Source organism: Burkholderia singularis, from assembly GCF_900176645.1.
Lineage (GTDB): Bacteria > Pseudomonadota > Gammaproteobacteria > Burkholderiales > Burkholderiaceae > Burkholderia > Burkholderia singularis.
Genome location: NZ_FXAN01000067.1, coordinates 1 through 43,995, shown reverse-complemented (window position 1 = coordinate 43,995; position 43,995 = coordinate 1). Strand labels below are relative to the sequence as shown.

The following is a 43,995-nucleotide window of genomic DNA, read 5'->3' as shown; positions in this document are numbered from 1 at the left end:
TCAACTCCCTCTCTAGCAGTCGGCCGCGCTTCCTTCTCTCTCCCCCGCTGTCCGTTTCCGTTTCAGCGAAAGAGGCGTGATTCTAGTCATAAGATTCATTACATGCAAGCGTATCTCGAAATTTCTCTCTCTCAGGCAATCCAGTCACCGCTCCCCCCATGTGACGCTTCGGCCAGAAAGTCGCAAACCGCAGCACCCTCGCGGAACAGACTAAAATGACAGGTTCCTCGCATCCAATTATGTCTATCTATGCGCCAGCGAACCGCTAAACGCCTCCCCCCCGATGCCGACAAATTGGTCGGCTTGTCGCTCGCGCTGTTCGCGTCCGGTAGCCGCGTCGAAGATCGCTTCTGGGAAGCCAAGCTCGACGCTCTGCTCGCGAAGATCGTGCGCAACGGCAACCAGACCACCCTCGACGCCGCGCTCGACCACCTTCAGCAGAATCATCCGGACGCCTACGGCGCGCTCGCCGACATGGCAGAGACGCATAGTGAATCGCTTGCCGTCGAGGTCGACGGCAAGCCATACGAGGCGCTTCTCGTTGCCATTCCCGTGCTCGCGTGGACTCGCTATATGATTCCGTCGGGCGCGTTGAAGGCCGAGATCGCCGACCTATTGCGTACTCATCTGCAAGCACACGTGCTCGCGCAGGGCACGCTCGTCGCCATGGCCCCGTTTCTTTACAGCATCGATCAGTTGCCCCGTCACCACGTCGAAACCTATCGACTCGCGCAGCAACTCGCTCATGCAGCGCTCGGCAATCACCCGGTCAAGCTCAACTTCGGCGACTTGCCCGAAACCTCGCCGATTCTCGCCGATCCACGCTTCCTGCTTGCCGTGGCGGCCGCACCCGTCGGCGCACCGCTCTTTCGCTGGCAGGAAGAAGAACACGGCATGCGCCTCGAGCGCGGCCAGTGCCTCGAGCAATGGTCGGCGCAAGGCGGCGCGAATTTGACGGCGGCGCTGCCCGGCTGTGAATTCGAGTGCCTGCTACCCGATGCCTATTATTCCGCCTGCCGCGATGCCGACGAGCGGATCCGCCCGCATACCGTGCGCACGGCGATCCGCTATCTATTCGATACGACAGGCGCCACGCCGCAGGACTTGCGCGCCGTGATCGCCGGCTTTGGCGAGCGCCGGATCGACGAATATCGGGTTGCCTTCACCCGGCGCGGCAGCAACGATGTGATTTATGGCGTCGTCTGGCCGTTGTATGGCAGGGAGAACGGCGACGCGGCCGCCGACGACGCGACGCTCGAGTCCGAAGCGCCTGTCGACGGGCCGCTCGAGGAAATCGTGACGCTGCTGAAGGAAGCGGGCATCACCGATATCCGCCGTCACCCAGGCCGGTTCGAACCCGAATACTGCGACGACTGCGGCGTGCCGCTGTATGCCGATCCGCTCGGCGAGATCGTCCATGCGGAGATGCCGGAAGATGCGTCTGCGTCGCAGCCGCACTTCCATTAAGGCATCTTCCGCCCGTCTGTTCCGCCAGGACTGCGAAGCAGACGGAGCGCGGCGGCTCGTCATATTGACGATGGCGAGCCCGTCGACGCATTGGATTGGGCGAGGGTTCGCCCCGCCGGCCCCGCCGCGCCGGCATGGGCTGTCAATGGCAGCCGCACATCGCACATAGCTATCGCAGTTCGTGCGGGCGACGCGTGCAAGCCCCGCCGCGGCTCGCTTCGCACGCCGCTCAGCGAATTTGGCTCGCCGCCCGCATGCGCCCTCGCAGCGGCCCTTTCTCTTTCTGTGCGCAACTCATTGACGACACGCTCGCGAAGCCCGTCGTCGGCTTGCTGCCGTCGACTCGGCGTGAAGGCATGCGATCGAACATGGGCGTGATCGCCGGCCGTCATGCCATCGGTTCAGGTTCGATGACAGGCAGGCCTGGGCGCCGGATCGCTTCTTGCATTTCCCGCGCCTTCCGGGCGGACTTCTTTTGATACATCCTTCGCGTCTCAACGCCGCGGCCGCGGCGCGCGCGCCGCGATCGCGATAAGAGCGACGAGCGACGTGCCGAGCAGCAGCAGCGACAACGCCGATGCGGGCAGGTAGTAACCACGCTCGACATCGCCGATCACGACGATCGGCACGGTCGCGAATCCAGGCGGATAGACCGTAAGCGTCGCGCCAAGCTCACCGAGCGACAGCGCGAAACCCAACGCGAGGCTCGCGCGGATCGCGGGCACGAGTTGCGGCAACAGCACGCGCAACAACACCATCGCGGGCGGTGCGCCCAGGCTTGCCGCCGCCTCGCGCAACACCGTCAATTCCGGACGCAGCGCCGCCGCCGCGCATCGGTAACAAAACGGCAGTACCAGCGCAAGCTGCACAAGCACGACGATCGCGGGCGAACTCGACAAATCGACAGGTTTCGTGTGATACGCGATCAGCACCGCGAGCCCGAGCACGACGCTCGGCACGCCGTTCGGCAACATCACGAGCGCGTCGACGAACGCGCCGATCCCGCGCCGGCCGCGTGCTTCGAGCACGAGCGCAAGCGCGATCCCGAGCGCCGTGCCGAGCACGGCCACGCCAAGCCCGATTTCCAGGCTCGCGACAAGCGCGTCGAATTCGGGCCGGCCGAGGCGCTCATACCAGCGCAAGCTATAGCCGGCGGGCAGTATCGTGCCCGACCATTGCGCGGCCACGCTCGACAGTGCAACGACGACAACGGGCAGCACGAACAGCCAGCAGCAGGCAATGGCGGCAAATATGACGAGCGCACGCGACGCAAGACGCGCCGCCGCATCGGTCCAGCGCGGCTCTCGGCGCGGCACCGCGATGCGGCGCGACGAAAACTCAGCCGGCATCTCGCTCTTCTCTCGGCACGGCCACGCCGCCTCGGGCGCGTGCTTCAGCAAATAACGGATTCCCGCCGCGACATGGCGGCGGCGGGACAAACATCGGCGGTTGCCGCCATCTTGGGGATGCCGCGGGGATATCCGCGCGGACTGCCGACGACATCGCGCAATGGCCCCGCGAAATCACGGCGCTGAACGCACGGTTTTCGGCCGTCACGCTGCCGTCGCCCAATACCGCCGCGCGGGCACGTTCGTCACTCCGCATGGCGCCCGCCTTCATTCGCGCGCCGGCTCATCCGCCGGTACAACGCATAAAGCGTCAGCGAGATCGTCAACATCACGACCGAGCCGGCCGCCGCTGCCGGCAGATCGAGATCGACCGTCGCGCTGCTGTAGATCGCCACTGGCAGCGTCACGAGTTTCGCGCTGCCCAGCACGAGCAGAATGCCGAATTCGTTCAACGTCAGCAAAAAACACAGGATCACCCCCGCTGCGATTCCGGGCCACGCAAGCGGCAGCACGACGCGCCGGGCCTGCATCCATCCGTTCGCACCCAGGCTCGCCGCCGCCTCGACGAGCCGTGGATCGAGCGTCGCGAACGACGCGAGCGCCGGACGCACGACGAACGGCGTGTAGAACACCGTCTGCGCGAGAATCACGCCGCCCGTGCCGAACAGAAAATCGAGCGCGGGCGCGTCGAGGCCGAACAGACGCTGTAGTGCAATGCTGACGGATCCCTGCGAGCCGTACAGAAAAATCATCGTGAACGCGACGAGAAACGACGGAAACGCGACATACAGCTCGAGAAAGCGCGTCACAATCGATGCACCGGGAAACGGCCGGAAAAACAGCAGCGTCGCGAGCAGCACGCCCGTCACCGACGCCGTGCCCGCGCTCAGGAACAGCACCCACAGCGTCTTGCCAAGCACGTCGCGGACGTCATGGTTCGAGAAGAACGTGCGATAGGCGGCGAGCGTCGGCCCGTGTGAGTCGATCATGCTCAGCAGTACCAGACGCACGAGCGGATACAGCACGAGCGGCCCGAGCACGAGCGCCGCGAGCGCGACGACGCGCAGGTTCGCGCGGCGCTCGCGGCGCCGCGCCGCCGCATCGTGTTCGGCGGCCGACGCGCGCAGGCGGCCGGCATCGGCGCGCCCGCCTGCGGCGGCGCGCGCCGCGTGCGATTCAGGGTGCGATAAGGACGACATCGTCCGCCTCGCAATCGAGCGACACGCGCGCGCCGCGCTCGGGCGGACGGCCGCGGCCGCGCTGTTGCATGACGAGCACGGGCTCGTCGCATGCGGCATCGAGCACGACGCTCAGCGACAACGCCGCGCCATGCCATTCGACCGATGCGATCGTCCCGTGCAGCCGCCCTTCGCCCAACGGGCGCACGGTCAGCCGCTCGGGCCGCACGCATGCGACCTTGTCACGTATGTCGTGGCGAGCATCGCCGAGCGCGAACACGACGCTCGGCGGCAGCAGATTCGCCGCGCCGAGATAACGTGCGACAAACCCGTCGGCCGGCGTGTCGTAGAGCTGCTGCGGCGTGCCGAGTTGCGCGATCCGCCCTTCGCGCATCAGCAACACGCGGTCGGCAAGTACGAGCGCATCGTCGCGATCGTGCGTCACGCACACGACGGTCAAGTTCGGCAGCCGCTCGTGCAGCGCCTTCAATTCGCTGCGCACCGATGCGCGCAGGTTCGCATCGAGCGCCGACAGCGGCTCGTCGAGCAGCAGCACATCGGGCTCGATGACGAGCGCGCGCGCAAGCGCCACCCGCTGCTGCATGCCGCCCGACAACTGCGCGGGCAGATGATGTCCGGCATCGCCCAATTGCACGAGCTTCAACGCATCTGTCACGCGCCGCGCGATCTCGCCGGACGCCATGCGTCGCGCGCGCAGCCCGAACGCGACGTTCTCGAACACCGACAGATGCGGAAACAGCGCATAGTTCTGGAACAACAGGCCGAGATTGCGCTTGTGCGGCGGCGCGTGCGTCAGGTCGCGGCCGGCGACGCTCAGCGTGCCGCTCAGGCCATCGGCGTTCACGAAGCCTGCGATGAAACGCAACAAGGTGGTCTTGCCGCAACCGCTTTGACCGAGCACCGCGAGCAGTTCGCCCGCGCCGATATCGAGCGATAGATCGTCGAGCACCGTGCGCGCGCCGTAGCGCACGCTCAGGTGCCCGATATGCACGCCGCCCGGCGCGCCCGTGCGCGGCGCTGCCTGAGGCTGCGTCGCGCCGAACGCGCCGGGAGGCGAAAAGCTCGCAGTATCCACCGGTATTCGTCCTTCGGCTTGGCCGCCGCTTATTTCGGCTTGACGACTTCGGTCTGCTTGCCCGAATCGCCGATCACTTCCTTCTTCCAGCGCTCGGTCCAAACCGGCTTTTTCGCCATCACGGCGTTCCAGTCGACCGGAATCAGCTTCACGCCGGCGATCGCGCGCTTGACCGCTTCGCCGTTCTTGCCGGCGAGCGGCACGTCGGTACGGCCCGGGATGCCGAACATGTCCGGCACCTTGGCCTGCACGTCGGCCGACATCAGGTAATCGATCAGTTTCTTGCCGGCGTCCTGGTTCGGGCCGCTCTTGATCAGACCAATCGCGTAAGGCAGCTGGAACGTCGTCGGCGGCTCGCCTTCCTTCGCGGCGATGAAGACCGGCTTGATCGACAGGCCGCCGTGCTCGGCGTCGTCGAGATCCATCTGCAGATCGCCGTTGGCCACCGCGATCTCGTTACGCGACAGCAGCACGTTCAGATAACCCGTTCCCTTGGTGTGGAACTTCACGCCGCGCTCGAGCTTCGCGAGATAGTCGAATGCCTTGTCCTCGCCCATCAACGCGCTCGTCAGAATGATCACGGCCATTCCGTCGCCCGCCGTCGCCGGGTTCGAATACGCGAGCTTGCCGCTGTAATCGGGATGCAGCAGATCGGCGAACGTCTTCGGCTGGCTTTTCACGACGGCCGGGTTGATCGCGAACGAAAAATAGTTGTTGACGAACGTTGCCCAGGTGCCGTCTTCCGCTTTTGCGATCTGGGGCACATTCTTGTAATTCACGCTCTGGTACGGTTGCAATAGGCCCAGCTGGCCCGCCTGCTGAATGAAAGGCGGCAGCGTGACGATCACGTCGGCCTTCGGCGAGCCTTTTTCGACGTTCGCGCGGTTCACCACCTCGCCGCTGCCCGCCGTGACGATGTTGACTTTCACGCCCGCCTGTTTTTCAAACGCGGGCAGCACGTCGCGATACAGGTTCTCGAGACCGTCGGCCGTATACAGCACGACCGCAGCCGCCTGCGCCTTTACCGCGACACCCTGCAACACCATCGCCGCGCCGGCTGCCAGCACGAGGCGGCGCCAAGCGCCGCGGCACGGGGAATTCGAATGCGTCATCTCCGCCTCTCTGTAGGGTGATCCGCAAACAGCCAAAGGCTGCGGTTTTTCGCAAAAAACGTAAGCATCACAACGTTCGATGACAGCCCCGTGAAGGCACTTCAAATTCAGAACGGCCGCACGTTTTCCCGCGATACCGCACAAGCCCCGACCGATTCTGCTGCCCCTTTTATCGAACAAGGAACCACCCGGCAATGCATGCATCCGATCCCATTTTGCTGACTCCAGGCCCGCTGACGACGTCGCACGCCACGCGCGAGGCGATGTTGCGAGATTGGGATGCGTGGGGCGTCGATTTCACCCAGATGACCCGCAGCGTCTGCGCGGATCTCGTCCGGATCGCGCAGGGACAGGACGAATTCGTCTGCGTGCCGCTGCAAGGCAGCGGCACGTTCGCGGTCGAGGCGACGCTCGGCACGCTCGTGCCACGCGACGGCCGCGTGCTGGTACCGAACAACGGCGCGTATTGCGCCCGGATCGCACGCATCCTGACCCGGCTTGGCATTGCGCACGTCGAGCTGGCGTTCGCGGAGCACGAGCCGGTGTGCGCGCAAGCGCTCGACGAGGCGCTCGCGCGCGATCCGTCGATCACGCACGTTGCGCTCGTGCATCTGGAGACGAGTGCGGGCATCGTCAATCCGCTCGACGAAATCGCCGCCGTATGCGGGCGACATCGCAAGCATTTGATTGTCGACGCGATGAGCTCGTTCGGCGCGCTGCCGATCGCGCTCGCGGACAGCCCGATCGACGCGGTGATCTCGGCGAGCGGCAAGTGTGTCGAGGGAGTGCCCGGCATCGGTTTCGCGATCGTGAGGCGCACGCTGTTGAGAAGCTGCGAGGGGCGCTCGCCGTCGCTTGCGTTGGATTTGCACGATCAGTACACGTATATGCGCGTCACGTCGCAGTGGCGCTTTACACCACCGACGCACGTGCTGGCCGCATTGCGCGCGGCGCTCGATCAGTTCTTCGCCGAGGGCGGGCAACCGGCGCGCGGTGCGCGCTATGCGCAGAACTGCCACGTGTTGATCGACGGCATGCGCGGACTCGGCTTCGAGCCGTTTCTCGACGCGCGCGCGCAAGGCCCGGTGATCGCGACGTTTCACGCGCCGCGCGATCACGCTTACTCGTTCCACGAGTTATACAAGGCGGTGCGCGAAGCCGGCTATTTGCTGTATCCGGGCCGGTTGACGACGGCTGATACGTTTCGCGTCGCGTGCATTGGCGCAATCGGCGTGCAGGAGGTTCGTGACGCGGTGGCGGCGATCGGACGGGCGTTGGATACGCTTGGGATCAGGCTGCGTTGATGCAGGGCCGGCTCGTCTGAATTGCATGCGCGCGGGAATGTCATGTCGAGCGCCGGCCGCGAGGCACCGCGGCCGGCGCTCGACGACGCGGATTACAGCACGATCCGCTTGATCTCGCCGACGACGAAGATATATGACAGCGCGCCAATCAGCGCCACCACGCCGATGAACGCAAGCGCCCCCACGAACGACCCAGTCGCCGCGACGATAAAGCCGACCACGAGCGGCGTGACGATGCCCGCGAGATTGGCCGCGAGATTGAACACGCCGCCGGTGACGCCAAGCAGCCCTTGCGGCGCGATATCGGATACGAGCGTCCAGCCGAGCGCCGCCATTCCCTGCGCGAAAAACGCAACGGACATGATCGCGATCACCGCTTCGTTGCTCTTCACGTAGTTCGCGAGCACGATCGTCGACGCAAGCAGCAGCCCCGTGATGATCGGCAGCTTGCGCGCGACATTCGCCGATTTTCCGCGGCGCAACAGCCAATCCGACAGCATGCCGCCGAACATCACGCCAACCGAGGCCGCGATGAACGGCAGCACCGCGAAAAAGCCGATTTTCAGCCAACCCAGGTGGCGCTCGGTGGCCAAATAGGTCGGAAACCACGTGAGAAAGAACACGAGCGTCGAGTTGCCGGCGAACTGACCGATGCAGATGCCCGCGAGCTGCCGCTTGCCAAGCAGTTGCCGGACCGTGCGCCAATTGAACGACTGCTGCGCGCGCGATGCCGGCTGCTGCGCCAGGCCGCCGCCCGCATCGATATAGGCAAGCTCGGCTGCGTTCGCGCGCGGATGATCGCGCGGCTCGTGATAGCACTTCCACCAGACGAGGCCGAACGCGATGCCGACGCCGCCGACCGCCCAAAACAGCGAGCGCCAGCCGAACGCGCCCATCAGCGCAAACAGCACGGGGCTCAGGAACGCCAGGCCGACGTACTCGCCGACCGTATAAGTGCCGGTGGCCATCGCACGCTCCTGCTGCGGAAACCACGTCGCGACGACCCGGCTGTTGGTCGGGAAACACGGCGCCTCGGTCACGCCGAGGCCAAGCCGGCACGCGAGGAGCGGCGCGACGCCATGCACGAAACCTTGCGCGAGCGTGCACGCGGACCATAGCGTCATCGACCAGTAATAGGTGAGCTTGCTGCCGAAGCGGTCGAGCAGCAGCCCTCCCGGCACCTGCGACAGCACATAGGTCCACGAGAAGGCGGAAAACATCACGCCCATCGCCGCAGCGCCGATCCCGAGCTCCTTCGTCAGCCCCGGCGCCGCCACGCCCAGCACCGTGCGATCGAGATAATTGATCATCGTGCCGATCGCAAGCAGCGCGAGAATCCGATAGCGCGCGTTCGAGCGCGGCTGCACCGCACTCGCACCGGCGCGGGCGGATGAGGCAGATGTGACGTCGGGGTGGATTGGCTGCGGCATCAGTGTCTCCTTATATCTTCGATTGAATGCAACATCGGTTGCCGCCGGGCGGCCGCCGGACGCACACCGGAAAGCCCGCCTGTCCCGGCGCGGTTTGCGTCCTCAGCAAGCCTGCAAGCGGCCTGATCTCTGAGTCCGCTGTCCGGCGGCGGATTTTCAGCGGCGCACGAGCGCCTGAAAATGCTCGAGCATCCGCGCCGCATCCGGCGCACGGCCCGTGAAAATCTCGAATGCATCGACCGCCTGGTACACCGCCATGCCGCCGCCCGGCAACGTGCGGCAACCGAGCGCCCGCGCGGTGCGGATCAATTCGGTTTCGAGCGGAAAATAGACGATATCGGCCACCCACAGCTCGCCGCGCAGCAGCCCGGCGGGCAGCGGCAACCCCGGATGCTTGAGCATGCCGGTCGGCGTCGCGTGGATCAGGCCGCTCGCGGCGGCAAGCGCGTGGTCGAGCGAATCGCCCGCGCTGACCTGTGCGTGCGGAAAACGCGCCTGCAACTGCCCGGCGAGTTGCTGCGCACGCGTGGTATCGATGTCGAACAGCGTGAGCGCCGCCGCGCCCATCGTCAGCGCCGCGTGTGCCACCGCCGCGCCCGCGCCGCCCGCGCCAAGCTGCACGACGCGCTCGAGCGACGCGCCCGGCAGCCCGCTCGCGAATGCCTTCGCAAAGCCCGACCAGTCGGTGTTGTAGCCTATGCGCCGTCCGTCGGCAAAGCGCACCGTATTGACCGCGCCGAGTGCGTCCGCGTCGGCCGACAGTTCGTCGAGACAGCCGATCACGCGCTGCTTGCACGGATGCGTGATGTTCAGGCCGTCGAAGCCCATCCGCTCGGCGGCCGTCAGCAGATCTGGCAACGCATCGGCCGACAAGCGCAGCGCGTCGAGATCGATGCGGCGGTAGACGTAATTGAAGCCCTGCCGGCGCCCTTCCTCCTCATGCATCGCGGGCGACAACGACGCGCCGATCCCCGAGCCGATCAGCCCGATCAAAAACGAGCGTGCGGTCATTGCGCGGTCTCCCGGACGAGCAGCGTCGCGAGCCGCTGCAGCGCGAACGCGTAGCCTTGCGTACCGCAGCCGCAGATCACCCCGTGCGCGACTGCCGACACGAACGAATGGTGCCGGAACGTTTCGCGCTGGTGGACGTTCGAGATATGCACTTCGATAACCGGCTTGCCGAGCGCCGTGAGCGCGTCGGCAAGCGCGACCGACGTATGCGTGTACGCGGCCGGATTGATCACGATGCCCTGCACGCGCTCGCGCGCTTCGTGCAACCAGTCGATCAACTGATGCTCGGCATTCGACTGCCGGAATTCCAGCGCGAGGCCCAGCGTATGCGCGACGTCCGCGCAAAGCCGCTCGACGTCCTGCAATGTTTGCGAGCCGTATATATGCGGCTCGCGCGTTCCCAGCAGGTTCAGGTTTGGCCCGTTTAGAACCAGCACCTTCGGCTTGCTCATGTATGACTCTCCGGCAAAAACAGCAACGTATGTATATCAGCCGCGGCGGTCGGCCCGAGCCGCGGCCTCGGCATTGGACGTCAGTGTGCACGCATACGCGTGCAGCGTCTGTCCGGGTTTTCTATAATTTGTACCATCTAGTTAGTTTCTATAATCGTAACCTGGCCCCGGCACGGGCACGCTTCGTCATTTGCCAGCAGGAAATCCAACCATGCAACGTTCGATCGCCACCGTCTCTTTGTCCGGCACGCTCGTCGAGAAACTCAGCGCAATTCGCGCGGCGGGCTTCGACGGCGTCGAAATTTTCGAGAACGACTTGCTGTACTTCGACGGCTCGCCCGCCGACGTGCGCCGCATCGCCGCCGATCTCGGCCTGTCGATCGTGCTGTTTCAGCCGCTGCGCGATTTCGAAGGGGTGACGCCCGAGCGGCTCGCGCGCAATCTCGAGCGCGCGAAGCGCAAATTCGATCTGATGCATGAATTGGGAACGGATCGCATCCTGCTGTGCAGCAGCGTGTCGCCGGACACGCTCGACGACCACGCGCTGCTCGTCGACCAGTTGGGCACGCTCGCCATCGCCGCGCAACAGGCGGGTGTCGTCGTCGCTTATGAAGCACTCGCCTGGGCGCGTACCGTGAAGACCTACGCACACGCCTGGCAGCTCATCGACGCGGTCGATCATCCGCACCTCGGCCTCGCGCTCGACAGCTTCCACACGCTCGCGCTCGACGATTCGCCCGACGGCATCGCGCAGATTCCGGGCGAACGGATCGCGTTCGTCCAGATTGCCGATGCGCCGCGGCTCGCGATGGACGTGCTCGAATGGAGCCGTCACTACCGGTCGTTTCCGGGCCAGGGCGATTTCGACGTCGCCGGCTTCACCGCCCGCGTGATCGAATCGGGTTACGACGGGCCGCTGTCGCTCGAAATCTTCAACGACGGATTTCGCGCGGCGCCGACCGCCGCGACGGCATCCGACGGCTACCGGTCGCTACTCTATCTCGAGGAGATGACGCGCGCGCGGTTGATTCGGGAATCGAATACCGAAGCGGGTAGACCGGCGCCCGACGCATCATCGTTGAACGCATCGGCGGCGGCAGCGGCAGCGCGGGCCTCGCCGCACGCCCCGGCGCATTCGCGAACAACGGACTTGCCGCCGCTGTTCGCGCCGCCGCCCGCGCCCGCGCATAGCAGCGTGCAGTTCATCGAATTCGCGGTCGACGCGGCCGCCGCCAGCAACGTGGCCGGCTGGCTCGACAAGCTGCGCTTTCGTCTCGCGGGGCGCCATCGGTCGAAGGACGTGATGCTGTATCGGCATGGCGCGGCGTCGATCGTGCTGAACGCCGAGCGCGATTCGTTCGCCGACGCGTTCTTCCAGGCGCACGGACTGTCGCTATGCGCGGCGGCGTTTCGCGTCGACGATGCGCGGCGCGCGCTCGAACGCGCGGCGGGCTACGGCTATGCGCCGTTCTCGGGCCGCGTCGGCCCGAACGAGCGCGTCGTGCCGGGCGTGCGCGCGCCGGACGGCAGCCTTGAATATTTCGTCGACGAAACGCCCGGCGCGCCGACGCTTTACGAATCGGATTTCGTGCTGACCGACATCGACGGCCCCAGCGAAGTCGGCCCGATCATCGGCATCGATCACGTCTGCCTCGCGCTGCCCGCCGACGCGCTCGACGCCTGGGTGCTGTTCTTCAAGACCGTGTTCGGCTTCGAGGCTGAACGCAACTGGCTGGTGCCGGACCCTTACGGGCTCGTCAGAAGCCGCGCGGTGCGCAACGCGGACGGCTCGGTGCGCATCGCGCTCAACGCGTCGGTGGACCGGCACACGGCGCTCGTCGAATCGCTGCATCGCTATCGAGGCTCGGGGCTCAATCACGTCGCGTTTCGCACCGACGACATCGCCACGGCCATCGCCGAATTCGCGGCCGACGGCGTGCCGTTCCTCCGGATTCCGCGCAATTACTACGACGATCTCGCCGCGCGCTACGCGCTGCCCGACGACACGATCGAACATTTGAGCCGGCACAATTTGCTGTACGACCGCGACGAGACGGGGGGTGAATTTCTGCATGCCTATACCGAGCTGGTCGATAACCGCTTTTCGTTCGAGCTTGTCGAGCGGCGCGGCGGCTACGACGGCTACGGCGCGGCAAACGCGGCGGTGCGGCTTGCCGCACAGGCCCAGCGCAGGAAGTGAGCCAGTCGCGGGCGCGGCATGGGCAATGAGTGCCGCGTCTGGCGGCACCTTCGCTGTCGAGACGGCCCGCTACGGACGGGGGGCGCTGGCGGTGCGCGTGGGGCGTGCCGGTATTGAACGCTGGGTGCTGGAAGCGAAATGCTACGCGACGCATCCGGCTTCGCCTCACTTTCGTCCTACGATTTCGACACGGCCGTTCAGGCTGAAACCGTACTGCACCGCACACCCCGGCCCCGCTTGCGTCGATGGTGCGTGCGGCCGGCCCGAGATAGCACCCGCGGCACAGCAGGCGCCGACGCGCCAGCCTCGGTGCAACCCGAATTCGCTTTGGTCAGACCACGCGGTTTGGCACAGCCCCGCCCTTTCACGAGCGCTTTAAGCATCGCTTAAGAAAGCCACGGCATCATCCGTCCCAATGTTCGCATAGGAGAATGGAATGACCCCTGTCGACGATACGTCTGCCGCGGGCCAAACCACCGCGCCCCCCGCCAAATCGAAAACCATGTTGCGCCGCCTGCTGAGCCATCACGAAATCGCGACGCTGCTGATCATGCTGCACGCGCCCATCGGCGCAAACGCCAAACCCGAGCTGCCTGCGCTGCAGGAAGCCGGTCTCGTCGAACGAATCAGTTCCGATGCCGATTCGTCGCCCGCTTTTCGTCTGACGGAAAACGGCACGGCCGTGCTCAAGGGCCTCGGCTACCGTTGATCTTTCCGGCCTGCGGCGGCGCCCGTCGAATCCGAATTCCCGCATCGCCGCGCGCGCCGGCCCGAAGCCCGACGCGCGGAACAAATGCGCACGCTTACGCGCCGCCCTCCTGCAATGCGAGCCGATACTCGGTCGGCGTCACCCCCACCGTCGCCTTGAACTGCCGCGTGAATGCGCTGTGATCGGTATAGCCGCATAGCGCCGCGACGTCCGTGACCTTGTCGTGCGTGACGAGAAACGCCGTCGCGGCATCGAGGCGCGCTTTCAGCAGCATCTGCCGCGGGGTCAGATGAAATACCTTGTGGAAATAGCGTTCGAGCTGCGCGACCGACATCCCCGCCATTTGCGCAAGATGCTTGAGGTTCGGCGGCTGGGCGTAATGCTCGTGGATATGGCGCACCACGTCGGCAATGCGGCTGTAGGCCGGGTGCGAACTCTCATGCGCGCGCAGATCGCGCGACAGCCCGGCGATGCCGACGATGCGCCCCCGCGCATCGCGCAGCGGCTCCTTGCAGGTCAGGCACCAGCCAGGCTCGCGGCCCGCGTACAGGTGCAATTCGAGCTGGTCGGCAAGCGGCCGGCCGCCGCCGATGATCGCGCGGTCCTGCTCCGCATAGCTGCGCCCGAAGCGGATCGGAAAGACTTCGGCGGCGGTCTTGCCGTATAACGCGCGTTTGTCCTTGTAGCCGCAGCGTTGCGCGAGCGTGCGGTTCACCAGCGCATAGCGCGCATGCGCGTCCTTGACGAAGAACGCGACGTCGGGAAGCGCATCGAACACCGGTTCGAGCTGCGTGAAGTGCGCAAGCAGCGCGGCGAAGCCGTCGTCGCTCGTATTGTCCGATGTGTCGTCCGGCCGGATGGCGGACGAGGTTGCAGGCGGCACGGCAAGCAAGGTCATCATGGAAGACTCGTGTATCGGGACACGGATGGCGTCGATTATAGGAGCCGTCACAGCAGCGATGAAGCGGCGACCGAAGCAGCCGCCTCCAGCCGTGATCCGCTTGCGGCTGCGCGCAGCATTCCGACGCGACGCAGCCGGCCGGCGTCAAGCTTCGGCGCGGGCGTCATCGCAAGCCAGGCTGCCGATTCGCGCCGGCGAGAACGGCTCGCGCGGCGTCGCGTCGTCCCAGCCGAAATACGCGTGCGCTGCCGCGCCGCAAACCCGCCCCTGGCACGCGCCCATCCCGCAGCGCGTCACCAGCTTCGCGTCACGCGCCGATGCATGCGCGCGCACCGCGCCGATCGTCACATCCTCGCAGCGGCACAACAGCGTGTCGTCAGGCGGCAGCGCGCGGGCGGCAGCGCCAAGCGCAAACGCATCGGCGACGCGGGCCGCGAAACGCCGCCACGCATCGCGGCGGCGCAGCAGCGCGGCGGCCCGCCGGCGGCCGGCGGGCGTCGCATCCGCACCGCTTGCAGCAAGCCCGGCCAGTTCCCCTTCGATCTGCGCAAGCTCGACGCCGCCCACTCCCGTACATTCGCCCGCCGCATAGATCCGCTCGACCGACGTGCGCTGCGCGCCGTGCGTCGCGATCACGCCATCGCGAACATCGCAGCCGAGCGCGCGCGCAAGCGCGACATTCGGCACCAGGCCGTAGCCGCATGCGAGCCGGTCGCAATCGAGCGTTTCGCGCGCACCGCCGCGCTCGATCGTGACCGCGCGCACGCGGGCGTCGCCATGTGCGGCGCGTACGACGCTGCCCGTCAGGTAGCGCGTACCGACGAAGCCGCGCGACAAACGTACGGCCTGCACCAGCTTCGCCGGCGCCGCCGCGAGCGACAGCGCAAAGCGCGCAAGCGCGGCGCGCGGCGCCTGTTCGACGAGCGCGGCCACCTGCGCGCCCGCCGTCCGCGCCGTCGCGAGCGACGCGAGCAGCAACGGCCCGCTGCCCGCGATCACGATGCGCTCGCCGCGCACCGGCAAGCCGCCCTTGATCAGCGCCTGCAAGCCGCCCGCGCCCGTCACGCCGGGCAGCGTCCAGCCGGGAAACGGCAGCAGCAGTTCGCGCGCGCCGCAGCACAGAATCAGCGCCCGGTAGTCAAGCAGCAGCGCGTGCTGCGCGTCCTCCAGCAACAACGCACCGGGCCGAGGCGCGGCAACGACGCGCGTGAGCGCGAGATAATGCACACCCGGCTCGCTCAACACGCCGAACGCGGCGGCGGCCCGCGCCGGCAGCACGGCGGCGGGCCCTTGCCGCCAAATTTGCCCGCCCGCCCGCGGATTGTCGTCGATGACCGCGACCGTGCGGCCGCCGCGCACGGCAGCCCGCGCCGCCGCCAGCCCCGCCGGCCCCGCGCCGATAATCGCCACATCGACGCTGCGACGTTCGTTCGTCATCTCGTTCGCTCCACCTGCATGCCTTCGCGGCAAAGCGTCTGACAGGCGAGCATGCGCCGCCCATCGACCGTCACCCGGCATTCGTGGCAAATCCCCATCCCGCAAAAAGGCGCGCGCGCGGCGCCGCTGCAGGATGTGCGGGCCGTATCGTCGCCGCTCAGCGCAATCGCGGCCGCGACGGTCATGCCGTCGGCCACGGCCAGCGCGCGGCGGTCCAGATAAATGATCATTGCAACGCTCCGCTTGCCGCGATGCCCGGCGTCGGCAGGAAACGCCCCGGCGAAAACGGCTCGACGTCGATCGCCGCGCGCTCGCCGAACATTCGCGCGGCCAGCACGCGCGCGCTGCCGGGCGCGGTGGTCACACCGAGCCCCTCGTGCCCGAGCGCGAGCCACAGGCCGGGCTGCGACGGATGCTCGCCGAGCAGCGGCAGGCCATCGGGGCTGGCCGAGCGAAAGCCCGTCCATGCGCGGATGCCATTGAGATCGGCAAGTGCGGGCAAATAATGGATCGCGCGGCGCAACATCCGTCCGAGCACGGGCATCTCGACGCCCGGCTCGTCGGTGCCGAACTGCCGCGACGAACCGATCAACAACTGACCGGTGGGTCTGGGCTGCACATTGAATGCGACCGACGTGCCGCCGCTTGCATGCGCGCTCGCCGCATAGCCCAGCTCGACGAGTTGATGCGACACCCGCGCCGGATAGCGGTCGGTGATCACCAGATGCCCCTTCTTCGGCACGAGCGGCAGCTCGGGCAGCAGCTCGCGCGCGGCAACGCCGTTCGCGACGACGACGTGCGCCGCGCGCAGCGTGCGGCCGCCGTCGAGCGTCACGCTCGCGCCTTCGACGGCCACCGCCTTCGCGCGACGCACCGTCACGCCCGGCAGCCGGGACAGCAGCCATTGCGCGGCGGCGGGCGCGTACAGGATGCCGTCGCCGGCAATCCTCAGCGCGCCGCCGAGATCCGCACGCAGCATCGGTTCGAGCGCGGCGAGCGCAGCGCGCCCGATCAGCTCGCCCGCCACGCCGTGCTCGGCAAGCGCGGCTTGCTTCGCGCGCGCGAGATCCATTTCGTGCGCATCGGCCGCAAGCCACAGCGTGCCGCAATTGCGGTATGCGCACGCCTCGGGCATCGCATCGCGCAGCGCGTTCCACAGCCCGATCGAGTAATGTGCGAGCGCCAGTTCGGCGGCGCTGCCGTCCATCGCAACGAGGTGGCCCATCCCCGCGCCGGTCGCGCCGCCCCGGCCGTCGTCGACGACCAGCACGCGCAGCCCGCGCAGCGCGAATTCGTGCGCGCACGCGGCACCGACGATGCCCGCGCCGATCACCACGACATCGGCCTGCGAATCATGCGCGAGGTTCACGAAACGATGCCCCAGCCGAACGGATCGTCGTCCTCGATCAAGAGCGTCGCCTCGGCGCTCAGGTGCGCGCGGCCGCGGATCGTCGGTACGACGCCGCCTTCGGCGGGCGCGTAGCTCGCCGAGAACACGCTGCCGATCACGCTCGCCTGCCGCCATGTCGCGCCGGGCGCGAGCTTGCCGTCCGCGGCCAGGCACGCGAGCTTCGCGCTCGTGCCGGTGCCGCAAGGCGAGCGGTCGTAAGCGAGGCCCGGGCATAGCACAAAGCTGCGGCTGTCGTGCTCGGGATCGTCGGCAAACAGTTCGATGTGGTCGATTAACGCGCCGCCCTCGCCGCTCACGCCCGCGCGCTCGAGGCTCGCACGCAGCGCGGACGCGTAGGCGCTCAGCGCCGCGACGTTGTCTGCCGCGACGCGCTGGCCGTGGTCGTTGACGAGGAAAAACCAGTTGCCGCCCCATGCGATATCGCCCGTCACCGTGCCGTGCCCCGGCACGTCGACGACGACGCCCCGCCGGTACCGATACGCGCGCACGTTGCGCACGCTGACCGACAGATCGTCGTGCAGCGTCGCGTGGACGTCGCCCACGGGCGTCTCGATCCGGTGCACGCCCGGCGCGATACGGCCCAGATAATGCAGCGTGCGCACGACGCCGATCGTCCCATGCCCGCACATGCCGAGATAACCGGCGTTATTGAAGAAGATCACGCCCGCCGCGGCGCTGGCCGAGACCGGCTCGCACAACAGCGCGCCGACCAGCACGTCGCTGCCGCGCGGCTCGACGATGCACGCGGTCCGATAGCGGTCGTGCTCGCGTGCAAGCGTCGCGAGACGCTCGGCCATCGGCGCGTCGCCCAGCGCCGGAAAACCGTCTACGACAACGCGCGTGGGCTCGCCGCCCGTATGCGAATCGATGATGTGGATGCGCTTCATATTGCGTCGATTCGAGGTGGAAAGATGCATAGCTTCCCGCGTCGGACGTCCGGCCGCTTGTGGGTTTTCGATGATGCGCGCGACGAAATCGGCACAAGCGGGCGGCTGTGCCGATTTCATCTTTTCACGGTTGGAAAAGCCTCAAGCGCCACGGCTTTTCGACGGCAATACTGGATGCCTCACCGACAGTTCGCGTCGGCCATCCCATTCGAACGCAGGAGATTTTCAGTGAGCGGTCATGCCATTCAATGGAGCGGGGTGTTCCCCGCCGTCAGCACCCAGTTCAAGCCGGACTTTTCGCTGGACGTCGACGCGACGCACCGCGTCGTGAAAAACCTGGTGAACGACGGCGTGTCGGGCCTCGTCGTCTGCGGCACGGTCGGCGAGAACACGTCGCTGAGCACGTCGGAAAAACGCGCGGTGATCGAAGCGGCGCGCGATGCCGCGGGCGGCAAGGTGCCGGTGGTCGCCGGCATCGCCGAATTCACGACGCAGTTCGCATGCGACACGGTACGCGAGGCGGCGCGCGCCGGCGTCGACGGCGTGATGGTGATGCCCGCGCTCGTCTATTCGGCCACGCCGCGCGAAACGGCCGCGCACTTCCGCGCGGTCGCGGCCAGCACCGATTTGCCGGTGATGGTCTACAACAACCCACCGGTCTACAAGAACGACGTAACGCCCGACGTGCTGATCGCGCTTCAGGATTGCGACAACATCGTCTGCTTCAAGGATTCGTCGGGCGACACCCGCCGCTTCATCGATCTGCGCAACGCGCTCGGCGATCGCTTCGTGCTGTTCGCCGGGCTCGACGACGTGGTGCTCGAAAGCATTGCGCTCGGCGCGCAAGGCTGGGTATCGGGGATGTCGAACGCGTTTCCGAAAGAGGGCGAGACGCTGTTTCGCCTTGCCAAGCAGAAGCGCTTCGAGGAGGCGCTCGCGCTGTACCGGTGGTTCATGCCGCTGCTGCACCTCGATGCTCGGCCGGATCTCGTTCAGTGCATCAAGCTGTGCGAAGAGCTGATGGGCCGCGGCAGCGCGCTCACGCGCCCGCCGCGCCTCGCGCTGCAAGGCCAAGCGCTCGACGAGGTCAAGGCGATCGTCGCGCAGGCGCTCGCGAATCGCCCGGCGCTGCCGGACGTCGGTCTTTGAGCGGCGAACGCCGGTTGCGGGCTGCCGGCCCGTTACCGCGCGAAGTCATCCGCATGTAATGGCGCGCCGCCGCAGCCGGGCCTGCCCGAGACGGTGAGCCGGCCGGGCCGGCGCGGGCGGCCGCCGCGCGAGCGCAGCGACGCGTTTGTCGCCCGCGCCGGCATTGCGTCAGCACGCGTCCGCTCGCCGATTCGTCCGCCAGCCGGCGCGGGCCAGCGGCAGCCGCCGCACGCACCAAAACGAAGACATCAGGAGACAAGCCCATGCCAAGCCAAGGCAACGCGCAACCATCCATACCGCTTTCCCCTGCCGCGCCGTCCGGCGCGAGCCGAGGCCAATTCAAGAAGCAGCTTTCGCTGACCGATCTCACGTTCATCGGGCTGGGCGCGATCTTCGGATCGGGATGGCTGTTCGCCGCGAGCCACGTATCGACGATCGCGGGGCCGGCAGGCATCCTGTCCTGGCTGATCGGCGGCTTCGCGGTGCTGCTGCTGGGCATTGTCTACTGCGAACTGGGCGCCGCGCTGCCGCGCGCGGGCGGCGTAGTTCGCTATCCGGTGTTCTCGCACGGCCCGCTGCTCGGCTACCTGATGGGCGCGATCACACTGATCGCGTTCTCCAGCCTGATCGCGATCGAAGTTGTCGCGGCGCGCCAGTATGCGGCCGCGTGGTTTGCGGGGCTCACCGCCGAAGGATCGAGCAACCCGACGACGCTCGGCTGGCTCGTGCAGGCCGCGCTGCTCTGTTTCTTCTTCTACCTGAACTATTCGAGCGTGAAGACGTTCGCGAAGGCGAACAACGTGATCAGCATCTTCAAGTTCATCGTGCCGCTCTCGGTGATCGCGGTGCTGTTCACGTTCTTCCGGCCCGCGAATCTGACCGCGCACGGCTTCGCCCCGTTCGGCCTGCAAGGCATCGAAATGGCGGTGTCGGCGGGCGGCATCATTTTCGCGTATCTCGGGCTTACGCCGATCGTGTCGGTCGCGAGCGAGGTGCGCAACCCGCAGCGCACGATTCCGATCGCGCTGATTCTGTCGATCGTGCTGTCGACGCTGATCTACGTGCTGTTGCAGCTCGCGTTCGTCGGCAGCATCCCGGCCGCGGCGCTCGCGCACGGCTGGCGCGATGTCAGCCACGCGTTCTCGCTGCCGTACCGCGACATCGCGCTTGCGCTCGGCGTCGGCTGGCTCGCGTACATGGTTGTCGCCGATGCGATGATTTCGCCGTCCGGCTGCGGCAACATCTATATGAACGCGACGCCGCGCGTAGTCTACGGCTGGGCGAAGACGGGCACGTTCTTCAAGGTCTTCACGCGCGTCGACGAAGCCTCCGGCATTCCGCGCGCCGGGCTGTGGCTCACGTTCGGCCTCGCGATCTTCTGGACGCTGCCGTTCCCCTCATGGGAAGCGCTGATCAACACCGTATCGGCCGCGCTCGTGCTGAGCTATGCGCTCGCGCCGGTATCGGTCGCCGCGCTGCGCCGCACCGCGCCGGACTTGCCGCGGCCGTTCCGCGCGAGCGCGTTCGCGCTCACCGGCCCGGCATCGTTCGTGATTGCCGCGCTGATCGTCTACTGGTCGGGCTGGAGCACGGTGTCGTGGCTGCTCGGCCTGCAGATCGCGATGTACGCGATCTACCTTGCGTGCCGCCGCTGGGCGCCCACCCAGCAGTTGAGCCTGGCCGAACAGGTGCGCTCGTCGCTGTGGCTGATCGCGTTCTACGCGCTGATGATCGCGGTGTCGTATCTCGGCGGCTTCGGCGGCATCGGCCGTCTCGCGCACCCTTACGACACGGGCGCCGTCGCGGTGATCGCGCTCGTCATCTATTACTGGGGCGCGCATACCGGGGTGCCGCGCGCGAAGTTGCAGCTCGAGGACGACGAGCACTGATACGCGTGCCCTCCTGCCGATACAACGCTTTTTGTTTGACGGCCGGGCAGACGATACCCGGCCAGCCCTTTTTCGAGGAAAACCATGCGACTCACAGGCCAGCTTTTGATCGGTCAATCCGCGGTGCCCGGACACAACGGCTCGTTTCGCGCCATCCATGCCGCCACCGGCGAGCCGATCGAGCCCGCATTCGGCGGCGCGAGCCTGCGCGATCTGGACCACGCTTGCGCGTTTGCCGACGATGCATTCGACGCCTATCGCGAAACGCCGCTCGAAGCCCGCGCGGCGTTTCTCGATGCGATCGGCCGTCAAATCGTCGCGCTCGGCGATGCACTGATCGAGCGCTGCGCCACCGAAACGGGGCTGGCGCGCGCGCGCCTCGAAGGCGAACGCGCACGCACGGTCGGTCAACTCGCGCTGTTCGCGCAACTCGTGCGCGACGGCGGCTTTCTCGACGTGCGGATCGATTCCGCCCGCCCCGACCGTCAGCCTCAGCCGCGCGCCGATTTGCGGCTGCGCAATATCGCTATCGGGCCGGTTGCGGTGTTCGGCGCATCGAATTTTCCGCTCGCGTTCTCGGTCGCGGGCGGCGACACCGCAGCCGCGTTCGCGGCCGGCTGCCCGGTGATCGTCAAGGCCCATGGCGCGCATCCGGGCACGTCGGAGCTGGTCGGCCGCGCGATCCAGGCGGCCGCGCGCGAATCCGGGATGCCCGACGGCGTGTTCTCGCTGCTGTTCGACTCATCCTACGAGATCGGGCAGGCGCTCGTCGCCGATCCGCGCATCAAGGCGGTCGGCTTCACCGGCTCGCGGCGCGGCGGCCTCGCGCTGATGCACATCGCGGCAGCGCGCGACGAGCCGATCCCCGTCTATGCGGAAATGAGCGCGATCAATCCGGTGCTGCTGCTGCCGGGCGCGCTCGCGGCGCGGCACGATGCGATCGCGCAGCAGTTCGTTGCGTCGCTGACGCTCGGCGCGGGCCAGTTCTGCACGAACCCCGGCCTCGTGCTCGGCATCGACGGCCCGGCGCTGCGCGCGTTCGAGCGCGCGGCGGCCCGCGCGGTTGCCGCCGCCGCGCCCGCGACGATGCTGACGCCGCACATTCACGCGAGCTACGTCGCAGGCGTCGCGCGGCTGGCATCGCACGATGCGCTCGAACAGCTTGGCGAAGGCATCGCGGGGGACCGGCATCAGGCACGCGCGGCGCTGTTCGCAACGTCGGCGCAGGCGTTCGCGTCGCACGCCGAACTGCGCGACGAAGTATTCGGTCCGGCGTCGTTGATCGTCCGCTGCGCGGATCTCGACACGCTGCATCGCACGCTGCGCTCGCTCGAAGGCCAGCTGACGATCGCCGCGCATCTCGGCGACGGCGACGCGCCGCTGTTCCGCACGTTGCGGCCAACGCTCGAACGCAAGGCGGGGCGCATCCTCGTCGACGGCTTCGGTACGGGCGTCGAGGTTGGCCACGCGATGGTGCACGGCGGCCCGTTTCCGGCGACGTCGGACGTGCGCACGACGTCGGTCGGCGCACGGGCGATCGAGCGCTTCCTGCGCCCCGTTTCGTATCAGAACGTGCCGGATGCGCTGCTGCCCGACGCGCTGCGTGACGGCAATCCGCTGAGCGTGCCGCGCCGGCTCGACGGCGCCGCCGAACCGCGGCAGGCACGGGAAGCGAACGCAGCGAGTTAGGTGCGTGCACCGGCTGCGCCCGTCGAAGATCATCGGCACGCCCGGCGGCATGCGCGCGCTCGGACATCACGGACGATCCGGCGCGCATGCACGCGCCATTGCCCGCGCCATCACGCCGGAGCAGCGCAACACCGGCGGTTCGCATCGCGGCTGCCGGCTGCCCGTGTGCGTGGCGATCCCGGCAAAAAGACGGACAGAGCCCTGCCCGTGCCCAATCGGCCCGGCGCCGGCACGCACTCCGTCATGGCCGACGGCCTGGGCTACGACGGTTGCTGCGACAGTCGAATCGAAACCTGTCATAAGCCATACCGGGATAACGACTTGCCTTCCCCGCCGGATGGCATGCGCCTAAATTACTACTGCTGTATCCCAACGCGGCGACCGCCATGATCACGGCCACGCGGCCGAGCGCGCCATCCGGCATCCAACCGCGTACCGGGCCGGCATCGTCACCTGTTGATCGGAGGCATTGACTATGGACGAACAGACCATCGAAGCCTATTCGAGCGGCGCGAGCCGATTTGCGGCCGAGTGGCGCGACCAGCCCCCGCCGGCTGACATGTACGCGCTCCTGCAGCGCTATTTCACCCTAGGCGGCAAAACGGCGGACATCGGTTGCGGCACCGGTCGCGACGTCGCGTGGCTAAACGATCACGGCTTTCCCGCGGTAGGCTACGACGCAGCCGAAGGGCTGCTGGCGCAAGCCGCGAACGCCTTCCCGTCGCTGGTTTTCAAGCGCGCCGCGCTGCCCGCGCTGGAGGCCATCGGCGAAGACAAGTATGACAACGTGCTGTGCGAAACCGTGCTCATGCATTTGCCGCCTGAGGAGGTTGCCGGGGCCTGTGTGCGTCTGTTCGAACTGCTCAGGCCGGCGGGAACGTTGTATCTGAGCTGGCGAGTCGCGGAGTCGGCTTCCACCCGCGATGCCGCTGGCCGCCTCTATGCGAAGTTCGACGCGGCGCGGGTCAGGGAGGGCCTTGGCGATGCCGAATTCCTGCTCGATGCCGAAGCAGTCAACCGGTCTTCCGGCAAGCGGGTGCATCGGCTTGTCGCACGGCGGCGGTAATGGATGCGGACTCGCCGCGATATGACGCTTCCCCGTCCTGCGCCGCACGACAACGATGCCGGCGTCCCGGCCGCGTTCGGCGCGCATCGGGACGGCGAGTTCACAGCGCTGGCCGACGCGTCGTATTTCGTTAGCGATCGTGTGCCGGCGCAATGCCGGTCGGCTGCTATTGTTCCAGGCGCCGGATGAACAACCCATCAGCGCTGTGGTTCCCATGCTCATTCCGCGGCGAGAGTGACTACGATCCCCGATGACGCCCGCCGCAAGCGAACGATCGTAGCGCCGCCGCCAGCAACTGGGCCACCGATCGTTTGCTCTTGCCTTTCGTCAGCCAAGTGAGCGCATTCGCACCGGAAAGACTCTCCACCGATGTCGAATTGAAGCGGTAGGGACGCGGGCGCACCGCGTTTGCCGCACCGCCGCATTCGCACGCGCCGCCGTCCTGTAGAATCGCCGGCATTGCGTCAGTTCGTCTCCGCGCGGCGCCCATCCAGCGTCGCGCGGTTCGTGTCCCGTGCGCCATCCCGCGCGTTGCACTGTCTGTCCGACGACAAGACCCGCCGCCGGGCTACGGTCCGCGCGGTACACAATCATTCGAATCCTGATCGCCCAACCATGCCTGCATCTGACCTGAGCGCCGTTTCGAGCGCCGCCCCGCGTGCCCTCACGCGCAGCGACTATAAAACCCTGAGCCTCGCCGCACTGGGCGGCGCACTCGAGTTCTACGACTTCATCATCTTCGTGTTCTTCGCGCCTACGATCGGCCAGCTCTTCTTTCCGCACGACATCCCCGATTGGCTGCGCCAGTTGCAGACGTTCGGCATCTTCGCCGCCGGCTATCTCGCGCGGCCGCTCGGCGGCGTCGTGATGGCGCACTTCGGCGATCTCGTCGGCCGCAAGCGGATGTTCACGCTGAGCGTGCTGTTGATGTCGGTGCCGACCCTGCTGATGGGCCTGCTGCCGACCTACGACAGCATCGGTCTGGCCGCGCCGCTCGCGCTACTGTTGTTCCGCTTGTTGCAAGGCGCGGCCGTCGGCGGCGAAGTGCCGGGCGCGTGGGTGTTCGTCTCCGAACACGTGCCGCCGCAGCGGATCGGCTACGCGTGCGGCACGCTCACTTCCGGCCTGACCGCCGGCATTCTGCTCGGCTCGCTCGTTGCCACCACCGTCAACCGCCACTTCTCGCCGGCCGAAGTCAGCGCGTTCGCATGGCGTGTGCCGTTCCTGCTCGGCGGCGTGTTCGGCCTCTTCTCCGTCTATCTGCGCCGCTGGCTGCACGAAACGCCGGTGTTTGCCGAGATGAAGGCCAGAAAGACGCTCGCGGCCGAGATTCCGCTGAAGGCGGTACTGCGCGATCACGGCCGCGCGGTGATCGTGTCGATGCTGCTGACGTGGATGCTGTCCGCGGCAATCGTCGTCGTGATTCTGATGACGCCGACGCTCATTCAAAAGCAGTTTCACATTGCGCCCGCGGATGCGCTGTTCGCCAGCAGCGTCGCGACGCTGTGTCTGGTGGCCGGCTGCGTTAGCGCAGGCTCGCTCGCCGACCGGTTCGGCGCGAAGGCGGTGCTGTCGATCGGCGGTCTCGCGCTCGCCTTCTGCTATTACGCGCTGTTCGGCCAGCTCGCGGCCGATGCGACGCGGCTCGTGCCGTTCTATGCGCTCGTGGGCTTCGTCGTCGGCACGATCGGCGCGGTGCCGTTCGTGATGGTGAAGAGTTTCCCGGCGGTCGTGCGGTTCTCGGGCATCTCGTTCTCGTACAACGTCTCGTATGCGGTGTTCGGCGGCATGACGCCCGTCATCGTGTCGCTGCTGATGAAGTCGAATCCGCTCGCGCCCGCGTGGTATGTCGCGGCGATCTGCGTGCTCGGCGCGGTAGCCGTGTTGTTCGCGAAAGACGCGCAATAGACGCGTGAAATGGCGGAAGGTGGCTGCACGCCGCCGCGGTGCCACGCGCGCGCGGCTTACGCCGCCATCTTCGGGTTCGGCCGGCTGGCGCACCGCCCGGCGCCCGCTTATTCCGTTAAGCCGCCAGCCGACGCAACGTACCACATCGGCCGGGCGCGCCCGGCCATCGTTATCCTAAGATTGCTCGGGAACATTCCACGCACCGGCGCTCGCCGAATCAAAAAATCGAATATCGGCCACGCCCATTTTCGAGAAGATTTCATAGGCGTGTTGAATGTACTGTTGATTGCCGTTGCGCACCGAAACCGCAACCCTGGCCGGCTTGCACGCGTCCAGTTGCCTGATGATGTGTTCCTCTTGCTTATTCATGCTCCAGCCGTAAATTGCCACCACGGCCTCCGGCTGATATAGCACTTCGCGGAACACTTGTTGGAGATAGACCGAAGCGGAAATAGCGCGCATCTTGTGCTCGCTTACGCCTTCGCAAACGAAAAGAGGCATGCCCTGCCCCGTCTCCCATGCGGTCAATACCGAGTTGAGCAGATCGTTCCCGGCTCGCGCGCGAATCTTCCGCTCCTCGTCGCGCGATCGCCGGCTCAAAACGAGATTGCCATGCGGATAGAAAAACATCGTTGTATTCCGTCCGCCGCGCGGCACTTGCAAGCGCCGCCAATTGGACGTGAACGCCGTGCCATCGTGTTCGACAAAGCCGTCCTTGAATTGATGCCCGGCGATCTCGTCGTTTCCGACCATCGCTGCCCAATATACGATCAGATCGTAATTCAACGACGCGACAGTCCGGAAGCCGGACATGAAGCGCGCAATGGCGCCGAGATGAGGTTCGGCATCCTCATAAGCGACATGAACATGCGCGATCGTCTTGATCAGTGCGCCGCGAACGAGTTCATAAGCCTCCGATATTCTTTCGCTCTCCAATTTGAGCGCATCGCTGACGAGCTTCGCATGCCAAAGACGCCTGAGCACAAATTCGAAATCGTTCGTTTCGAAATGATTAAACACATCACGCACGCCTTCCGATATATACCCATGTTTTTTTGCCGTCTCGAATAGCGACGAATAACGAAACCCCTCGTGAACGGCAATGCTTCCCCCATTCCCGACGATCAAAATTTCCTTGAAGTCATCACGGATATCGGCCCATTCGTATATTTTATTTTTCATCGCACGCAAAATAATTAGACGCAAAAATAGAGCATTTTCTACCGCAGATCCCGAGCCCGGCCCCACTCATCGCTCAAGCAAAATGGATCATAGCTCACGCTGATGTTTTCGGTTTATTCAATCCGGTCGAATAGTTCATTCGACAAAAATATCCGCCTGTTTGAATACGGCATAACTATCGAGCATCATCCGCCGCCCGCAAGCAATGCCGATACGGCATGCCGAAAGCCCGCCGACGAGCCGCGACAAGCGCCCGGTCTCGCTCCAATGCGACGCTCGTCGATCCGCCAGATCCCCTACAATCCAGCACTGCGCCACGACAACCGTAATCGCGTCATGAAATCCTTCCTCGTTTCGATATTTGCCACCGCCATCGCCACCGCCAGCGCAACCGCGCTGGCCGATACTTCCGGTGACAGCACCGCCGATCTGCCGTGCGCGATCGGTTATGTCACCGGCGTCGGCGGCGCCGCGCGAAGCGTTCACGAATACTTCGCGAGCCGCTTCAAGGATCAATATCGCTACCTGGCGGACAATCCGCTCCAATGCCGGGTTTCCGATGAAGGCCGCGCGTCGGCCTGCACCGGCATTACGACCTTTCGGCGCGAACGCGTCAGCGTGTACGACGTGATCGACAACGATACGATCGCCGTGGTCGCGCGTGTCGATCTCGACCACGGCACATACCCGGCGATCATCGCCGTGCGCAAACAGGACGTGCAGTGCGAGAAATGAGATGAAATCGAAGTAAGCGCGGCCAGGCGAACGCCGTCGCGCCATGACTTCATCGCGGCTGCGGGCGCGCGGCTGCGTCGGCGCGGCCGTTGCTGCGCGCCGGCAACCGCGCGTTCTTCCAATCCAGCAACGCACGCACGATCGCATCGAACGGCGGCCGGCGCTGCGCGTCTTCGTTCAAGCTCGCCGCAACGAGTGCGTCGAGTTCGCCCATGTCGCCCGCACGGACGGCGTCGCACCGCTCGATCAGTTCGTCGAGCAGGTAGCCGAACGCCCGAACCTCCAGCCGTTGCAGCGCCAGCCCGAGTTCCCGGTCATCGGCGTCATAAAAGGACGCCGCGCCGAAATCGCCCAATAGCGCATGCCCCGCGCCGCCATGCAGGATGTTGTGCGCATACAGGTCGCCATGCATGATGCCTCGCCGATGCAGATGGCAGGCGGCCGAAGCAATGCCGTGCGCGATCTCGAACACCGTGGCCGGATCGAATCGCATGTCGGCCGCATAAAGATCGCGCGTGCAGGATTCCAGGCTCGGCGGCGCGGCAAGATTGGCGAATGCCGGATCGATCAGCTCCATCACCAAGCCGTGCGCATCGGCTGGATGGCCTGTTACCTTGCCGATCACCGGAATCAGATGCGGATGACTGCCGGCGCGCATACAAGCGGCCATTTCGCAATCCGGCAGGCCGTCGCTCGTCACCGCGCCCTTGAAAAGCTTGACCGCGACCGGCCGCGGCGCGGAGCCGCCGCCATGCAGCAGCGTCGCCCGGTAAATGACGCCCGACGCGCCTTCACCCAGCTTCTGCTCCAGCGTCAGCGCATTCCAATGGATATCGGCAATCGACGCATCGTGCGACGCCGCCTTTTCCAGCGCCTGACCAAGCGGATTGCCCGCATACGCGAGCCACGCGAGACGCGGCAAGCGCATCAGCCATTCAGGCAGCGCGTTTAGCCGGTTAGCGGACAGGCGCACGAGTTCGAGCCGCGTGCATGCGGACATCTCGTCCGGCAATTCGCGCAACCGGTTACCTGCGAGCATCAATTTCTGCAGCAACGCACAGTGGCCGATTTCCGCTGGCAGCGCTTCCAGTTCGTTGTCCGTGAGGATCAGCCAGCGAAGCTGGCGCGCAAGCGCTCGACCCGAGACTTCGCGGATGCGATTCGCCTTGAATCCGATCATGCTCAACTGCGTGCATGCGCCGAGTACGTCGGGCAACGCCGTGAACCGGTTGTCGGACGCAAAGAGGATGCGCAATTTGCGCAGCTGGGGCAAATCGTCGGGCAGGGTCGACAACGCATTGCCGGATAGATCGAGGATCTCCAGCGTGTCGGCAAGATCGAATATCTCGCGCGGAAATTCGGTCAGCCCGCAAGCGAGCTTGAGCCGCCTCGCACCCAACAGTTGTCCAGCCTGCAGTTGCTCGAGAGTGGTGATCACAGTGAAAAGCCGTATTCGGTTGCCAATGCGGGTTGAACCCACCGCGCCGATTCTACTGGGATCACTTTCGGACAACCAACCGCCCATTTTCTCAGGTACTGCCGTGGTCGGCGTCTGAAGCGGCCTCATAGCACCCACTCGCCGCCGAATCGCGGCGACGGGCTGACATGTTGCAGCGCCAATCCGTAGACGTGATGCGCGCCCGGCCGGCGGGCATCCGCTCCAGTGGAGCAGTGGCGCAATGCGGTGTGGCGCCACCGCGATCACCGCATTCGAAACGATTGGCGTCGCCGCTGAACCGGCCGCGCTTGCTTCGTCGAACGCATCATCCCGCCTCACCTCCCCCCTTTTGTTACCTCGAATATTTCATTTCACTTTCGCTTTTGACCGTCAAGCATTTGATTTGTAAGAAATATCATTGCCGAAAGCAATATGTACGAGAATCATTCTCATTTTTATTGACATCAATATCGACCCTGCATACGATGCGCGCGCACCACGGCCGTTTTCCGCGTATTGCCGACCCTGCGTCGCGCATCGCGCGGCCGCGCGCCGCTCGCACGATCAAAAGGACGAAGAGGAAGAAACGTCATGCTATTCGCGTTGCCCGCCGGGCGCTTCACGCACCATCGCCCCCGCTCAACCGCTCGCCGCGCGGCCGCCGTGTGCGCATGGCTGTTCAGCTCGGCCGCGTTTGCCGCCACGTCGCCGGACGCGCAGCCCGAAGCGCCCGAGGCTGATCTGGCGATCAGCGCGAAGCCGGCGACCCAATGGACGGGCATATGGACGCGCCAGACGCTGCTCGGCGACATCGGCGGGCTGCGCCCCTGGCTGGGCAAATATGGGATCACGCTGGGCCTGCAGGAAACCGGCGAATATCTGGCGAACCTGCGTGGCGGCCTGCACCGCGGCGGCACCTACGACGGCCTCACGACCGCGACCTTCACCGTGGATACGCAAAAGGCGTTCGGCCTGCCCGGCGGCACGCTCAACGCGAGCGCGCTGCAAATTCACGGCCGCAACCTCAGCCAATCCAACCTCGGCACGCTGAACACCGCGAGCGGCATCGAGGCGCAGGACACGACGCGCCTCTGGGAACTGTGGTATCAGCAATCGTTTCTCGGCCAGCGCGTCGACGTGAAGATCGGCCAGCAAAGTCTCGATCAGGAATTCATCGTCAGCCAGTACGCGCAGACGTTCGTCAACACGATGTTCGGCTGGCCCGCGCTGCCGTCATACGACATGCCCAACGGCGGCCCCGCATATCCGCTGTCGGCGCTCGGCGTGCGCTTGCGCGGCAAGATCACGCCGTCGCTCACCGCGCTCGCGGGCGTGTTCGACGGCGATCCGCTCGGCAACAACCCGAACAACCTGAGCGGCACGAACTTCAACCTGCACAACAGCACGCTGTTCATCGGCGAGTTGCAATATGCGCTGAACCAGCCGGCCGACGGCGAAATGGATACCGGCAAACCGGGCGGGCTGCCTGGCACGTACAAGATCGGGGTTTGGTATCACAACGGCCGCTTCGCCGACCAGCAGACCGACAACGCCGGCCTGTCGCTTGCAGATCCGGCATCCACAGGCGTAGCGCGCCCGCATCACGGCAATTACAGCGTCTACGCGGTCGCCGACCAGATGATATGGCGCCCCGATCCCGCCGGCGCGAAAAGCCTCGGCGTATTCGCGCGCGTGATGGCCGCGCCCGGCGAGCGCAACCTCGTCAGCGTGGCCGCCAACGCGGGCATCGTGCTGAAAGCGCCGTTCGAAGGCCGCGATAACGATAGCGCCGGGCTCGCCGTCACGTACATCAAGGTCGGCTCGCACGCGAGCGCGCTCGATCAGGACTTTCGGCGCTTCACCGGCGGCCCTTACGGCGTGCGCACGAGCGAAACGGCGCTCGAGGCGACGTATCAGTATCAACTCACGCCGTGGTGGCAATTGCAGGCAGATGCGCAATACACGTTCAACGCGGGCGCGGGCCAGAACCCGGCCGATCCTGCGCAGCCGCTGCGCAACACGTTCGTCGTCGGACTGCGCACCAACATCGCGTTCTAAGCACGAGCGCGTCGGCCATTAACCGCCGGCCGTTTTCCAATTTGAAGATTGACGTTCGATGCGGCAGCGCGCGAAGCCACCGCGCCAATCAGGAGATTCAACGATGCGTTGCACCCTGCTTGCGCCGCCCGCGCGCCGCACCAGGCTCGCATTCGCCACGGCGCGCGCCGCCCATCCCAATCGCCCGCCCCCGGATCGGGCGCATTACCTCAAATGGCCATAAGGCGACGACGGCCGCCGCAAGCCGTCGATACTCGCACCGCCCGCGCCCGTCACGAACAGCAGCAGGAAACCGCCGGCAATCGCGACGTTCTTCCAGAAGTGGATGACCATGTCGTGTTGCAGCACAGGATCGGTCGCATCCCAGAAATTGTGCGCAACCAACGCGGTCGCGATCGTGTAGAACGCCAGCACCAGCGCCAGCGGCTTCACCTTGTAGCCCACGACGAGCAGCAGCCCGGACAGCCCCTCGAGCGCAACAACCGCAGGCGCGACGATCTGCCCATACGGCACGCCAAGCCCCCGCAAATAACCGGCGAACTCGCCATAGCCCAGCAGTTTCGTCGCGCCGCCCCACAGAAACAGCAACGCAAGCAACAAACGCGCGACAAAAATGATGCCGGAATCGACGGAACGCGTCATGCGTGACCTCCTCGTGGCCAATCGATGCAGCCGCGCATTGGCGTGGCGGCCTGTTATCTCGTAAATGCGCCAGAATAGGAGGTCTTGGCGGCCACTCCAAGCAAAAGGTTGTAGCAAAACTTTGCACCCGGAGCCAAACCCCTTTCATATCAACGCGTTACACCCGCGCTCATACTGAAGCGTGCCGGATATCGCGCCCGCTTGCGGGCGCGGCTCGGCCGGCGCTGCTATCGATGGGTCGACGCACGGCAAAAAGAAGCGGCTGCTCGTACTCGTGCCGCTCGATGTTCACGAACAGCGCAGCCAGCCAGCGATCGCCGGCGAACTCGAAATTCTTCAGGTCAATGCGCCGGTTGCGTGCATCAAAGCCGTGACGCGGTTGAGCGCTCGGCGCAACCTCGAACGAGTTGCGCGCCATCACGATCATGTTGGCGCTGCCTCAACGGGCGCGAAATAACCGAGTCGATCTGCGAACGCGAGCCGCCAGGCCTCGATCAATCGATACTCGCACTTCGCACTTCGCACTTCGCACTCGTGCGAGGCGTCGCAAATGCCGCCGTTGCTCATCTCGACAAGTTTCTCCTCGCCTTGCAACAGACAGCACCACACCGCCGCCCTACCGGGCTCAGCCGTCAAATGTCGCCGAGCAGGACCTCACGCATGTACTCGCGCATCTTTTTCTTATATGCCGCGTCGCCGATATGCCACAGCATCGACTGTGAAATCAAATAACTGTACGTTGCGAATGCCTTGCCTCGCGCCTTCGACGGCGTCGCCCCCAATGCCATGAAACACCGCTGCGCGTAAGCCAAGCGCTGTTTGTCGACAGCGTCGACGACGCGCTGAACGCTTTCGTCCTGCCTCGCCCAAATCCGCACCGAAAGTTCGATCATCGATGCACGCCGCGCGGACGAACCATGAAACGGCAATTCGAGCATGTTCTCGATGACTCGGCGAGGATCGGCCTGCCCCACTTGCAGTTGACGAATGGTCTGGGCGGTCGCCCATTCGCGCCAATTCTCGAGCACTTGTGCCAGCAGGTCGTCGCGATCCTTGAAATGATAGTAAAAGCTGCCGGTGGTAATGCGCAGCCGCTTGGCCAAGGATTCGACCCGTATCGCCTCCACACTCCCATCGATCAGCAGATCGGTCGCGGCAGCAATCCAGTCTTCCTTGCCGAGCGTGCCGCGCGAAGCGCGCTTCCTGGCGGGTGTACGGGCAGGGGTCAGCATGGTGGAACCATAAAAAAGACACGGCTCGGGATTTTCCCATACGCGCGCGCAGCCGACGCAATCCGGCATTTAACTTATCGGCGGGCAGATTCAATGTTCGGCCAGCTATGCCAATCGATTGAACGGCCGATCTGATGATGGGCGGGCGTATCCGCTTGCCGCAACAGTCCATTGAACGACAGACGCACATGAGCCCGCAGCCACAACACATGACGGGCGACGCGGCCCGTTTATCGCTCGACGCGTCAGAAGATGCACGGGATTCAGCCGCCGTAAAAAACGCATCGCAACGGCCAATCCGAATCGACTATAGTGGGCCTTTCGACCAGGAGCACGCATGCCGGCACCGGACAATCCATGGAATTCGCTGGAAGTCCTCAAGCTCGGCGTCGAGATCCTGACGCCGTTGTCCGTCACCGCGCTCGGCTGGGTCATCAGCCGCCGGCTCAAACAGCTCGAATTTGTTCAGTGGACGAATCAAAAGCTGATCGAAAAACGGCTCGCGATCTACGACACCATCGCGCCGCACCTCAATCGCCTGCTATGTTTCTACACGTGGGTCGGCCCGTGGAAGGACATCACGCCCGACGAAGTGATCCGCACGAAGCGCGAACTGGATCAAACGATCCACGTCTACCGCCATCTGTTTGGCGATGACGTCTACCGCGCGTATCAAGCCTATCTCGACGCGCTGTTCGACACGCATTCCGGCGCGGGCCGCGACGCGCGGATCAAATCGACGATCACGAGCGCCGACGGCGACCGGATCAGCCACGGCGCACATCCGTGGCAGCCCGCGTGGTCCGAGCGATTCTCGAGCGAGAACATCGCATCGTGCGACGAAATCCGAGCGCGTTATCAGCGGCTCATGGATACGCTGCGCGCGTCACTCGGCGCCGATCGCTGAATTGGCGGTATTCGTCGGCGGCGCGCCGTGCCGCGAAAACGAAACGTCAGCTCATGCACATCAAGCTGTCATATAGTGCGTGTCTGATTAGGGATACTACCGACCTTGGCTGATCCCGTTGATAACCCGTTGATCGTCGCGGCCGATCGGCGGCGCGTGCGTTGATGCGCCGCGCCGCGCACCGGTCCAACCGGCACCGATATGAAAGCACGGCCGATGCTCGAATATGCGCTGCACCCGGTCGAGGATCGCTTGATCCATATCGACGATTTCTGTCGAATGGATCCCGTCCCGCACGGGTGGGCGCGCTGTCCGCTCTGCCTGGAGGCCGTCTACATCGTGCAATTGCGCGGCCGTTCGCACACACGCCGCTTCGCGCACCTGACCGGCAATCATGCGCGCTGCCCGCTCGTCAATGTCACGCTACCGAATCCGCTTGCCGCCCAGGTCGGCCCGCCGCTCGACGAACGCGGCCGGCGTCAGCGCGCGACCTTTTTCCAGTCGTGGCAACGGCATCTGCACACGATTCGGCAAACGGCCTCGGCTTTCGGCATCGCGCGCTTCACGCACGCGATCGAGCATGCGGACGTATTGAAGCTATGGGCATGGCCGACGCTCGCGCAGCGCGACATTCCATACATTCTGCTCGTGCTGGCGGAGTTCATCGCCGCGCCGCGCAGCGACAAGCAAGCGGCGTGGTCGCGTTTCTGGTTCGATGCGACGGTACAGAAGATCGACGATCTGCGCAAACCGCCCGGCGTGCTGCCCAGGCTGTTCAGGCTGCGCTACCGCATGCCCAGGATGTCTAAGTTTCCGAGCGCACGGCATCTGATCGACTGCCAACTGGTTCAGATGGGCGCCCCCAGCCCGAACGATACGCCGGCCCCCATACCAGGCGCGGACGTCGATGCGTTCGAAGCATTCGCGTCACGCTTCGTAACGAGCCGCTCGGTCGAATGAACCCGTGCCCATGCGTCAGCCGACGTCGAACCGGGCACCGCCCCGGCAGGGCGGCGCACAAGCGCATACCTGACGCGCCGGCACGCTGTGCCGGCCCGCTTGCTTCGAACCGCGGCACGTAGCTCGCCGGCCTCGATCACGGTTACGCTCACGTATACAGCGACGCCTCCGGCAGCGCTCCCGTCAACGCATAACGGCCGACGTCGCGCAGCCGGTAGTCGAGCGGATCATGCAACGTATGCGTGCGCGCATTGCGCCAGAAACGATCGAACGCAAGTGATGCGGCGCTCGCGCGCGCGCCGCACGCATCGAACAAAGCCTCGCCGACCTCGAGCGCGGCACGCTGGGCGACGATCTTCGCCTCCGATATCGCCAGCGCCGTTTGCGCGCGGCCTTCGGCCGTCAATGCATCCTTGAGCGCCCATGCGGCCTGTAACGCCTGCGCAGCGCGATCGGCCAGTGCCTCGGCGCTCACCGCGTGCACCCGCATATCGCCAAAACGCTGCAGCGTGTAAGGATCATCGACCGCCCTTTCCACACCGGACTGCACCCATGGCCGCCCGGCCCGCTGCACGTAATCGCGCGCCTCGGCAAGCGCGCCCTGCGCGATGCCGACGAAAAGATTCGTCAACACGAGTTGCGATACGAGCGTGCGCAACGTCGCCCGCGGCGTCGGCGGCGCTTCGGATCGATGCAACACTTCTTGCGGCTCGACCCGCACCCGCTCGAACGACACACTACCGCTATCGGTCTGCCGCTGGCCGATCGGATCCCAATCGTCGTGCACCACAATTCCGTCCCGATCGGTCGGCACGACCGCGAAGATCGGCTTGCCCGTTGACGGATCGTGCGCAGACACCGTCATCTGCTGCGAGCCGCGCGTACCCGAGCAAAAGCCTTTGACGCCATCGAGCCAATAGCCGCCGTCGCTAGCTGCGTGCGCGGCAAGCCGCGTATCGAGGGGATTGACCGCATTGCCCCACCACCAGTTATGTTCGACCGTGCCGCGCAAATAGCGCTCGCGCTGTGCGGCATTGCCCCAGACATCCACGCTGACGGTCTGCAGATATTGAAAGCCGAGCAAGTGGGCAAGCGCGCTGTCCGCGCGCGCGAGCGCGCGAATCGTTTGATAGATCAGCGGCCATTCGGCCTCCTGACCACCGAATTCGCGTGGCACCGCGAGCGTGAGCAACCCTGCATCGGCAATCCAACGCTTTTCGCGCGCCGCATGGCCGCCCGCGCGGTCACGTTCGGGTGCGCTTGCGCGCAGCATGTCGGCCAACTCGGCCACCGTGCGCGGCACGATTTGCGTTCCGGTGGAAAAGGCGGGCAGACTTCTTGGATCATTCATACGGAAGTTTCTGTGGTAAGGAGCAGGCTGTCGCCGGTAACGAACGGAGCGCCAGCGAACGACACGGCGGCGCGAAACTGCTACCTGCTGCGCTGTGCGACGCACGATATGTGCACGGCCGTATCCGGATACATCCGGCAGGCTGCGGCTGACGCGAACCCGCGGCCAATCTCGCGGGTCCGATGCAATCCACCCTTCCCGATGGTGAGCTTTTTCGGGATCTTTCCGATGTCGCCCAACCTGGCCTCACGCATCCTCGCAAACGCCGACGGCACGCAACGTCTCCACTTGGTCTCGCACTCACCTGCGCGTGGTCAGCCGCCGCACGATCCGGTCGCCCGTGAATTGCACTGCGGTGACGAGCGCGATCAAGATGACGATGACCGTTGTCATCACGGTCGTATCGAAACGCTGATAGCCATAGCGGATCGCCAAATCGCCGAGCCCGCCCGCGCCGACCGCGCCCGCCATCGCCGTCGAGCCGATCAACGCGACGACCGTGATCGTGAAGCCGCCGATGATTCCCGGCAGCGCTTCCGGCAGCAATACGTGCCAAACGATATGGCGCCGCTCGGCGCCCATCGCCTGCGCGGCCTCGAGCAGCCCCTTATCGACTTCGCGCAGGCTCACTTCGGCAATGCGCGCGAAAAACGGAATCGCCGCGATCGACAATGGGACGACCGCCGCCCAAACGCCGATCGTCGTGCCGATCACCCAACGCGTAAAAGGCAGCAGCGCCACGAGCAAAATGATGAACGGAGTTGAACGAAACGCGTTGACGAGCGAACCGAGCGCTGCGTTCAACGCACGCCGCTCATAGATGCCGCCCGGCGCGCTCGTGACCAGCACGAGCGCGAGCGGCACGCCAATCAGCGCGGCGACAAATGCCGACGCTCCGACCATCCAGAGCGTGTCGCGAATCGCATCCCCAAGTTCAGGAAACCAAAGTTCAGACATAGCCCAGCACCTCCACGCGGCTCGCGTGCCGCCGTGCGCCGGCCAGCGCGGCCGCGATCCGCTCCGGCCCCACCGCACCATCCACGGCCAGCGATGCGGCGATCACGAGCCGTCCTTGCGCGCGCCCCTGAATCCGATCGAGTCCGCCATGCACGAAACGCACGGCCTGTTGTGAGCCGGCGGCCAGCGCGCTCGTCAGCGCGCCGAGATCCGGCTCGCCGCCGTCCGCGCCCGTATAACGGACGTCGAGCAGAAGCTGCGCGCCCTGCGGCAGCACCGCGCCAAGCGCGAGAGGACGCACGCGCGCGGCAAGATCGGCCGGCAGATCGTGTACGACCGTGCGCAGCAGCGCGCGCGTCGCGCCATGTTGAGGATCACCGAACACCCGCCATACCGGCCCCGTCTCGACCAGTTCGCCGTGCTCGATCACCGCAACCGTATCGCATATCGCGCGAATCACTTCCATCTCGTGCGTGATCAATACGATCGTAAGTCCGAGCCGGCGATTGATGCTTGCCAACAGCGCGAGAATCGACTGCGTGGTCTCGGGATCGAGCGCGGACGTCGCCTCATCGCACAACAGCAGATCCGGATCGTGCACGAGCGCGCGAGCGATCCCCACGCGCTGCTTCTGGCCGCCCGACAGGCTTGCCGGATAAGCCTCGCGCTTCGCCGCGAGGCCTACCAGGTCGAGCAGCGCATCAACCTTGCGCGCCCGCTGCGCCCTCGGCACGCCTGCGATCTTCAATGGCAATCCGATGTTCTCGGCAACTGTTTTCGCGGACAACAAGTTGAAGTGCTGAAACACCATGCCGATCCGGCGCCGCAACGCGACGAGCCCGCGCTCATCGAGCGCCCCGACATCGACGCCACTCACATGCACCGCACCCGACGACGGTCGCTCGAGGCCGTTGATGAGACGCAGCAGCGTCGATTTACCCGCCCCGCTTCGGCCGATCACCCCGAACACGCTGCCTCGCGCGACCTCGAGCGTGACGTCGCGCAGCGCCGCCGCCGGCCCTTGCGCACCCTGGAATACTTTGCTTGCATGTTCGAACGACACGGCCGCCTCCGGCAGCAACGTGCCCGCGCCCACTGCGGCAGGCGCCGCATCGTATCGCGCGGCCGCCGAACGTTCGATGAAGCCTAGCGAATCGATCAGTTGTGGCATCGGCTCACCTCCTGGATGCATTACGCTCTTTCGGCCGCATACGCGCGGCCGGGCCGATGCCGCGCGCCCGCATGCCAGTCCGGCAGCCGTGCGCCCGAGCCGAACAGCTTGCCGCGCAGCGTCGGCGCGGAAGCGTCGTAGTCCTCTTTATACAGTCCGCGATTCTGCAGTTCCGGCACAACCCAATTGACGAAATCCTCGAACGATTCGGGCATCACCGTGCGCGTCAGATTGAAGCCGTCGATACCCGTCTCGTCGATCCACGCGGCCAGTTCGTCCGCAACCTGCGACGGCGAGCCGACGACCGGGTGATAGCGTCCGCCGATCGACATTTGATCGAGCATGCGCCGCACGGTCCACGCCCCGGTGGCACTCTTCTTCGAGATCGCGTCGAGCGCCGATTGAATCGAATCGGTCTTCATATGTGCGATCGGCTCATCGAGGCCGTAGCGCGCAAAATCGATGCCGGTCGAACTGGCGAAATGCGCGAGCCCCGCTTCCGGATTCGCATAGCGCCGATATTCATCGAATTTCTCGCGGGCGAGCCGCTCGTTCTCGGCCGTGACGACGGAAATCCCCGCGAAGATCTTGATCGATGCCGGGTCCCGGCCGATCCGCTCGGCTGCCGTACGAATGTCCGCCACGGCCGAGCGCGCGGTTGCCTTGCTCTGCCCGTTCACGAATACGCATTCGGCATGCTTCGCGGCAAATTCGACGCCGCGCGCCGACGCGCCCGCCTGATACAGCACTGGCGTCCGCTGCATCGACGGCTCGCTCAGATGAATCGCATCGATCGAATAGTACGGTCCGTCGTGGCGCACACGCCGCACCTTGTTCGGCTGCGCGAACACACGCGAGCGCGCGTCGCGGATCACCGCATCGTCGTCCCAGCTCTGCTCCCATAGCTTATAGACGACATCCATGTAATCGTCGGCGCGCGCATAACGATCGTCGTGCTCGATCTGCTTCGCGAGCCCCATCCCGCGCGCCGCGCTGTCAAGATAGCCGGTGACGATATTCCAGCCGATGCGCCCCTTCGTCAGATGATCGAGCGTCGACATCCGCCGCGCGAACAGGTATGGCGGCTCATAAGTGAGATTCGCGGTCACGCCGAAGCCGAGATGCTGCGTGACCTGCGCCATCGCCGGCACGAGCAGCATCGGATCGTTGACAGGCACCTGGATCGATTCGCGCAACGAAATATCGGGGCTGCCTCCGTACACGTCGTACACGCCGACGATATCCGCAAGAAAAATCCCGTCGAACTTGCCGCGCTCGAGCGTGCGCGCGAGGTCGGCCCAGTAATCGAGATCGGTATAGTGCGCGGAGCGGTCGCGGGGATGCGTCCACAGGCCATGATTGATATGGCCGACGCAATTCATGTTGAACGCGTTCAGCAGAATTTTCTTCGTCATTGCACGCTCCCGCGTCACCACGCAACGGCGTATAGCGTGCCGAATGCATTGTCGAGTGCCTTGCGGACTGCTTGCGAATGCTGATAGATGGAGATGAACTTGCGGATGCGCGGATCGTTGACGCTCTGCGCCCGAACCACCCATTGGAGCGCGAACAGCTTGTTCTCCAGGCCGTCGAACAACAGTGCGCTGTTCGGATCGGCGGTGCCCGCGAGTTTGATGAAGCTCGGATAGCCTTGCGCGAGATCGACGTCGTCGAGCGAGCGCGCAAGCTGCGACGCCTCGAGTTGGACAATTTTCAGATGTTTCGGATTAGAAACGATATCGCGCGTCGTTGCACGATAATCAACGCCCGGCGTCAGCTTGATAAGGCCCGCGCGTTGCAGCAGCAACAGACCGCGGCCGCCGTTGACGGGATCGTTCGCAATCGCAACCGTCGCACCATCCTTTAGCTGGTCGAAGCTTTTGACTTTCTTCGAATAGAGGCCGATTTTCATGATCGTGCCCGGCGCGATCGCAACGAAGTCGTAGCCGCCTTGCTTCTTCGCGTTCTCGAGAAATGGGATGTGCTGGAAGTAATTGACGTCGATGTCCCCGTTCGCGAGCGCGGCGTTCGGTGTGTTCCAATCGGTGAATTCGATGATTTTCACGTCGAGCCCCTGCGCTTTCGCCTCCCGCGCGGCAATCTTCAACGCTTCGATCTGCGGACTCGTCGCGGTGCCGACTTTCAGCGTCGCGGTCTCACCGTGTGCAAGTGGTGCGGCGAACACAACGGTCGCGAACATAGCCGCGAAAACACGCGAAGCGCGCCGGGCAGCGCGCGCAAATGACAGGCAAAACAGCATGGTATGGAGTGCTCTCTTTCGGGATTCGCAAACGAACGGTGCCGGGGAACGCGCGCCAGTGCGGCGGCTTCATGCGGAGATGAACTGCGGTCGATAATAGAACCGCATGCGGGGACGGTCTACGAAGCGATTTCGCAAAGTAAATCGCGGCAGACGATATAGAAGACGGAAAAAGAGTCTACCGGGCCGCGTCGAGGCGCCCGGCTTGGGGCAACAGCAGGCGCATTTCGTAAAACGCCATGTCCGGCCGCGCCGCGATCATCAACGATTGTTCCGATGCAACAAAACCGAGCGACTCATAAAACCCGCGTGCCGATTCACGGGCGGTACACCAAACGACCTTGCCGCCATTCCGGCGGGCATGATCGATGCACGCGTTCATCAAGCGTTTGCCGAAACCGTGCCCCTGCCAAGCGGACTCGACTGCAACGCCTCGCAGCCGCCATGCACGGTCTGAACCAATGTCGTGGAAAGCTTCGCGGCAGATCGTCGAAACCGCGACGATCTCACCGGACACGCTGATTGCAAGATGCAACGTCGCGTTGTCGCTATCGGCGGCAAAGCGGCTCGCGTTCTCGTCCCCATCCAAAAGAACCTTGGCCCTGAGCGGCCATACCGATTCGGCGGATACCGCGGCGAGAGAATGGCGAGATAGGTCAGAGGACATCAGCGACATCTAGAAAATAGAACGCGCTCATTTTAATTCGGTAAAACGATTTGTCCGCAAAAAAATAGTTGTTGTTCACTTCTGAGGATACAGCTAATCTAACTCCATGCAGCTCGCGTTTTGAATCCAACCATATAAACTGCAATCACAGATAATGATGATGGAGAAAATCTCTTCTGATACGGGCAGCGCCTACGACGCAATCCGGTCGAGAATATTCGACGGCCGACTCTCGCCGGGGCAGAAAATCTCCCACCGCGGTCTCGCGCACGAACTTGGCGTCGGCCAAATGCCGGTACGCAGTGCGTTGCAATTGCTCGCGTCGGAGGGGCTCGTCAATATCATCGACAAAAGCGGCACGTACATCAACGAACCAACGCGCGACGATCTTCGCGAAATTTACGAATTCCGTCTCGCGCTCGAAAGCACGGCCACGTATCTCGCCGCACAGAACGGGCCGACCGAGCGAATGACGCGCGCATCCGAGCAGATGCGGCGCTTCATCGACGAAAACAATGCCGATATCATGACCGAGCAGAAAGTCGGCTGGGTCTTTCACGACGAGATCTTCAAGGCCGCACGCAACGACCGGCTGTGGTCGACTTACCGCCTGCTGCGCGCGCAAACCCATGCGCTCAACGAACTGCCGCGCGACGATTCGACAACCGTGCGGCGCGGCACGCGCGAGCATCTGGAGATCTACATCGCCATCCATGCACGCGATGCCGAAGCCGCTCGTCGCCTGATGTGGCAACACGTGATCGACGGCACGCCAGATAGAATCCGACTGATACGCGCTCAAAACGACCATAATGCCCAGTAAAATCGTTCCGCTGCCGCTGCAAATGATCCTGGGCCTCGTGCTCGGCGCCGTTTTCGGCCTGCTCGCACCGGCCGCCAGCAAGGATCTTTCGTTTCTCTCGACGCTGTTCGGCCATGCAATCAAGATGGTCGTGCTGCCGTTGATCCTGCTGTCGGTGACGCTCGGCGCATTTCGCGCGGGTACACAGCGCGGCCGGCTCGGCCGGACCACCGCGCTCAGCCTCGTGTTCTTCATCGCGATGACGGCACTCGCCGCCGCGCTGGGCGTCGCGCTCAACGCGGCGTTCAGGCCTGGCCTGGGCGCAAGCCTCGCGCAAACGGCGTCGATGCCGGCAAACCTCGCCTCCGGCATCGACTGGATGAAGTTCCTGACCGATCTGATCCCGCAAAATATCGTCGGCGCGCTCGCGGCCGGCAACTCGCTGCCGGTGCTCGTGTTCGGCGTGTTGCTCGGCTCCGCGCTCGCGGCCGTCGAAGATCGCGCGGGGCCGTTCGTCGCCGTCTGCGAATCGATGCTCGCCGCGTTCTTCAAGCTGACGGAATGGGTCGTATCGCTGTCGCCGATCGCCATCTTCGCCGCGATCGCCGGGCTTCTCGCATCGAAAGGGCTCTCGGCGATGGCACCGCTCGCGAAGCTGCTCGGCATTGCGTATTTGGGAATGGCATTGCTCGCGATCGGGCTCACGGCCGTCATCAAACTCGGCGGACGGTCGCCGCGCGCCGTGATCCGTCAGGTCAGCGAACCATTGATTCTGGCGTTTACGACGCGCTCGTCCGAAATCACGTTTCCGGTACATCTGAAAAAGCTGACGGAAATGGGCGTGCCGCCGGCGGTCGCATCGACCGTATTGCCGCTGTCCTATATTTTCAACCGGGACGGCGCGGTGCTCTATACCGTGCTCGCGGTCTGCTACCTCGCGGACGCGTATCACCTCGCCTGGAGCTGGCCGCTGATGATCACGATCGCAGTCCTGACGATCATCACGATCGACGGTGCGGCGAACGTCCCGTCGGGCGCGATCGTCGCGATCACGGCTATCCTGGCGGCAATCGGGCTGCCGGCCGACGCGGTGTTGCTGATTCTCGGCGTCGACGCGTTCTTCGATATGGGCAGAACGGCGCTGAACGTCTATGCGAGCACGGCCGCCACGACGCTTGCGAGCCGCGTATCCGGCGAAACGTCCGTACTTTCCGATACGGCACGCACATCGCGCGCATGAACTAAGCTGTACAAAACGGTACGGACTGCAGCAAGATACCGTATGCGAATCAAAACCGGCTTCGACAAGATGCAGCGCGCTGCCGGATGCATAAAATGCTTGAAATGAGCCGTGCCCTGCGCAAGCGTACCGGGCATGGCTCAAGCGGTGAAATTCTTGCGAGCGTTGCCATCATTGCTTGATAGATGCATGTGTCGCGCAGGTTCAACTGCTGCGGCAATCGTACATTCAAGCATCGCTCGCGCGGTTGCAATCCCGTCTGCGAAGTTTTTTGGCCCTCGGATGCAGACGGTTAAGCAGTCTCCGTGCCCCACGCGGGGACTGCTTTTTTTATTCGATCGTCTCTACCCGAGCCAGGCTGAATCGGCCTCGGCTCCGCCGGTAGCGGCGATCAGGCTCTCCGCTCGACGATTTGGCCTCCGACGAAATCGCCGCGTCCTCTGCCACACCGTCACGATCCCCAATTCGAGGATCGCGGTTTTCGGCCACGTTTGTGCCGCGCTTTTATCTTTGATTCGGACGCGCGATGATGAAAAATGTCATCGCGCGCCGCGCCCGGCGTATTCGATATCGGCCGGACGCTCACCGTCGTTGCGGATTCAACGCGCCGCCACCTGCGGCTGCTTCACGCCGTCGGCGCCGATCTTGGCCGGTTCGCCCCACCCGCCGCCCAACGCGCGAATCAGATTGACCGTCGAGACGGCCTGCGCGCCTGTCAACTGATTGGCCTGCAACTGCGACTCCAGCA

At 65.1% G+C, this 43,995-nt stretch carries 37 protein-coding genes and 2 pseudogenes; 16 read left to right on the top strand and 23 right to left on the bottom strand.

Annotated features, from left to right (window positions below):
• Positions 1 to 249: 249 nt before the first annotated feature.
• Positions 250 to 1,467: a DUF2863 family protein gene (locus BSIN_RS15040; protein WP_089341097.1), complete on the top strand. Its 1,218-nt coding sequence runs from the start codon at positions 250 to 252 to the stop codon at positions 1,465 to 1,467.
• Between the two features lie 494 nt (positions 1,468 to 1,961).
• On the opposite strand, the gene phnV is transcribed toward BSIN_RS15040, so the two are convergent.
• From phnV to phnS, 4 genes are all read right to left on the bottom strand, one after another.
• The gene (gene phnV / locus BSIN_RS15030; RefSeq protein ID WP_089341099.1) at positions 1,962 to 2,816 is read right to left on the bottom strand and encodes a 2-aminoethylphosphonate ABC transport system, membrane component PhnV; all 855 of its coding nucleotides are present in this window, start codon (positions 2,814 to 2,816) and stop codon (positions 1,962 to 1,964) included.
• A gap of 245 nt (positions 2,817 to 3,061) precedes the next feature.
• Positions 3,062 to 4,015: a 2-aminoethylphosphonate ABC transporter permease subunit gene (phnU, locus tag BSIN_RS15025; protein ID WP_089341095.1), complete on the bottom strand. Its 954-nt coding sequence runs from the start codon at positions 4,013 to 4,015 to the stop codon at positions 3,062 to 3,064.
• A complete protein-coding gene (gene phnT, locus BSIN_RS15020; RefSeq protein ID WP_089341094.1) occupies positions 3,993 to 5,090 on the bottom strand; it encodes a 2-aminoethylphosphonate ABC transport system ATP-binding subunit PhnT in 1,098 nt (365 codons plus the stop codon). The genes phnU and phnT overlap by 23 nt, the downstream gene beginning before the upstream one ends.
• 29 nt (positions 5,091 to 5,119) lie before the next feature.
• Positions 5,120 to 6,202, bottom strand: coding sequence for a 2-aminoethylphosphonate ABC transporter substrate-binding protein (gene phnS, locus BSIN_RS15015; protein ID WP_059520732.1), 1,083 nt, complete (start codon positions 6,200 to 6,202; stop codon positions 5,120 to 5,122).
• Between the two features lie 194 nt (positions 6,203 to 6,396).
• Here phnS and BSIN_RS15010 point away from each other — a divergent pair, with 194 nt between their 5' ends.
• On the top strand, positions 6,397 to 7,506 hold the full coding sequence (locus BSIN_RS15010) for a 2-aminoethylphosphonate--pyruvate transaminase (RefSeq protein ID WP_089341093.1): 1,110 nt from the start codon (positions 6,397 to 6,399) through the stop codon (positions 7,504 to 7,506).
• Between the two features lie 92 nt (positions 7,507 to 7,598).
• Here the strand turns inward: BSIN_RS15010 and BSIN_RS15005 are convergent, their stop codons facing one another.
• From BSIN_RS15005 to aroQ, 3 genes are all read right to left on the bottom strand, one after another.
• The gene (locus tag BSIN_RS15005; RefSeq protein ID WP_089341092.1) at positions 7,599 to 8,936 is read right to left on the bottom strand and encodes an MFS transporter; all 1,338 of its coding nucleotides are present in this window, start codon (positions 8,934 to 8,936) and stop codon (positions 7,599 to 7,601) included.
• Between the two features lie 156 nt (positions 8,937 to 9,092).
• A complete protein-coding gene (locus tag BSIN_RS15000) occupies positions 9,093 to 9,947 on the bottom strand; it encodes a shikimate dehydrogenase (RefSeq protein ID WP_059520729.1) in 855 nt (284 codons plus the stop codon).
• A complete protein-coding gene (aroQ, locus tag BSIN_RS14995) occupies positions 9,944 to 10,399 on the bottom strand; it encodes a type II 3-dehydroquinate dehydratase (RefSeq protein WP_059520728.1) in 456 nt (151 codons plus the stop codon). Before aroQ ends, BSIN_RS15000 begins: the two co-directional genes overlap by 4 nt.
• Before the next feature lie 211 nt (positions 10,400 to 10,610).
• On the opposite strand from aroQ, the pseudogene BSIN_RS26805 reads away from it, so the two are divergent.
• From BSIN_RS26805 to BSIN_RS14985, 3 genes and pseudogenes are all read left to right on the top strand, one after another.
• Positions 10,611 to 11,426, top strand: a pseudogene (locus BSIN_RS26805) (sugar phosphate isomerase/epimerase family protein); the annotation flags it as partial.
• A 126-nt stretch (positions 11,427 to 11,552) separates the two neighbouring features.
• Positions 11,553 to 12,599 (top strand): annotated as a pseudogene (locus BSIN_RS26800) (4-hydroxyphenylpyruvate dioxygenase family protein); the annotation flags it as partial.
• A 436-nt stretch (positions 12,600 to 13,035) separates the two neighbouring features.
• Positions 13,036 to 13,308: a hypothetical protein gene (locus BSIN_RS14985; RefSeq protein ID WP_059520726.1), complete on the top strand. Its 273-nt coding sequence runs from the start codon at positions 13,036 to 13,038 to the stop codon at positions 13,306 to 13,308.
• Positions 13,309 to 13,402: 94 nt separating this feature from the next.
• Here the strand turns inward: BSIN_RS14985 and BSIN_RS14980 are convergent, their stop codons facing one another.
• The 5 genes from BSIN_RS14980 to BSIN_RS14960 form a co-directional block, all read right to left on the bottom strand.
• Positions 13,403 to 14,209 carry an AraC family transcriptional regulator gene (locus tag BSIN_RS14980; protein WP_059520725.1) on the bottom strand — a complete coding sequence of 269 codons (807 nt, stop codon included), beginning with the start codon at positions 14,207 to 14,209 and terminating at the stop codon, positions 13,403 to 13,405.
• Between the two features lie 144 nt (positions 14,210 to 14,353).
• On the bottom strand, positions 14,354 to 15,646 hold the full coding sequence (locus tag BSIN_RS14975; protein WP_089341090.1) for an NAD(P)/FAD-dependent oxidoreductase: 1,293 nt from the start codon (positions 15,644 to 15,646) through the stop codon (positions 14,354 to 14,356).
• Positions 15,643 to 15,876 (bottom strand): 2Fe-2S iron-sulfur cluster-binding protein, encoded by a 234-nt coding sequence (locus BSIN_RS14970; protein WP_059520723.1) that lies wholly within the window; start codon positions 15,874 to 15,876, stop codon positions 15,643 to 15,645. Before BSIN_RS14970 ends, BSIN_RS14975 begins: the two co-directional genes overlap by 4 nt.
• Complete coding sequence (locus tag BSIN_RS14965; RefSeq protein ID WP_059520722.1) at positions 15,873 to 17,015, bottom strand: NAD(P)/FAD-dependent oxidoreductase; 1,143 nt, start codon at positions 17,013 to 17,015, stop codon at positions 15,873 to 15,875. The genes BSIN_RS14970 and BSIN_RS14965 overlap by 4 nt, the downstream gene beginning before the upstream one ends.
• Complete coding sequence (locus BSIN_RS14960) at positions 17,012 to 17,944, bottom strand: 4-hydroxyproline epimerase (RefSeq protein ID WP_089341089.1); 933 nt, start codon at positions 17,942 to 17,944, stop codon at positions 17,012 to 17,014. The genes BSIN_RS14965 and BSIN_RS14960 overlap by 4 nt, the downstream gene beginning before the upstream one ends.
• A 228-nt stretch (positions 17,945 to 18,172) precedes the next feature.
• On the opposite strand from BSIN_RS14960, the gene BSIN_RS14955 reads away from it, so the two are divergent.
• The 5 genes from BSIN_RS14955 to BSIN_RS14925 all read left to right on the top strand — a co-directional run bounded on the left by BSIN_RS14955 (position 18,173) and on the right by BSIN_RS14925 (position 25,645).
• Positions 18,173 to 19,093, top strand: coding sequence for a dihydrodipicolinate synthase family protein (locus BSIN_RS14955; RefSeq protein WP_069236229.1), 921 nt, complete (start codon positions 18,173 to 18,175; stop codon positions 19,091 to 19,093).
• A gap of 263 nt (positions 19,094 to 19,356) precedes the next feature.
• Complete coding sequence (locus BSIN_RS14950; protein WP_089341088.1) at positions 19,357 to 20,982, top strand: APC family permease; 1,626 nt, start codon at positions 19,357 to 19,359, stop codon at positions 20,980 to 20,982.
• 84 nt (positions 20,983 to 21,066) lie between these two features.
• Positions 21,067 to 22,671, top strand: a complete 1,605-nt coding sequence (locus tag BSIN_RS14945; RefSeq protein ID WP_089341087.1) for an aldehyde dehydrogenase (NADP(+)) — start codon at positions 21,067 to 21,069, stop codon at positions 22,669 to 22,671.
• A gap of 475 nt (positions 22,672 to 23,146) precedes the next feature.
• Complete coding sequence (locus tag BSIN_RS14940) at positions 23,147 to 23,737, top strand: class I SAM-dependent methyltransferase (RefSeq protein ID WP_089341086.1); 591 nt, start codon at positions 23,147 to 23,149, stop codon at positions 23,735 to 23,737.
• Between the two features lie 615 nt (positions 23,738 to 24,352).
• On the top strand, positions 24,353 to 25,645 hold the full coding sequence (locus BSIN_RS14925; RefSeq protein WP_089341084.1) for an MFS transporter: 1,293 nt from the start codon (positions 24,353 to 24,355) through the stop codon (positions 25,643 to 25,645).
• A 174-nt stretch (positions 25,646 to 25,819) separates the two neighbouring features.
• Here the strand turns inward: BSIN_RS14925 and BSIN_RS14920 are convergent, their stop codons facing one another.
• Positions 25,820 to 26,893 carry a DUF4917 family protein gene (locus tag BSIN_RS14920; RefSeq protein WP_218192424.1) on the bottom strand — a complete coding sequence of 358 codons (1,074 nt, stop codon included), beginning with the start codon at positions 26,891 to 26,893 and terminating at the stop codon, positions 25,820 to 25,822.
• A gap of 36 nt (positions 26,894 to 26,929) precedes the next feature.
• On the opposite strand from BSIN_RS14920, the gene BSIN_RS26795 reads away from it, so the two are divergent.
• Positions 26,930 to 27,562 carry a hypothetical protein gene (locus BSIN_RS26795; RefSeq protein WP_369828188.1) on the top strand — a complete coding sequence of 211 codons (633 nt, stop codon included), beginning with the start codon at positions 26,930 to 26,932 and terminating at the stop codon, positions 27,560 to 27,562.
• Positions 27,563 to 27,611: 49 nt separating this feature from the next.
• Here the strand turns inward: BSIN_RS26795 and BSIN_RS14910 are convergent, their stop codons facing one another.
• The gene (locus BSIN_RS14910) at positions 27,612 to 29,000 is read right to left on the bottom strand and encodes a protein kinase (RefSeq protein ID WP_089341081.1); all 1,389 of its coding nucleotides are present in this window, start codon (positions 28,998 to 29,000) and stop codon (positions 27,612 to 27,614) included.
• Between the two features lie 591 nt (positions 29,001 to 29,591).
• Here BSIN_RS14910 and BSIN_RS14905 point away from each other — a divergent pair.
• The gene (locus BSIN_RS14905) at positions 29,592 to 31,058 is read left to right on the top strand and encodes a carbohydrate porin (protein WP_089341080.1); all 1,467 of its coding nucleotides are present in this window, start codon (positions 29,592 to 29,594) and stop codon (positions 31,056 to 31,058) included.
• 204 nt (positions 31,059 to 31,262) lie between these two features.
• Here BSIN_RS14905 and BSIN_RS14900 read toward each other — a convergent pair whose 3' ends face one another.
• The 3 genes from BSIN_RS14900 to BSIN_RS14885 form a co-directional block, all read right to left on the bottom strand.
• Positions 31,263 to 31,700 (bottom strand): DoxX family protein, encoded by a 438-nt coding sequence (locus BSIN_RS14900; protein ID WP_059520712.1) that lies wholly within the window; start codon positions 31,698 to 31,700, stop codon positions 31,263 to 31,265.
• 169 nt (positions 31,701 to 31,869) lie between these two features.
• Complete coding sequence (locus BSIN_RS14895) at positions 31,870 to 32,127, bottom strand: hypothetical protein (RefSeq protein WP_089341079.1); 258 nt, start codon at positions 32,125 to 32,127, stop codon at positions 31,870 to 31,872.
• 205 nt (positions 32,128 to 32,332) lie between these two features.
• Positions 32,333 to 32,932, bottom strand: coding sequence for a TetR/AcrR family transcriptional regulator (locus BSIN_RS14885; protein WP_159935982.1), 600 nt, complete (start codon positions 32,930 to 32,932; stop codon positions 32,333 to 32,335).
• Between the two features lie 337 nt (positions 32,933 to 33,269).
• On the opposite strand from BSIN_RS14885, the gene BSIN_RS14880 reads away from it, so the two are divergent.
• Complete coding sequence (locus BSIN_RS14880; RefSeq protein ID WP_089341076.1) at positions 33,270 to 33,839, top strand: hypothetical protein; 570 nt, start codon at positions 33,270 to 33,272, stop codon at positions 33,837 to 33,839.
• A 216-nt stretch (positions 33,840 to 34,055) separates the two neighbouring features.
• On the top strand, positions 34,056 to 34,799 hold the full coding sequence (locus BSIN_RS14875) for a hypothetical protein (RefSeq protein ID WP_173678692.1): 744 nt from the start codon (positions 34,056 to 34,058) through the stop codon (positions 34,797 to 34,799).
• Between the two features lie 148 nt (positions 34,800 to 34,947).
• On the opposite strand, the gene BSIN_RS14870 is transcribed toward BSIN_RS14875, so the two are convergent.
• The 6 genes from BSIN_RS14870 to BSIN_RS14845 all read right to left on the bottom strand — a co-directional run bounded on the left by BSIN_RS14870 (position 34,948) and on the right by BSIN_RS14845 (position 41,205).
• A complete protein-coding gene (locus BSIN_RS14870) occupies positions 34,948 to 36,150 on the bottom strand; it encodes an acyl-CoA dehydrogenase family protein (protein ID WP_089341074.1) in 1,203 nt (400 codons plus the stop codon).
• Between the two features lie 300 nt (positions 36,151 to 36,450).
• On the bottom strand, positions 36,451 to 37,107 hold the full coding sequence (locus BSIN_RS14865; protein WP_089341073.1) for a methionine ABC transporter permease: 657 nt from the start codon (positions 37,105 to 37,107) through the stop codon (positions 36,451 to 36,453).
• Positions 37,100 to 38,278, bottom strand: coding sequence for a methionine ABC transporter ATP-binding protein (locus tag BSIN_RS14860; RefSeq protein WP_089341072.1), 1,179 nt, complete (start codon positions 38,276 to 38,278; stop codon positions 37,100 to 37,102). Before BSIN_RS14860 ends, BSIN_RS14865 begins: the two co-directional genes overlap by 8 nt.
• Before the next feature lie 20 nt (positions 38,279 to 38,298).
• Positions 38,299 to 39,693 carry an LLM class flavin-dependent oxidoreductase gene (locus BSIN_RS14855; RefSeq protein ID WP_089341098.1) on the bottom strand — a complete coding sequence of 465 codons (1,395 nt, stop codon included), beginning with the start codon at positions 39,691 to 39,693 and terminating at the stop codon, positions 38,299 to 38,301.
• A gap of 14 nt (positions 39,694 to 39,707) precedes the next feature.
• A complete protein-coding gene (locus tag BSIN_RS14850) occupies positions 39,708 to 40,478 on the bottom strand; it encodes a MetQ/NlpA family ABC transporter substrate-binding protein (RefSeq protein WP_231936050.1) in 771 nt (256 codons plus the stop codon).
• A gap of 238 nt (positions 40,479 to 40,716) precedes the next feature.
• The gene (locus tag BSIN_RS14845) at positions 40,717 to 41,205 is read right to left on the bottom strand and encodes a GNAT family N-acetyltransferase (RefSeq protein WP_069236486.1); all 489 of its coding nucleotides are present in this window, start codon (positions 41,203 to 41,205) and stop codon (positions 40,717 to 40,719) included.
• A gap of 160 nt (positions 41,206 to 41,365) precedes the next feature.
• On the opposite strand from BSIN_RS14845, the gene BSIN_RS14840 reads away from it, so the two are divergent.
• Both BSIN_RS14840 and BSIN_RS14835 read left to right on the top strand, forming a co-directional pair.
• On the top strand, positions 41,366 to 42,028 hold the full coding sequence (locus tag BSIN_RS14840; protein WP_059520737.1) for a GntR family transcriptional regulator: 663 nt from the start codon (positions 41,366 to 41,368) through the stop codon (positions 42,026 to 42,028).
• A gap of 22 nt (positions 42,029 to 42,050) precedes the next feature.
• Complete coding sequence (locus BSIN_RS14835) at positions 42,051 to 43,247, top strand: dicarboxylate/amino acid:cation symporter (protein WP_173678691.1); 1,197 nt, start codon at positions 42,051 to 42,053, stop codon at positions 43,245 to 43,247.
• The last annotated feature ends 748 nt before the right edge of the window (positions 43,248 to 43,995 follow it).

Coding starts and splice junctions, on each gene's coding strand:
- BSIN_RS15040 (WP_089341097.1), top strand. CDS start 250: ATGCGCCAGCGAACCGCTAAACGCCTCCCCCCCGATGCCGACAAATTG.
- phnV (WP_089341099.1), bottom strand. CDS start 2,816: ATGCCGGCTGAGTTTTCGTCGCGCCGCATCGCGGTGCCGCGCCGAGAG.
- phnU (WP_089341095.1), bottom strand. CDS start 4,015: ATGTCGTCCTTATCGCACCCTGAATCGCACGCGGCGCGCGCCGCCGCA.
- phnS (WP_059520732.1), bottom strand. CDS start 6,202: ATGACGCATTCGAATTCCCCGTGCCGCGGCGCTTGGCGCCGCCTCGTG.
- BSIN_RS15010 (WP_089341093.1), top strand. CDS start 6,397: ATGCATGCATCCGATCCCATTTTGCTGACTCCAGGCCCGCTGACGACG.
- BSIN_RS15005 (WP_089341092.1), bottom strand. CDS start 8,936: ATGCCGCAGCCAATCCACCCCGACGTCACATCTGCCTCATCCGCCCGC.
- BSIN_RS15000 (WP_059520729.1), bottom strand. CDS start 9,947: ATGACCGCACGCTCGTTTTTGATCGGGCTGATCGGCTCGGGGATCGGC.
- aroQ (WP_059520728.1), bottom strand. CDS start 10,399: ATGAGCAAGCCGAAGGTGCTGGTTCTAAACGGGCCAAACCTGAACCTG.
- BSIN_RS14985 (WP_059520726.1), top strand. CDS start 13,036: ATGACCCCTGTCGACGATACGTCTGCCGCGGGCCAAACCACCGCGCCC.
- BSIN_RS14980 (WP_059520725.1), bottom strand. CDS start 14,209: ATGATGACCTTGCTTGCCGTGCCGCCTGCAACCTCGTCCGCCATCCGG.
- BSIN_RS14975 (WP_089341090.1), bottom strand. CDS start 15,646: ATGACGAACGAACGTCGCAGCGTCGATGTGGCGATTATCGGCGCGGGG.
- BSIN_RS14970 (WP_059520723.1), bottom strand. CDS start 15,876: ATGATCATTTATCTGGACCGCCGCGCGCTGGCCGTGGCCGACGGCATG.
- BSIN_RS14960 (WP_089341089.1), bottom strand. CDS start 17,944: ATGAAGCGCATCCACATCATCGATTCGCATACGGGCGGCGAGCCCACG.
- BSIN_RS14950 (WP_089341088.1), top strand. CDS start 19,357: ATGCCAAGCCAAGGCAACGCGCAACCATCCATACCGCTTTCCCCTGCC.
- BSIN_RS14945 (WP_089341087.1), top strand. CDS start 21,067: ATGCGACTCACAGGCCAGCTTTTGATCGGTCAATCCGCGGTGCCCGGA.
- BSIN_RS14940 (WP_089341086.1), top strand. CDS start 23,147: ATGGACGAACAGACCATCGAAGCCTATTCGAGCGGCGCGAGCCGATTT.
- BSIN_RS14925 (WP_089341084.1), top strand. CDS start 24,353: ATGCCTGCATCTGACCTGAGCGCCGTTTCGAGCGCCGCCCCGCGTGCC.
- BSIN_RS26795 (WP_369828188.1), top strand. CDS start 26,930: ATGTTTTCGGTTTATTCAATCCGGTCGAATAGTTCATTCGACAAAAAT.
- BSIN_RS14905 (WP_089341080.1), top strand. CDS start 29,592: ATGCTATTCGCGTTGCCCGCCGGGCGCTTCACGCACCATCGCCCCCGC.
- BSIN_RS14900 (WP_059520712.1), bottom strand. CDS start 31,700: ATGACGCGTTCCGTCGATTCCGGCATCATTTTTGTCGCGCGTTTGTTG.
- BSIN_RS14895 (WP_089341079.1), bottom strand. CDS start 32,127: ATGATCGTGATGGCGCGCAACTCGTTCGAGGTTGCGCCGAGCGCTCAA.
- BSIN_RS14885 (WP_159935982.1), bottom strand. CDS start 32,932: ATGCTGACCCCTGCCCGTACACCCGCCAGGAAGCGCGCTTCGCGCGGC.
- BSIN_RS14880 (WP_089341076.1), top strand. CDS start 33,270: ATGCCGGCACCGGACAATCCATGGAATTCGCTGGAAGTCCTCAAGCTC.
- BSIN_RS14875 (WP_173678692.1), top strand. CDS start 34,056: ATGCTCGAATATGCGCTGCACCCGGTCGAGGATCGCTTGATCCATATC.
- BSIN_RS14870 (WP_089341074.1), bottom strand. CDS start 36,150: ATGAATGATCCAAGAAGTCTGCCCGCCTTTTCCACCGGAACGCAAATC.
- BSIN_RS14865 (WP_089341073.1), bottom strand. CDS start 37,107: ATGTCTGAACTTTGGTTTCCTGAACTTGGGGATGCGATTCGCGACACG.
- BSIN_RS14860 (WP_089341072.1), bottom strand. CDS start 38,278: ATGCCACAACTGATCGATTCGCTAGGCTTCATCGAACGTTCGGCGGCC.
- BSIN_RS14855 (WP_089341098.1), bottom strand. CDS start 39,693: ATGACGAAGAAAATTCTGCTGAACGCGTTCAACATGAATTGCGTCGGC.
- BSIN_RS14850 (WP_231936050.1), bottom strand. CDS start 40,478: ATGTTCGCGACCGTTGTGTTCGCCGCACCACTTGCACACGGTGAGACC.
- BSIN_RS14845 (WP_069236486.1), bottom strand. CDS start 41,205: ATGTCCTCTGACCTATCTCGCCATTCTCTCGCCGCGGTATCCGCCGAA.
- BSIN_RS14840 (WP_059520737.1), top strand. CDS start 41,366: ATGGAGAAAATCTCTTCTGATACGGGCAGCGCCTACGACGCAATCCGG.
- BSIN_RS14835 (WP_173678691.1), top strand. CDS start 42,051: ATGATCCTGGGCCTCGTGCTCGGCGCCGTTTTCGGCCTGCTCGCACCG.